Source organism: Vagococcus elongatus, assembly GCF_003987645.1.
Classification (GTDB): Bacteria; Bacillota; Bacilli; order Lactobacillales; family Vagococcaceae; genus Vagococcus_A; species Vagococcus_A elongatus.
The window spans coordinates 115344-173014 of record NZ_NGKA01000002.1 but is presented as its reverse complement, the minus strand read 5'-3'; the positions used below and the strand labels follow the sequence as shown (position 1 = coordinate 173014).

Genomic DNA, 57671 nt, shown 5'->3' with positions numbered 1-57671 from the left:
TCCAGAAAATGATTTATTAGGTATCGATGCGGTCATACCGGATTTTTCTTATTTAAAAGAAAATAAAGAGAAGATTATGGGAGTTTTTCTGACCCACGGACATGCAGATGGGGTAGGTGCACTGCCGTATTTATTGGAAGAAATCAGCATACCCGTCTTTGGGACACAGTTGACGGTCGAACTGGCTAAACTTTATACCACTGATTATCCGGCATCAAAAGAATTTAACGATTTCCATGTGGTGGATGAGTTTACTGAGATTGATTTTTCGAAAAGTACTGTCAGTTTTTTCCGGACGACACATACGATTCCTGATTCTGTTGGGATTGTGTTAAGCAGTACAGAAGGAAATATCGTTTATACTGGCGACTTTAAGTTTGACCACAGTGCCATTCCAATGTATCAAACAGATTTTTCTAGACTTGCAGAAATCGGCAAACAAGGTGTCTTTGCTTTGTTAAGCGATTCTTCCAGTGCGGAAAAACCGGCGCCGATAGCGTCTGAAAAGAAAATCGCTGAAGAAGTTTATGATACACTGCGTTATTGGGAAGGGCGTATTATCGTTGCTGCTGTGGCCAGTAATATCCAAAGAATTCAGCAAATTCTGGATGCTGCCCATCGTTCCCATCGGAAAGTACTGTTGACAGGTCGTGACTTAAACGACATCATCGATGTTGCTATCCGAATGAACAAGTTGAGACTGCCAAGTAAAGATTTGATTATTAAGTATCACGATGTGAAAAAATATGCTCCAGAAGAATTACTGATTTTAGAAACCGGACGGATGGGAGAGCCAATCAAGTCTTTGCAACGGATGGCTTCCGGTCGCGGTCGGGGACTAGCAATCGGCGAAGGGGATCTAGTTTATATTACGACAACTCCGTCCACAGCTATGGAAACGGAGATGGCAAAAACCGAGGATATGGTCTACCGGGCAGGCGGAACTGTCCGCACGATTTCGGATAATATTAAAGTTTCTGGTCACGCCAGTCCTGATGAATTGCAGTTGATGCTGAATCTGATGAAGCCGAAATATTTCATCCCTATTCAAGGAGAGTATCGGACTTTGGCAGCTCATGCCGACTTGGCTCATGAAGTGGGGATACCTTATAAAAATATCTTCCTCACTGGGCGCGGTGATATCTTAGAATTTGACGGACAACGGATGCACATGGCGGGAACAGTAGAAGCACAAAATATTATGGTCGATGGTATTGGCGTGGGAGACATTGGCAATATCGTTCTGCGAGATCGCCGTGTCTTATCAGAAGACGGTGTATTTATCGCAGTCACCACGATCAATCGGAAAACTAGAAAGATTGTTTCAAAACCGCAAATAACTTCCAGAGGATTTGTTTACGTCCGTGAAAGTCGGGAATTGTTGTCAGAAAGTGCTAAAATCGTCGAAAAAATTGTTGAAGAAAATTTAATTGACAATGATTTTGAATGGAGCAAACTGAAACAGAGCATACGGGACGAGTTGAGCCGTTACCTGTTTGAACAAACCAAACGCCGACCTGTAATTTTGCCGGTCATCATGGAGTCAAGTCAGAGAAGACGTCCATAGAACACCTAAGCTTATACACTTTTGTATAAGCTTTTTTTATTTATTTTTAATAAACTGTTGTGGTACACTTAGATGAAAACTGTTATACTTTTTTCATCAGATAAAATAAACTATTAACGTCGCAATATATATATGACTATGAAAGTTAAGGGAGAAAAAAGGAGGAAGGCTATGAGTACCAAGCATGATCAGATTTTAGCTTATGTTGAAAGTTTGCCGGTGGGGGAGCGGATTTCTGTTCGAGGTATCGCTAAAGATTTGAATGTCAGTGAAGGGACAGCCTATCGAGCGATCAAGGCGGCAGAAAATGATGGGTTAGTTTCTACAATCGAGCGTGTCGGTACGATTCGCATTGAACAAAAGAATCAGGGAACGATTGAAAAACTGACGTTTAATGAGTTGGTCAAAATCATTGAAGGCACTGTTTTGGGGGGAAGCGAAGGTCTGGACAAACCTTTGGTAAAATTTATCATTGGAGCCATGACGCCTGAGGCAATGGAACCTTATATCTCATCAGGCTCTCTCATGATTGTGGGGAATAGGAAAGAAGTTCAAGAATTGGCGCTGAGAAGAGAAGCTGCGGTGTTGGTGACAGGGGGGTTCTCGATTTCAGAAGAAACGAAGGAATTGGCTGACGAAGTAAAAATGCCGGTGCTGGGAACCTCTTACGATACATTTACTGTGGCGAGTTTAATCAATCGGGCCATTAGCGATCAAATGATACGTAAAGAAATATTGCTGGTGGGCGATATTTATACAAAATTGAGTTTGACTGACTACTTGTACCACACGGATACCGTTGCAGATTATGAAAAAAAATCGCTTGAAACCGGGCATTCTCGTTTTCCAGTGGTAAATAAAAATATGCGGGTCTTGGGCATCGTAACCTCTAAAGATGTAATCGGGCGCCAGGCAAAACAAGGCATCGAAAAAGTAATGACTAAAGAAACTAATAATGCCAAACTGCATATGAGCGTAGCCAGTGTGGGGCATTTAATGATTTGGGATGGATTGGAAATGATGCCAGTGGTTGAAGATGATTTGACATTGATTGGTATTATATCACGGAGAGATGTTATGCGAGCTATGCAGATGGCACAACGTCAGCCGCAAGTGGCAAATACGATCCCCGATCAAATCTCGGAATCAATCATTGAGGTGCATCCTGAAGACAAAAGTCATTTTATTTTAAGTGTTGTGATTTCACCGCAGATGGTGGATAATATTGGCACATTGTCTTACGGCGTATTGAGCGAGATCATCACCAGCTCGGTCAGACGCATGATGCATACACAGGAAAAAAGAAATATCGTTATTGAACAAGTATCCTTATACTATTTTAAAGTTATTCAAATAGAAAGCCAGATTGAGATTGTGCCCAAAATTTTAGAAATTGGACGTAGATCAGCAAAACTGGATGTAGAAGTTAAACTAGACAACACGATTGTTGCGAAAGCTATCGTCGTTTGTCAACTAATGGGCAAATCATAGGAAAGTAGGCAGGAAAATGATTCAAAGGGAAATTTTGGAGAAAATAAAAGCATATGAAACACTGATCATCCACCGACATGAACGGCCGGATCCAGATGCTTTAGGTTCTCAGTTGGGATTAGCAGCAATCTTGCGTGCGTCTTTTCCGGAAAAAACTATTTATTGTGTCGGAGATGAAGAGGAGTCCTTGAAGTATATGGGACAAATGGACAGTATTGCTGATGAAATCTATCAGGGAGCATTGGTCATTGTCACAGATACAGCCAATGCACCGAGAATTTCCGATAAACGTTATGGCTTAGGGGAATTGTTGATTAAAATAGATCATCATCCAAACGATGAGCCTTATGGGGATATCATGTGGGTTTTCACTGAAGCAAGCAGCTGCAGTGAGATAATTTATGACTTTTATAGGTTTTTTTCCGATGAGTTAGTCATGACCGACGAGGCTGCTAGACTTTTATATGCAGGTATCGTAGGTGACACAGGGAGATTTTTATATCCTTCAACCACCAGTCACACCTTAAAAGTAGCTTCTGAATTAAGAAAGTATGCATTTGATGCTGCATTAATCAATCGCCAAATTTCGGAAATTCCTTGGAAAGTAGCTAGATTAATGGGCTACATGCTGGAAAATATTGAATGTGATGACAACGGTGTTGCACGAGTGATCCTGCCTTATAGCTTACTGGAAAAATATAATGTTGCTGATGGAGATACTGCAGGATTGATTCCTGTCCCTGGAAATATCGACAAGGTTGTAATGTGGGCGTTGTTTGTGGAACAGGAAAAAGGCTTTTACCGTGTCAGGTTGCGGTCTAAGGGTCCCACAATCAATGGACTTGCCAGAGAACATCACGGCGGCGGTCATCCTTTGGCAAGCGGGGCTTCAGCCAGAGATTTGGCAGAGGTGGATGTGATTTACCAAAAGATGCGGAAGTTGGTTGCGAAAAGCAAACAATCTTAGAAATGATATCTTTTAGATGTTCAAAATCAGATTAAACTTTAATCTGTCCCTTCTATAAGATTTGAGAAACGTCAAAAGACAAAATTATAAAAAACCGGTAGAATGGTCTGAACCATTCTACCGGTTTTTAAGATTATACTTCCTCAAGTTTAGTACTGCTTTCTTCCCACGCTCCCATTACCATCATTTGCTTTTCTTCCAGTTCGTCAACTTTTTTTTGAAGATTAGCTAATTCAACATGGTCGGAAAGAACCTCGGGCGCGGTCATACGCTGATGAATATTTTCGATTTCTTTTTCGATTGTTTCCAACTGTTCTTCCGCACTGCGGACTTGCCGCTCAAGCTTCCTGATTTCTTTTTGTATTTCTTTGGAGCGATAAAATTCTTTTTGATTATTAGTTTGTGTATGTGTGCCTGCCGTTCCCTGAGCCCCGCTGATTTCCTCCGCTTTCAAGCGAGCCAATTCTTCCAGCTCTGCTTTTTTTGCTACATAATAGTCATAATCTCCTAAAAATTCTTGGGAACCTTTTTCGGATAATTCTACGACCTTGGTAGCAATACGGTTGATAAAATAGCGGTCGTGGGAAACGAACAAAATAGTCCCTTCAAATTCAATCAAAGCATTTTCTAATACTTCTTTGCTGTCAATATCCAGATGGTTTGTAGGCTCGTCCAATATCAGAAAATTATATTTTTCCATGGATAATTTAGCTAAGGCTAATCGTGCTTTTTCTCCGCCGCTTAAAAAAGGTACAGTCTTGCTGACATCGTCCCCGGAAAAAAGAAAGCTTCCTAAAATAGAACGAATATCTTTTTCTGGTGTGGTGGGATGTTCGTCCCATAATTCATGCAGCACTGTTTTGTTGGAGCGTAAGTTGCTTTGCTCCTGATCGTAGTAACCGGTCATAACATTCGTTCCGGTAGAAATCTGCCCTTCGATAAGCGGTTGTTCCTTTATGATGGATTTTAGCAAAGTTGATTTGCCGATACCATTTGGTCCAACGAGAGCAATCGCCTCTTGTCTGCGAATATTTAATTCAATAGGCTTTGCCAACACTTGACCATCGTAACCAATGGCTGCCTTTTCGACCTGTAAGACGTTATTACCTGATTGTTTTTCGATTGCAAAGTTAAAATGTGCAGATTTTTCATCTCCGGCTGGTTTTTCTAGTCTATCCATTTTCTCCAGCTGTTTACGCCTGCTTTGTGCTCGCTTGGTTGTACTTGCTCTGACGATATTTCGTGCCACAAAATCTTCTAATTTATGGATTTGTTCTTGCTGTTTTTCGTAAGCTTTCCATTCTGACATCAAACGCTGTTCTTTGATATCAAGATATTTTGTGTAGTTTCCTTTGTAGTAAGTCATCTGACTGCGACTTAATTCATAAACTTCTGTAATGATTTTATCTAAAAAATAGCGGTCGTGAGAAACGATGAGCAAGGCCCCACGATAATTTTGTAAATAATTTTCCAGCCATGAAAGAGTGTCGATATCCAAGTGATTCGTTGGTTCATCAAGAATCAGCAGTTGAGGACGTTCCAGTAATAATTTAGCCAATGCTAAACGAGTTTTTTGTCCCCCAGACAGACTGTTGACTTCACGCTGATAATAACTTTCGTCAAATTTAAAACCATTCAAAACGGTTTTGATTTCTGTTTCATACATATAACCATTTTGCAGCTGGAAATCATGCTGCAGCTGGTCATACTCTTTTAATTTTTTTTGAAACTCAGCGGAATCGTGATCTGAAGTATGGCGGCTGATATCAAGTTCTAATTGTCTGATGTTCTCTTCCATCTGGATAAGATGAGCAAAAGAGTCTCGCATCGCTTCCCAGATAGTCTTTTCAGAGGTGAATCCAGTATTTTGCGCCAGATAGCCAAGGGTCAGCCCGCGTATTTTAGTTACCTGACCTTCATCGGGGGACTCGATATTTGCTAAAATTTTTAATAAGGTGGACTTGCCGGCACCATTTCTTCCGACCAGGCCAATCCGACTATTATCTTTGACTTCGATTTGAATGTGTTGAAATAAAATGTCAGCTCCGAAGAAACGAGCAATATTGTTTCCTTGTAATAAAATCATAACGGTTTTCTCCTAAAAACATGATAAAGTAAGTCTATCATATCACGAATGGGATTGAGAAATGAAAAAAGCTTCAAAGTAAGTAGTTTTCAGTCAGAAAAATTGCACAAAGTAAAGATTTATTGTTATTATGTTAATGTGAGTAATAGAACAAGCCAATGTTAGAAAGGAATAAATGGAGTATGAAAAATAAACCGATTCCAAGGGCGACAGCTAAAAGGTTGCCTTTATATTATCGTTATTTGAAAGTTTTGTTTGATTCAGGGAAAACTAAGATATCCTCAACGGAGCTTAGTGAGGCAGTGAAGGTAGACAGTGCAACTATTCGGCGTGATTTTTCCTACTTTGGAGAATTAGGCAAACGTGGGTATGGTTACGACGTCGAAAGTCTGCTGGATTTTTTTGGACGCATGTTGACGGAAGACCGTCTAACCAACGTGGCGTTGATTGGGGTCGGAAATCTGGGAAGTGCGTTGCTCAAGTACGGCTTTCATCAGAATAACAACATTCGTATCAGTGCGGCTTTTGATGTAAAGGAAGATTTGGTCGGTCGGATCGTGGATGGTATTCCTGTTTATCCGATGGACGATATGGCAGAACAAATCAGGCAGCAGCAGATTGAAGTGGCAATTTTAACGATTCCTTCAGAAAATGCGCAAGATGTTGCTAATAAATTATATGAGGCAGGAATTCGGGGCATCATGAATTTTACCCGTGTGCGTTTGAACACTCCAAGTAATGTTCATGTTCAAAGTATCGACTTGACGAATGAACTGCAGACCTTGATTTATTTTTTAAATCATTATACTGATTAGAAAGCAGGTCAAAGGCTTGCTGATACACGACTTGAAACTCTTCTTATGACAAGAAGAGTTTTTTCTTTGTGTGATTTTTTGCTGAAACGTAGGATAATACTTGCAAAAATCTTCAAGAATGAGTATCATAATAAATGTGAGTTAGCACTTGAAGTTTAAGAGTGCTAAAAAAGAAAAATTGATGGAGGGATTTAAGTTGTTAAAACCATTAGGAGATCGTGTCATTATTGACGTAGCTCAAGAAGAAGAAGTAACAGCAGGAGGTTTGGTCTTGACCTCAGCTGCTAAAGAAAAACCACAAGTCGGGAAAGTGCTGGCTATTGGTGACGGTCGTACATTAGACAATGGAGAAAAATTACCGATGTCAGTTAAAGTCGGCGACCAAGTCATATTTGAAAAATATTCAGGTTCAGAGATTACTCACGCAGGTGAAGAATACCTGATCGTTCATGAAAAAGATATTATTGCAGTTGTAGAATAAAACTCGAAAGGAAGCGTAGAAGAAATGGCAAAAGATATAAAATTCAGCAGAGATGCGCGTGAAGCAATGGTAAGAGGGATTGACTCTCTTGCAGATGTGGTAAAAGTAACCTTAGGGCCAAAAGGTCGTAATGTGGTCTTAGAAAAATCATTTGGTTCACCTTTGATTACCAATGATGGTGTGACAATCGCTAAAGAAATCGAATTGGAAGACCATTTTGAGAATATGGGAGCACAATTAGTATCTGAAGTTGCTTCTAAAACAAATGATATTGCTGGAGACGGAACAACGACAGCCACAGTTTTAACAAGTGCTATCGTTCGCGAAGGCTTGAAAAACGTTACAGCTGGCGCTAACCCTGTAGGAATTCGTCGCGGAATTGAATTAGCAACAAAAGCGGCTGTAGAAGCTTTGTATGACATTTCTAAACAAGTAGAAACAAAAGAATCCATCGCTCAAGTAGCGGCAGTCTCTTCTGGTTCTGAAACAATCGGCGAGTACGTTTCGGATGCAATGGAAAAAGTCGGCAACGACGGTGTCATCACCATTGAAGAATCAAAGGGAATCGAAACTGAGCTTGATGTGGTAGAAGGTATGCAGTTTGACCGCGGCTACTTGTCTCAATACATGGTAACTGATAATGATAAGATGGAAGCAGTGTTGGATGATCCTTATATTTTGATCACAGACAAAAAAATATCTAACATTCAAGATATTTTGCCATTGCTAGAGCAAATTTTACAAGAAGGCAAACCGTTGTTGATTATTGCTGATGATGTGGACGGCGAAGCATTGCCAACACTAGTGTTAAATAAAATCCGCGGAACATTTAATGTAGCAGCAGTCAAAGCACCGGGATTTGGTGATCGTCGTAAAGCAATGCTAGAAGATATTGCTATCTTGACAGGCGGTACAGTTATCACTGAAGATTTAGGTTTAGAATTGAAAGATACTAAGATAGAGTCTCTGGGAACTGCGAAAAAAGTCGTGGTAGACAAAGACAACACAACTATCGTTGAAGGCGGCGGCACTACCGATGCAATTGCAGAGCGCGTAGCTTTGATCCGCTCTCAAGTAGCGGACACAACTTCTGATTTTGACCGTGAAAAACTGCAAGAACGTTTAGCAAAACTTTCAGGCGGTGTGGCTGTAATCAAAGTCGGTGCAGCAACTGAAACAGAATTGAAAGAATTGAAACTGCGTATTGAAGATGCTTTAAATGCGACTCGTGCGGCAGTAGAAGAAGGTATTGTTTCTGGCGGAGGAACAGCTTTGGTCAATGTTATTGATAAAGTAGCGGCTGTAGAAGCAGAAGGAGACGAATTGACAGGTGTGAACATCGTCTTGCGTGCTTTGGAAGAACCAGTTCGTCAAATCGCAGACAATGCAGGTGTAGAAGGTTCAGTGATTGTTGATAAGATGAAGAACGTTGAACCGGGAACAGGATTCAACGCTGCCACAGGCGAGTGGGTCAACATGATTGAAGCTGGTATCGTGGACCCTACAAAAGTCACACGTTCTGCCCTTCAAAATGCAGCAAGTGTTGCATCACTTATCTTGACAACAGAAGCTGTGATTGCTGACAAACCAGCACCTGAAGCTCCAGCAGGCGGAGCGCCAGGTATGGACCCTAATATGATGGGTATGATGTAAGAAACAGTCCACAGTAAAATATAAACTGAAACTTACAAAAAACTTGTAAGCTAAGAGACACAGGAAAAAAGACAACTACTGAAAGAAAAGTAGTTGTCTTTTTTTGTGGTAAACAAATTTTGAAATAAGAGTAATTTGTTTCTTAATCGACAGATGGCAACTTTGGCGTGGTTCTTTATGATATAAATATTTATAAAGGAACTGATTTGAGATAGTTGCTCAATAAAGTTTCAAATAATATTAAAACACTTCCGTAAAAATACTTCGGTTCGTAACGATCTTCTTGAAAGCCCTTGAATGTATTCGTGGTAATCGCAAGCGTTGAACTTTTATGTACAGTTGAAAGCGGATTTCCGGTAAAACTGATAAGGGTAAAATCATTTTTTCGAGCCATTGCGGCCAGCTCCTTAACACGGGTAGTCTCGCCTGACTCTGAAACAATAATCAAAAGAACATCGTCTTTTCGTTCAGGATGAAGCAGTTCTAAATGAGTATTCTTAATACTGCGAATACCGTTGAGGAGTAGGGCCTCGTTGATGTATTCAACTAGGATTTGGGAGAAACCCGAAGCTATCAGCATTATGGGTTTTTGCCGATAATTTTCTAAAATGGTATTGAATGCTTTTTGCTGACTCTCGGTGATGGGAGCGACACGAAAGCTGTCTGTTGTGTGTTGATTTTCTTCAATGCCGTCAGCCAGTGAATTTTCTTTTATTTTATAAATCAGCTCGCTATAACCGGATAAATTCATTTTTTTGGCTAACTTGATAATCGTTGAAGGAGAAGTGTAACACTGCTGAGCTGCTTCACGTATGGTCAAATTAGACAGAGAAGACTGATGGTCGTTTAAAAACGCCAAGATTATTTTTTCTGTCGGGGTAAATTCGAATTTATGGTGAAGGGTCTCTAGGTTCACAAAATCACATCCTGTCGTGTTTTATTTATTATATCAAAATTAGAAACAATGGAAAGAGGGAACATCATGACAAAAAAATTTATTAATGATCCATGGGCGAAGGCAAAAACTCGTAACGATTTACAAGCAGATGAGGTTATTTCTGCTTTGCAGAAGTCTATCCGCAGAGGGTTGACAAAGGAAGCTTGTGAATTTGCCTATGAATTATACATCACTGGGCCTCACTTTGAAGAAAAGTTATGGCGCAGACTGCTGGCGATTTCAGTAGAGGATATCGGTTTTGGTAATTTGGAAGCATCGATTTATTTGAATAATTTAAATCAAATGCGCCAAGAATTTTCTTATAATGAGTCTGATCGGGTCATGTATGTGTTCCATGCCATTCGGATTTTAACGGAGTCTGTAAAAGACCGTTCCACAGATTTGCTTAAAAACATCGTGATTAAAAGTTTTGCGATGGGATATGTGCCAGAGATTCCAGATTATGCCTTAGATAAACATACGGTCAGAGGGCAGGAAATGGGCCGGGACTCATTCCACTTTTTACATGAAGCAAGTAAAGTGGTACCGCAACTAGAAGTAGATAACGGCTATAAAGAAGAATATGAGAAAATTTTAGAAAAATATGATCCGGCTGATGTGGCAGAAAGTAATTTTCCGTTCAATCAGTATCAAGTATAATAATTGGAGGAGTTTAAAATGAATAGTGGTTTATTAGAAAAGTTAGACAGTATTCTAAGTCCGATTGGAAATAAATTTGGTAATCAAAGACATTTAAAAGCAATATCCTCGGGGATGATGTTTGGATTGCCGTTTATCGTTGTAGGGTCGCTGTTTTTGATTATTGCCAATCCTCCAATCAATATGGAACTTTATCATCCCCAAACTGCTAATGTGCTGATGAGGTTTCTAGCAAGCTGGAAGGAGTTTGCCATAGCTAACTACGATATCATTACTTTGCCTTACGAAATGACCATGGGGATTTTTTCATTGATTGCGGCGTTTGGGATAGGTTCTTCTTTAGCCGGCATTTATCAAATGAATAAAGAGACAAATGGTTTTATCGCTGTGGTCGTGTTTATGATGACTTCCGTAACATTAGTGGACGGACATATCAACAAGGAATATTTAGGAACAAATGGTTTATTTATGGCAATCATACTGTCGTTACTGGTCGTGGAAGTGAGCCGTTTGTTTGAAAACCCGAAATTTCAAATCAAAATGCCTGACACTGTGCCGCCGGCGATTACCTCCTTTGTTAATTCACTTTTGCCGTTGATTGTTAATATCATTATTTTTTATGGTTTGAGTATTATTATTTTTAGTGCCACAGGAAAAATTGTTCCGGCACTTTTGATGGATGTTCTGACACCGGCAGTATCAATCGCTAACAGTTTGTGGGGCTATATTGCTATTATCACCTTTGCCAATGTTTTGTGGCTATTAGGTATTAACGGTCCGTCTATTATTTTCCCCATCGTTTTCACATTGGGCATCACTAATACAGGATTGAATACAGAATTAGTAGAAGCTGGAAAACAGGCGATACATCCGATGAATCTGCAAATGTTCCGTATTGCCGTCATGGGAGGTGCAGGAGGCACTCTAGGATTATTAGTGTTGATGTTGCGCAGTAAAAAAGAACAAATCAAAGCTTTAGGAAAACTTTCAGCGATTCCTGCAATTTGCGGAATCAACGAGCCGATGATTTTTGGCGTGCCTTTAGTGTTCAACCCAGTGTTGGCAATCCCCTTTTTAATATCACCGATTGTTAATTTGCTTTTAACGTATTACGCACAGGTGCTGGGAATTATTTCCATGGGTTATTTGGTCGACCCTTCGTTTACACCATTTTTTGCACAGGCGTATTTATCTTCATTAGATTGGAGAAATGTGGTCTTTACTTTTGTGCTAGTGGCACTTAACACGGTCATTTATTACCCGTTCTTCAAAGTGTATGAAAAAAATGCCTAGAGTATTTCGTATGATTGATAGTTTAAACAAAAAGATGAAACGTATCATTGTTTCATCTTTTTGTTTTGCAAAGCAATCCGGGAAAAATTTAAAGCGTTTAGATAATTGTCAGATTCTTGGAAGAATAGCTTATTGTTAGTATCAAGGGGTGTTTTTCCATTTGCAGACAGAGGGAAAAAAAGATACACTCTTCTTAACAAGAAATATCAGACAAAAATGAGTAATCGAGGAGCAAATACAATGGAAGCAAGCAGAATCATTGAGGATTTACGAGCATTAGGTATAGAGGCGGAGGATACGATCATCGTTCACTCTTCTTACAACGCTTTGCAAGGAACAGGAACCATCAAAGGAGGACCGGCAGCAGTCATTGAAGCACTGAAAGAAACGGTAAAAAATGGCACATTGCTGCTGCCTGCGTTGAGTTATGAAAATGTTAGTGTTGAGAATCGAATATTCGATCTTGAAAACACACCATCTTGTATAGGTGTCTTACCTGAGTTTATGAGATTGTCAGAGGGCGTTTTCCGCAGTGTTCATCCCACACATAGTGTGACAGCGTGGGGAAAAGATGCCGAAGAGATCACTAAACATCACTTTAAGGATTTTTCCCCAGTCGGCCCTAATTCTCCCTTTAGAGAAGTTTATCGGCGGGAAGGTAAAATAGTAATGTTGGGCGCTCCTTTAGCAAGGAATACTAGTCTTCACGGGGTAGAGGAGATGATTCTCCCTGATTATTTATTTCGCGGCAATTTTGACTATGAAATCAGATTGCCGGATAATAAAGTCATGACGATGAATGTTTTGCGCCATGATTTTTCCGGTTATGAGCAGCGCTATGATCGGGTGTTGGATATTTTAGCAAAAGAGGATTATCAATGCGGCAAGGTTCTGCAAGGTACTTGTTGCGTGATGAATGCTAAGGCGGTTTGGGAAAAAGCTTTGGTAAAATATCAAGAGGATAGTCATTATTTTGTAGATAAACTGTAAAAATTTATAAATGAAAGAGGAAGAAAAATGTATATAGGTTTTGATATTGGTGGCACATCTATTAAATATGGCGTGCTGAATGAACAAGGCGAAATTATTGAGAAAGCAATGATCAGCACCAATCACGAAAAAGAATCTTTGCTTCAGGATTTAGCTAATATTACTAAAAAATATCAACAGCAATACCCTGACATCAAAGGAATCGGGGTGAGTGCTCCGGGAATTATTCAAAAAGATGGTTTTATGACAACGGCAGGAGCGATTCGGCCATTGTATGAGACGAATCTGAAAGAGGAAATAGAACAACGGACCGGATTGCCGACTGCGGTGGAAAATGATGCTAATGCTGCGGCGATTGCTGAGAAGTGGTTAGGAGCCGCTCAAGGAATTGATAATTACCTATGCATGGTGTTGGGAACAGGCGTGGGCGGAGGTATTGTTATCAATGGAGAAGTCTACCGCGGAGCACATGGTATGGCAGGCGAATTCGGCTACATGATGATCAATGAACTGCCGACAGCCGGAAATATAGAACATTCATCTCTTAATTTACGAGGAGCGGTTGTAGGTGGACTTAGTCGTTTATATAACGCTGCAAGGAAAAAAGAACACCCTGAGACTGAAGAGACTTTAGGCGCTAAAGAAATTTTCCAACGTGCGGAAGATGGTGAACCTTTGGCAGGACAAATTTTGGCGAGATATTATGAAGAGTTAGCGTCAGGTTTGTTAAGCTTGCTCAGTGCATTTGATCCCGAAGTTATTTTGATTGGCGGTGGGATCAGCGCTAATGAAGTATTTATGACAGGTTTGCAGGAAAAAACGCTGGAATTAGCAAAACGTCATGGCAGCATTTCCTTTTTGCTTGGCAAAACGATTGGAGAAATCAAACAGGCAAAATTAAAAAATGATGCAGGGATGATTGGTGCCGTTTATTTGGTGAAACAGCTGGTAGATTAGGAAGAAATTCTTTAAACTTTTATATTTGTGGATGATAAAATCAGGTTAAAAAAACAAAAAGCCATTTGTGGTACACTTAAATTGTGTTTCCAATCAAGAAAAATAAAGAAGCGTCCATGAATGGCTTATCAACATCTTACCTTAGCCGAAATCATAATGATTAAATTATATATTCTTCTTGGCGTTGAACCTGCTGAAATTATTAAACGATTGACAGGTACCATCTGAACAATTAACGATGAGGTCAATCAGTTTTAAATCAGACAGCTATTCGAAGAAGTAGGCGTATCCTCAAAATATCGTTGAACTATCAAACGTTCGCCGAAATATTTTTGAGCGACTTACAAGAGCAGCTGCCACTAACTTAATTTGCCAATTTAAAATCTAATAAAGACGGTCAAACTTTTTTAGCACGTATTTACAACGAATTCGAAAAAATCCAAGATACAGCTAGAGTGAATGTTTTAACTTAGGAAGCGGGACGGACTTTTCCGACTACACATAAATTTTGATGCAAACACAGGCTTTATCACGATAATATTTAAAAGGAGCTCTATCAATGAATAAATTCAAAGAAATCTATGCTGATTTGGAAAAGAAAATCCTAAGTGGTGAATACCCATCAAATACGTTGCTTCCTAGCGAAAAACAATTATCAGAAATGTATAACGTTTCTAGAGAGACCATAAGAAAAGCATTAAACCTCTTGATTAATACAGGTTTGATTCAAAAAAAACAAGGTAAAGGTTCCATCGTTTTAGATTTGAATCGTTTTGATTTTCCGATTTCTGGTCTTACCAGTTTCAAAGAATTGAAAGACAGCCAAAAAATTGATAGCGTGACAAAAGTTATTGAAATAAAAAAGGTGGCTGTATCGCCAACTCTAAGTGAAAAAACAGGGTGGCCGGTTGCTTCAGAAGCTTGGAAACTTGTAAGGACTAGAACAATTAATGGCGAACCAGCTATTATCGATATTGACTATTTGGACGCAAACATTGTTCCGGTTTTACCTGAAAAGAAAGTCTCTCAATCCCTATACGACTTTTTGGAAATAGACTTGGGACTTGAAATTTCATACGCGCAAAAAGAAATCACTGTTGAAAACGTCACAAAAGAAGTTCGAGACCTTCTCGAATTGACGTTAGATGATAATCATGTTGTAACAGTTAAAAGTCTAGTCTATCTCGCTGACACAAGCTGTTTTGAATACACAGAATCCATACACCGGTTAGATAAATTCCGCTTTGTTGATTTTGCCCGGAGAAGAAAAGTTTAAGGGCTTTAGAGAAGATTTCTCTAAAGCTCTTTTTAAGTTCATTGTGCTGTATGCCTGTTTCGTTGAATTTCCAATAGTTTGTCGATGTCTAAATCACAAAAACTATTGACGGAAATATCCACTCCAATTAATGGTTCATCTACTTCAATCCCTACGGCAAACATACCACAAGCTTTGATGCCATCAACCCCCGCCTGCGCATCTTCGAACCCGATAGCTTCCGTTGCTTCAATCCCAATTAATTGAGCGGCTCGGATAAAAATCTCAGGATGGGGCTTGCCTTTTGCTAGAGAGGCTGGATCAACGATAGCTTCGAAATAATCATTGACATCCAATTTTTCCAAAATAAGCGGTGCATTTTTTGAAGCAGAGGCAATGGCACAAGGAATATTTCTTTCTTGTGCGGCCATCAAGAATTCTTTTACTCCAGACAATAAATCATCAGGGCCAAGTCCTTGTAAAAGATTTAAATAATAAGCATTCTTTTCAGCAGCTAGTTGTTTTTTTTCATAAAGGGAGTATTCGTTTTCTTTATTGCCCAAAGCCAGAATCCTATCTAAAGAATCCATTCGGCTGATGCCTTTTAACTGTTCATTGAATTTCTCGTCAACTGTAATACCTAATTTTTCTCCCAAGTTTCTCCATGCCTCATAATGGTACTTTGCTGTATCTGTGATAACACCGTCTAAATCAAAAATAAATCCCTTCAAATTTTGCTCCTCCTAATAGACTATGCTTTTTTCTTTTCCTTGTTCAAGTTCAACTTGTTGGTTATTTACTTCAATTGTTGTTTTCGTGTCTGCGACAATGACAATTTTTTCATGAGTTACCCTAATTTTGTATGTGACTGATCTGATTATTATAGAGAATTCGATGGATTTCCAATGGTTTGGTAAATCAGGTGCAAAGCTCAATAGATCTTTTCGAATATCTAAACCAGCAAAAGTAGTCAGCGGAATAAATAAAGTTGCAGCCATTACACCGGCGTGAATGCCTTCAGCGGTTGTTCCGCCTTGGATATCGCGATAATCAGAATATAGTGCTTCTTTATACAAATTCCACGCCATCTCTTTTTCGTTGATCATTGCTGCAAGCTGTGCATGTACGATTCGTGACAAAGTAGATCCGTGGGAGGTTCTCTTTAAATAGTAATCAAGATTTTTCTCAATATAATCCTCAGGTAAACTGTAGTTCATATCCTTCAAAATTTTGTCTACTTGTTTTTTCGAAAGGTTATAGAAAATCATCAGACTGTCAGCTTGTTTTGCCACTTGATAATCATCTGCATTCTTTCCTTCAGCGTTTAAAATCCTATCCATCCGGTAGATATTGTCATATTTATTTTTGTAGTGCTTCCAGTCGATTTCTTTTAATTTAAAATAGTCTTGATACTGGGCGATGATTCCGGAACTATTGATTTCCAATCCTAATAAGTGTTGGATTTTTGCCATTCTATCAAAAGTAGCTTGGTCCATTTGAACTTTTGTCTGGACTTCTGAGAAAATCTGTTGATTCATCTCTTGCCGTAGTTTTGCGATTTCTTCAAATAGCCAAACAACCATCATATTTGTATAAGCATTATTTTTGAGTCCGCCTTTTTCAGACCAAGGATAACTTTCGTGAAATTCATCTGGTCCCATAACACCTTCGATGAAGTATCGTTGCTCGGACTCGTCCCATTTTGCTAAACTTTCCCAAAAATGAGCGATTTCCAGCAGTAGTTCTAGTCCATACTGGTTCATGAAAGTCATATCTTTTGTGCTGTTCCAATATAGCCAAACGTTGTAGGCAATTGCTAAAGAGACATGTCTTTGTAAACGACTATGATCTTCTTTCCATTCCCCGCTGATCGGATTCAAATGAAGCTCTTGTGATTGTTCACTTCCATTCAAACCAGATTGCCAAGGGAACATAGCTCCTTTATGTCCGTCTTTTTTCGCATCTATTTTTGCGGCCTCAAGTCTGCGATACCTGTACATCAATAACTCTCTTGCGGTTTCTGGAAAATGGATAATATAAAAGGGAAGAATGAACAGTTCATCCCAAAAAATATGTCCTCGATAGGCTTCGCCATGTAATCCTCTAGCTGTGACAGAGGCATCACTACCTTTGTTGCCATTGGGAGATGCAGAAACTAATAGATGGTACGTATGCAAATTGAGTAATTTCTGAGACATGAAATCCCCTTCGACTTTGATTGCTGCCTGATGCCATAATTTATCCCATTCCTTAGCTGAATGCCTCAAACTAGCTTCAAAGTTTTTGAACGTTACATCTTTCAAAGATTTAGTAGGAATTTCCTCATCCTGATTAAACTTTTCAACATTTATTACACGCTCAATTTGATAATTCGCTCCTTGCTCGACGTGGAATAAAACGATTTGTTTCACATCTTTTTTGTTTTTTTCAATAATAAGATTTGATAAGTCTATCGAATTGCTATCAATCGAGGAACTTTGTCGAATTGTAATTTTTGATTGGTTAGTTTTAGCAGTTAAGATGACTCGTTTTTCATCTACTAAATAGTCTATTTCATCCAAGTGCCGGTTGGTAAGGCTTCTGTATCTTTCGACATTATAATTGTAAACATCCCCATCTGAACCAATGACCAATTTTACCTCGCCAGAAAAATTAACAGGTGTGAAAGAATAGTTTAAATTGTATTGGTTTTTTTCATACATACTGACAAATTTTTTAAATTCAAATTTAATGCGCTTGCCATGGTTTGTTTCTAATTCATACCAAGCTTGAAACAACCCATGTTTCAAATTAAGATTTCGTTTGAAATAATGGATAGTACAATGGGTAAAATCTACTTTTTCATTATCAATCAGTAGATACATTTTTTGCATATTCGGAGCATTCACGAAGTCCTCATTAGAGATATCTCTTCCATTAATATTCGAAACAGCTGTATTGTATAAACTTGCGAGATAAGTAGCCGGATAGGTTTCCGCCGATATTTCCATTTCTGGTGTTGTGCCTCTAAGACCGATAAAACCATTTCCTACTGTTAGGAGAGATTCGGAAGAATATTCATTCTTGCCTGGTTCAAAACCATGATAATTAATGTTCCATTTCATCGCTTCAACATTTTGTTCGTACTCATCCAGAGTGCTGTAAGTGAAGGGAATGTTCAGTCGTTCGGTTAACCAATCAGATAACTCGTACAAACCACTTTTATCTGAAACGACTATCTCGTCATCGCTAAAAATTAATCCGCCAGTTAACCCATATTCCGAAAGTTTTTTTTCCAAAGCAAGCAAATCATCCAAACAATTAACCTTGTTAACAAAGGATTCATTATCATTCACGAAAACTTTGCATTCATTTTCTTCAACATATATTTTAAAAACCATTCTTTTTCCTCCGATCTTGTATATACATGATGAATTATAAACCATTTAGATATTAACTGCAAGGACTAAATATAGCCTTTGAACAACCTTTAAAATAGATTTATTAGTAAGATTTGTAAAAAAACATCTATTTAATTTACTTTTTAGAAATAAAATCGCTCGCAATCTCTAAGTTTTTAGTGTACCATTGCTTTATCTTGAACATATATATACAAGTTGAGGGAGGTTTTTTTGGGAAAGTTTCAGAATGATGCTGAGGCATTATTGAAAAATATCGGAGGAAAGGAGAATGTGGCAGCTGTTACGCATTGTGCCACAAGAATGCGTTTTGTTTTAAATGATCCAAGTAAAGCCAATGAGAAAGAAATTGAGAACATTGCCAGTGTCAAAGGTATGTTCACCAATGCAGGTCAATTTCAGATAATCATCGGCAATGAAGTTTCTGTTTTTTTCAATGATTTTGTTGCTGTATCAGGCATTGAAGGTGTTTCGAAAGAACAAAGTAAATCAATTGCGAAGAAAAATCAAAATCCAGTCCAGCAGGTTGTGGGAGTGTTGGCTGTAATATTTTCTCCAATTCTGCCAGCCATAATTATAGGAGGGCTTATCCTTGGCTTCAGAAATATATTAGAAGCTGTTGATTTCGGCAACGGTACAATCGCTTCAAATTCAGTGTTTTGGAACGGTGTCAATGAATTTCTTTGGCTGCCCGGCGAAGCAATCTTTCACTTTCTTCCAGTAGGTATTACTTGGAGCATCACTAGAAGAATGAAGACTACGCAAATTTTAGGTATCGTTTTAGGGATTACTTTAGTTTCTCCGCAATTATTAAATGCTTATTCTGTCAGTTCAACTGCCGCAGCTGATATTCCTTTCTGGGACTTTGGTTTTGCACAAATCGATAAGATTGGTTATCAGGCGCAAGTAATCCCAGCGATGCTGGCTGGTTTCATGTTAGTCTATCTCGAAAAAATCTTTAGAAAACGTATTCCGGAAGCTGTTTCAATGATTTTTGTTCCATTGTTCTCGTTGATACCAACAATTATGGCTGCTCACGTTCTACTAGGACCTATTGGCTGGACTATTGGGGGCTGGATTTCAAACATCGTCAACTTTGGTTTGTCCTCTTCTTTTAATTGGCTTTTCAGCTTTATCTTTGGGGCATTCTATGCACCATTGGTTATTACGGGCCTACATCACACGACGTTAGCTATTGATTACCAACTCATTGCCGATTTTGGTACGACCAGTTGGTGGCCGATGGTATTCATTTCAAATATTGCACAAGGTTCTGCCGTTCTTGCTGTTTACTTCTTACACCGAGGAAATAAAAAAGAAGAGCAAATTTCTATTCCAGCCACGATTTCTGCGTATTTAGGTGTTACTGAACCAGCGATGTTTGGGATTAACTTGAAATATGTTTATCCTTTTGTCGCAGCTATGATTGGATCGGCTTTTGGTTCTATGTTTATAACTATCACCAATACACAGGCTCTTAGTGTTGGCGTTGGAGGTCTTCCGGGCTTCTTATCGTTTCCGTTCCAAAAATGGCCGACAGTATTTATCTCAATGGCTATTTCAATTTCAGTAACTTTTATCCTGACGTTTATTTTTAGAAAAGTATCCTTCTTAAACAAAGTCGAACCTTTAGAAGCACAAGCTGATGATGCGAAAAGTGTTGGGGAGACTATGAAAAATGCGAATATTTCTGTTGACCCGTCAGTAGAAAAAGCATTAGATTTCTATTCTCCTGTAAAAGGAAAGTTGATTCCAATAGAAAACGTTGATGATCCTGTTTTCTCTCCAAAAATGATGGGCGATGGTTTCGCTGTAGTACCAGCCGATCAAACAATTTATTCTCCAATTGATGGAACAATTGTCAGTATTTTCCAAACGAAACATGCCATTGGATTGCTTGCAGACAATGGGATTGAAGTCCTTGTTCATATGGGAATCGACACCGTTGCACTTGATGCCAAACCATTTAGTGTGTTGATTAGTGAGGGAGAAAAGGTTTCAGCGGGCACTCCAATTGCAACGATGGATACCAAACAAGTTATTGAACTAGGTAAAAAGACAGACGTGATTGTTGCAATCACTAATTCAAATATAGTTCAAGAATTTGATTTTATCTCAGCAAACACTGTAGATTCTAAGCAGTCGGTGGGAACTATCGTTTTAAAATAACCACAGGAAAATCTCTTTTATCCCTTAGTAGCGGATGAAAGAGATTTTTAAAATACAAGAATGATTATTTTATTATGAGACAAGAAGTCAATTGGTAAGATTCAAGGATATCATGGGCTAGGTGGTTGGCAGAAACGATGGTATACTAACAAAAGTGATATTTATTCTAAACATATTCCTAAAATGTGTCCAAGCTACTGATTTAAAATCAATAACAAATAAAAATATCGATTCGGAAGTTTAACAAAATCAATACAATATAATAAATCGTACAGTTCGACTAAGGGTGCTTTTTAATGGCACGCCTAATTTATATAAATTTGATATAGAATGGAGAAATTATGATGAACGCTAATCCGCATAATATTAAATTGGTTGCAGTGGATATGGATGGTACATTTGCTCGAAGTGATTATACTTATGATATTGAGAGATTCAAGGCTGCCTTTTCTCGAATGAAAGATGTGGGCTGTCAATTTGTCGTTGCCAGTGGAAATCAGTACTACCAGTTACGTTCTCATTATCCTGAATACTATCATGAACTGAGTTTTGTAGCTGAAAATGGAGCGTTCGTGAAGGATAAAGAAGAGCTTGTCTTTTCGGCGGATATTTCTAAAACGGCAGTTCTGTCAGTTCTTGAGTTATGCAAAAAGTATCCTGAAGTAAAAAATGTCATGTGCGGACTGGCTAGTGCTTATCTAGAACGGGGAACCGTGAGCGAGAAATTTTACGAGTTGACAAGTACTTATTATCACAGATTAAAATGGGTTGATGATTTTTCACGAGTTGAAGATCAGATTTTGAAGTTTGCTCCTACAGTTCCGGTGGAAAAAACAGAGTATTATTGTGAATTATTTCATGATGAATTAAACGGATTGCTGATTCCTACTAGCAGTGGTCACGGGTCAGTTGATCTGATCATCCCAGGTTGTCATAAAGCTTCAGGTTTGGACAGGTTAGTTCAGCGTTGGGGAATCACTCCGGAACAATGTGTGGCTTTTGGTGATGGAGGAAACGATCTTGAGATGCTGGATTATTGCGGTATGGGTTTTGCTATGGCTAATGCCCCGGATAATGTTAAAGAAGTTGCAGATTATGTTTGTCCATCAAATGATGATGATGGCGTTCTGGTTACGTTAGATCAGTTGTTTCCAATGAGATAAGCGGCATTCTTTTCAAAGACTGCAGAGAATTGATATTAAAGAGCAGGATGCCTTTATTTTATAATAATAATATCAATATTTTTAAATGCTTTCATAAGAGTCTGATCAATTTTTGTAAAATCTAAATCATTAAATTATCAAACATCGTTGGAAGTATTTATGAACCATATGGATGAAGATGATTTGTCCAGCTTAGTTTGACAAATGAAAACCAGAAATGGAGAGATTTATAAATTAAAAAACCCATGAAATCAGTATTTAGAAAAGTGATTTCATGGGTTTTCTCTATTTTTAGATTTTGTGGTTAACCTTTGTATCTTTTATCAATGAAACTGGTCAGTTGAATACGAAGTTGTGCGAACACACACATATATTTGATTGTTAAGAACTTATCATTATCTATTGATTTTTCTTCTGGCAATGTCTGACAATTGAAAGGTATCAACACGTTGATACGCTACATGCACTTGGAATAGATCTGTGTTCTCCAGATACACTAAGCTTCTTGTTACCACGACATGCGTGTCCTCTGTTATATCCAAAGCCAAACGCACTTCATCAGAGGGGGGTTCAATTGTAATATCTTTTTGAGCATAACCGATTTTTAGACCACATTCTATTTCTAAGTAATCATATATGGAAGCTAATAAAATTTCATCAGGCAGTTCTCTACCTACTTTATCAATTAAAAAGAAATCCTGATCCAAAATAATGGGCTCTTTATTTAAATAACGTATCCTTTCAATTGAAATACCAGGTCTTGATAAAGTTTCTCTGTAGCCGAATTCATTTTCGGAAAGGTAGGTCAGTTTATTTGTTAATATTTTGGTCTTTAATTTCCGACCATAGCGATGAGATAATTGAGCGAAATTAGTTATACCTCTCGTATTTATCTCAATTTTTTGAGGGTCTAAAACCTTAGTTCCTCTGCCGTGAATTTTTTGAATAATCCCCTCGTCTTGTAAGAGTCTTTGAGCTTTTCGTAATGTTTCTCTTGACACTTGATATTCACTTGCTAGATCTTGTTCTTTGGGTAGAAATTCTCCCATTTTATAAACACCATCTAAAATTTTAGTTTTAATATCATTATAAATATACTCGAATTTTTTCATTGTTTTCCTCTTTTTTCTAACTTCTCCTTTGCTTCTCAGTAAGTAAAAGGTTATTTATTATCTTAGTATCAAGTATAGAGAGGAAACAGTTTTTCGTCAATACTTCAGGATTTGATGTTTTCAAGTATTGAGATATCAAGCACAAGTCAGCTTCTAAAAATTAGGATAGCGTTATTTAAAATTCTGATTAGTTTTTGAATGAGATTTAATACCGAATTACAAGGATTCGGTGTTAAATCGCTAAGGTTGCTATATTTTCTATGTTTCGAAACTCTTCAACAAGCATGTTGAAGAGTATATCCTCCTCACTTTTTCTTGCGTAGTAATCGATCTTTTTTTAATTGATTGATACTATGGTCGGGAATAAGATTAATGATACTGGCTTTAGAAAAAAACATGTGTTTTAATTCACATTTCAGCTGAATGATTTCCTAAGTTTATTCTGACTGGTAGTATTCTAGCTTCTCTTCAACATTGGAGTTTTTTATCCAATATATATAGTTTATATTTAATTCTTAATTTGTTTGGCGAAGTGGTTCCTTTGATGGAGAATCAATCTTTTTAAAAGACAAGTTCTTTATTGAAAATAAGTAGGTCAATCCCATTGTGATAGAAATAGACAATGCCATAGAAATGAAATAAATCATCCAATAGTTTGGCATAATAGATAGCGGGGCTGGTAATCCGGAAATCCCAATAGAAGTAGCTTTAACATCAGCACTGGCGGTGATAGCACCGGCCACTCCTGCACCAACCATGGCTGCAAGAAAAGGGTATTTATATCTAAGGTTAATTCCAAAAATCGCTGGTTCGGTAATCCCAAGCCAAGCAGAGATGGAGGCGGTTAAAGCAACACCTTTTTCCTTTTTATTTTTTATTATGAAAAACATCATCAAAGCAGCGGCACCTTGGGCTAGTGAAGCCATTACTTGAATAGGCCAAAGCGTAGCGTAACCAAGTGAACCGATCATTTGTAAATTAACACCGAGAAATAGATGATGCATTCCTGTGACCACTAAAGGAGAAACAAGCGACCCGAATACTCCTCCTGCTAAAATGGGTGAAATTTCAAATAGTTTTAAAATACTATCTGTGATTATATTTGATAATATCATCGTTATAGGTCCGATAATTGTAAATGTTATGAATCCGGTAAATAATAGAGTAATAGGTGAAACTAGAATCATTTGTAACATGTCAGGAATTTTTTTAGTTAAGAAAATCTCTGTTTTTGCTAAAATGAATGATGAAAATAACACAGGAATGACTTGTCCTTGGTAGCCAATTTGAGCTACTTTCCAACCAAAAAGATTCCAATAGGAAACTTCTTCAGGAGTACGTGCATATTGTGCACCAGGCATTAATTGCGGGTTTATTAGAATTAAGCCCAAAACAATCCCCAACAGAGGATTTCCGCCAAATTTTTTTACAGCTGACCATCCGACTAAAGCCGGTAAAAAAGCAAATGAAGTATTGGCGATTAAATTTATCATATTTGCAATACCTGCCCATCCTGGGTGGACCTCTAGGAAAGGCTGTTCATAAAATATGCCAGGATTACTTAAAATATTATTTACTCCCATTAAAAGTCCTGAAGCAACAATTGCTGGTAAAATCGGGATGAATATATCTCCTAAATATTTAATTAGTTTTTGAAAAATATTTAGTTTTTCAGAAGCTTGTTCTTTAACTTCTTGTTTAGATAATATTCTTTGGTTAGTTTGAGTTAAAAATTCGTCGTAAACTTTTGTAATTAATCCAGGACCTATAATTACTTGGAACTGCCCATTGGCAGAAAAACTGCCTTTAACAATGTCTATACTTTCTAACTCAGGGATGTTGATGACGTTTTCATCTTCCAATACAAGTCTTAATCTTGTAACACAATGAGTTACCGCACTGATATTGTCATTCCCTCCTACTGCATGAATAATTTTTGTCACATCTTTTTTTAAATTGCTCATAGAAATCCCCTTTCTGTTGTACATACAACTAAAGAGATGATACCATCTGGGAATGTGTGTGTCAATCCCTAAAATATTCATATTAGTATTGAAATATAAAGGGATATAGGTTATAGTTGTTTGTTGAAAAGATGTCTATAAGACGGAGGTAATATTATGAAACCCAATATTATATTTATGATATCCCATGATAGTGGACGTATGTTTAGCAATTATGGCTACAAAGTGGAAACGCCGAATTTTGATTATTTGGCGCAACAGAGTGTACAATTCAATAATTATTTTTGTTCTGCTCCACAATGCAGCCCTAGTCGAGGGAGTATTTTAACGGGGAAATATCCTCATAACAATGGCTTAATGGGACTTGCTCATTTAGGTTTTGCGATAAATTCCAAAACTGAAACATTGCCAAAAATTTTAACTAAAAATGGCTATGAAACGACACTAGTCGGATTAAGCCATGAAACGATAAATACACCTCCTAAAATTGAAGATAGAATATTTTCTTCTACAACAGAGCTTGGTTATGAAAACTATATTGCTGTTGATGGGGATCGTGCTTCTAAGGTCGCGACTTCTGTTATAAATTATTTATCAGCAAGAGATAGTCAACGTCCTTTTTATTTAAATGCAGGTTTTTTTGAAACACACCGTGATTTTGACGAGTATCAACCCTATGCTGATAAACGAAGTGAAGTAAAACCGTTTGATTTTTTGAAGGATACACCTAAAGTCAGAAAAGATGTAGGGCTTTTTAATGGTTCTCTCAAGGTTCTTGACGCGGCTGTTGGAAGAATTGTTAATTTTATAGAAAATAGTCAATATAAAAATGATACAATAATTATTTTTACCACGGATCATGGTGTTGCTTTCCCGGGAGCCAAAGGAACTCTTAAAAATAGTGGTTTAGGTACAGCATTGCTAATAGGCATGCCTAACTCATCTCAAAAAAATGTGCAAAAAGATGCTTTGCTTTGTAATGTGGATTTAATGCCTACGTTGTTAGAACTCACGGGGATTACTGCCCCAAAAGATATTGATGGGAAAAGTTTTGCCAGCTTATTGAAGAGTGATATTGATGAAGGTCGTGAAGAGTTTTTCACTGAATTAACATGGCATGATAGATACCAGCCTATGCGTGGAATAAGGACTAGGAAATATAGTTACGTTCGTAACTTTGCTGATGGTCCTAAAATTTACGTTACAGTTGATGCACATTTAAGTTTGTCTGGGGAAGAAATGCGAGATGAGTGTTATATTCCAAATGAGCCGGAAGAGCTTTATGATCTTCAAAAGGACCCTTTAGAAAAAAACAATATAATCAATGACGAAAACTATTTTGATATTGCTGAAAAACTACGTAAGAAAGTTAATACTTGGATGATTGAGACTGAAGATCCATTATTAAAAGGAGATATAAAAGGAGTAGGATCTTCGCGTTGGGAAAAAGAAATTTCCGAGGGTCGAGCTTATCCGGGTAGAAAAATATTCAATGAAAGTTTAAATAGTTAAAGTTGAAAAAACTGTTGCTTATAGAGGGAAAACTCTCCAAAAGCTTTTTACTGTTAAAAGATTCTTATCTTAATAGTTGAGGAAAGAACTTAGAATATTTTTTATATTATGGTACACTGCAGAAGATTAACAAAAAGCTGTACATCAGGAAGGAGATTTCTAGATGTACAGCTTTTTGTTAATAAATTTTAGTTGGTCAAGCGTGGGAGTGTTGCAGAAAAATGATATAAGTTGCACATGTCATCAAGTTTTCATTCTCGAAATTTAAAAGAAGGTTATTTCTGATAAATTAACAAAAAATAGAGGAGATATTTTGAGAGAACTTGGTGAAATGAAAGATGTGTAAATAACAATGTCATATGGGTCTTCTCGTGTTCCCGGTCAATCTACATTAATTTATAAAAATAGGGGGAAAACAATCATTGTAAGTCGAATGAGGTCAAGTCGAAAAAATATATAGAACGGGAAGCTGATGACAAATTAAGAGGTAGTGTCATTAGATCAAAGTCTAATAAGATTATAAACAATGAAGTTCTCTCCAATGATGGTTAGTTGTTTTTTAAGATTTTTTTCCGGTGAATTTATCTGTTGCGTTTTTTTCAATGGCTATCAACTTCAAAGACGAATACTGTGGATTTCAACATTAAACTAAATTAATATTTAAAAAAACAGACTTGATTTTTCAAAATTTCTTTTTAGTTGTTCTATTTTATAAAAAATAGGGTATAATGGCAAGAAATAGTCAAAATAAGCAATACTTGGAATTTCTAAAATTTCAACTCTCAAAGAATAGCTGTCAAGAGTTGGTTATCTGATAGGTTAGCGTGTAACTTTGTAAAGCAGAAGTGTCAGAAAAAGGCAGTCAGATTTTCTGGAGAGTCTGGATGCGGGATCATTTACCGTAACTTAAATAAACAACGAGATTTTTTTATTTTAAAGGAGAAATTTTGCTTATTTTTGAACGTACAAATGGAGGTATTATATGGTGTTAAATGTGGAAAAATTCATGGAAGATTTGATTAAAAAAAATCCTTATGAGGTAGAGTTTCATCAGTCGGTGCGAGAAGTACTGCATTCAATCGCCCCATTTATTGAAAAAAATCCAAGATATGCGGAAAATAGTTTGCTGGAAAGATTAGTCGAGCCTGAACGGACAATTATGTTTCGTGTGCCTTGGGTGGATGATCAAGGTGTAGTCCAAGTGAATCGCGGATGGCGCGTGGAGTTTAACAGTGCCATTGGCCCATACAAAGGCGGAATTCGTTTTGCACCAGATGTGACATTGGGAACAGTTAAATTTTTAGGGTTTGAGATGATTTTTAAAAACGGTTTGACAACACTTCCTCTCGGTGCTGGAAAAGGCGGTGCTGATTTTGATTGTGTGGGTAAATCTGATGGAGAGGTTATGCGTTTTTGCCAATCTTATATGAGTGAATTGTTCCGCCATATCGGTCCTAATACAGATATTCCGGCGGGAGATATCGGTGTCGGCCATCGTGAAATAGGATATATGTTTGGGCAGTATAAACGTTTGACGAACGAATTTACAGGTGTGCTAACTGGGAAAAAATTCACCATGGGAGGCAGTCTGATTCGTCCGGAAGCTACTGGCTATGGTGTGACATATTTTGCTGATGCGATGCTGGAAACAGTGGGCGATTCCGTGGAAGGAAAAACTGTAGCAATTTCAGGTTATGGTAACGTTGGCGCATTTACTGCAGAAAAAGTCGCTGAAATGGGCGGGAAAATTGTAACAGCTTCCGACCAATATGGATATATTTACGACCCGGAAGGTATTGTTGGAGAGAGACTGGCATTCCTAAAAGATTTATGGGTAGTTCATCGTCGTCCTATCAAAGACTATGCTGATAAATTTGGCTGTCAATACATTGAGAATAAACGTCCATGGGAAGTTCCTGTAGATATCGCCATTCCGACATCTAGACAAAATGAATTAGACGAAGTAGATGCTGCTGCGTTATTAAAAAATGGCGTAATCTGTGTGGTTGAAGGGGCAAATATGCCTTGTACAGAAAAAGCAATTGATATGTTTCACAAGGCAGGTGTTTTGTTCGCACCGGGGAAAGCTGCAAATGCCGGTGGTGTAGCCGTATCTGGTTTAGAAATGGCACAAAACAGTATGCATTACAGCTGGTCGGCAGAAGAAGTCGATCAAAAACTGAGAGAAATCATGGGACTGATTCATGATACTTGTATCGAATTTGGCCAAACAGATAAAGGAGTCAACTATGTCAATGGTGCAAACATTGGTGGTTTCGTTAAAGTAGCAGATGCCATGATAGATCTTGGTATTATCTAGGGGATTTTCTCTAAAATCAAAAAATTTAGACCGCATGAAATCTAGTGTTGCGAACACCTGATTTTATGCGTTTTTTTTACTGTTTTTTGTATTTTGTGTCACGATTGAAATAACTAATATTTTTATTGCAGTCCGCTTTACCACCATGGTATGCTCGAGTTGACTAAAGTGTGATAGTGCTATTAATAAAGGCCATAGGCGAAGACAGAGTAATTCACAGAATTTTTAAACTCAAAAGGGAGAGGAAAAGATGACGATTAAACAATTAGTGATTAGAGAAGCATTGCCTGAAGATGCACCGATGATTTTGAGCTTTTTGGAAATTGTCACAGCTGAAACAAGTAATTTACTACTAACACCCGATGATGTTTTAAATATCAGTCTCTGTGATGAAAAAAAGAGATTGAAAAAATCACTGAAAAGTCCCAATGATTTATTTTTAGTTGCTATTAAAGATAAAGAGGTGGTAGGAACTGCAAATCTACAATCTTTTTCCAGAACAAGAATTCAGCATAGAGGTACTTTGGGGATGGCAGTTCTAAAAAAACACTGGGGAAAAGGGATAGGTCATCAATTATTGAACGAGATAATCAGGTATGCCCGGTCTAATCATTTAGAAATGTTAGAACTAGAAGTGCGGGCTGACAATCTACTAGCCATTCAGCTCTATAAAAAATCAGGATTTAAAGAATATGGTTTGTGTAAAAACTATATGCAGGTAGATGGTCAATACTATGATGGCATTTTGATGAGTTTAAATTTAAAGAATTAATTGGTCTTCGGTTTATTTTTACAATTTTATAATTGGCATATCTTTTGTTGCAACCAACTTTGACATCATGATATGTTCTAGTTGAATCAAGAGTTTTCAGTGGATACTGGTAAATTATATCGTCAAATTGTAGCAATTTTTAGATTGAAAAAAGGGAATTACGGAGGAAAATGAAAGTGAGGGATAAAAATGAAATCAGAAGATGAAGAATTAGAAAAACAAGTCGATAAGTCTAATGAAAAAAGAAAGTTTTGGACACTTCTAGTATTATTATTTGGGATAGCTCTTGTAATGATAGGCGCGCATATGTGGCACTTCAATCAAGGGGTTTTTAGAGGAGATAAAGTTGCTGGCGTCCCAGATGGGCAAGTCCTTCCTGTGATTAAAACAGAAGAGCCTTTTGAGACCTTGTTTGATCTTTCCGGTGGAATCAAGTTTAATGGCAATTGTGAGAAATTATCTGTTTATCTCGATTATTACGAGAAAGACCAGCGAAAAAAGCATCAAGAATTGCTGGTGACCTCATTTTCAGATAAGTCAGAATGCAACGGCTGGCTAGTTTGGGGAGTGGTGAGTAATAAAAAAAAGGTTGAAGAGACGTTGAAAATAAACTTTTTTGACACCAAAGGAATAACCCGTTATGGTGAAGACTTTGATTTTTCAGGTTTAAAACTGGACTGGTCAGTCAATGCTAGGAATTTTTTTGAGGAAGATTTTCAAGTCGAGTATCCCTATATCCTAAGTTTATGGAATTCTGAAGGGACTGTGTCAGAACTTCCTAACACAAAGGATTATTTTGGCAGTGACTATTTAAAGAAAACTAAACAGACGGCGTATTTATATGTAATTTTTGAATAGCAATAGTCCTGCAATGACATTTTTGTATAAAATTTAATTTTCTATAAATATTTTCAGGATATTATGGGTTCAAAAATATTCCACTCATCCACGAATGAAAATAAAATTGGCAATCAGCAATAGTCCCATGATTAGTAATGCACCGAAAAAAGAGAGAGTTGTTTTTTTCCTTCTTTCCATCAATTCTTGATTATAAGTGCCCATGTTGAGTGGATATTTTCTTCTACCTATTAAATACAGCAGAAGTCCGCTGCCGTTTTGTCCGCCCGCCGAAAAAATGGCCCAAAATTTTGGGTGTTTCAATCCCCTGTTTTCCGCGTCTAATTCGATCATTTTATACATTTGATACCACAGTGAAATAACTGTACCCAAAATTAAGATAATCAGAATGATTTCATACCATGTCATCGTTGTCCCTCCTTAGATTTTTTTAATCAGTTGATAAAATATAGCCCCTGAGTTTAAGAAAATAATTGTGAACATCACAAAAAGCAATGTTTTACTTTCAGAAATAGGACTGTTGAAGATGATAAACAATAGGATCACCAAAAAATTTAAAGCAAGGGCAGTCAGTAGTTTTTTGTTGCTTTTGATAATATTGGTGCTTTCGTCCAGATGTTTTATCATTTGGTCATCTCCTTTGAGTAAAATATCCAAGCTGACACCATACACATCGCTGAGGTGAATAACACTGATGATATCAGGGAAATTTTTTTCGTTTTCCCAATTCGATATGGATTGTCTTGACACACCGATTTTTTCTGCCACCTGTTCCTGAGTCATGCCAGAGGCTAAACGAGCCTCTTTTAGTTTTCTTCCAATGTCCATGATGTCCTCCTCTTGCTTCTTATTCTCAGTGTAGCATGTTAAAAGGTCATGTCTATCCAAAAAGTTTTGAATTCGCAGAAACTAGACTGTCAAACTTTTTTGACAGAGAAAAATGTACCCATAGAAAGGGAAAATAATAGATAAATAGTAAAAACACAAATTTTTGTTTATTTTTTTTTGTCTTGTTTTATAATGGAATGAGATGAAAGAAGGGGTTATGTGGAAAAATTCAAACAAATTTTACCGGGATTTATTAGTTGTCTCTTAATTGCTGTGGTGGCACAATTTGTCGGGGAATTTATTCCTCAACTGGGAAGTGCATTTATTGCGATAATTTTGGGTATTGTTTTAGGCAATACACTGCTTGACCATCCAAGATTGGGAGTCGGAGTAAAATTTTCGGAAAGCAAGCTGCTGGAGATATCCATCGCGTTAACAGGAGTGACCTTGAATCTGCAAGACGTGATGTCTATCGGATGGCAGGGCATTTTATTTATTATGATACAAATGACACTGACGATTTTATTTGTTTACCAACTGGGAAAGATGCTTCAATTTGATAAGTCCTTTTCTTTATTGATGTGTGCCGGGAATGCTGTTTGCGGTTCCTCGGCTATCGGGACTGTGGCGCCGATTATTGAAGCAAATGAAAAAGATAAAGGAATCTCTATCACGACGGTAAATTTGACGGGCACAGTTTTGATGATGGTATTGCCGATTTTGACCAGCTGGTTTTATCACCACCAGACATTGGCTACAGGAGCCATGATTGGAGGAACGTTGCAATCAATCGGGCAGGTTGTGGCTGCGGGGAAATTAGTGAATGATGATGTAACTCAGATGGCAACCATCTTTAAAATTTTGCGGGTGGTTTTTTTAGTGGCAGTGGCATTTGCTTTTTCAAGAATGAATTTGGCTGAAGGACAGTCCCTATTCGAAAAGAATAAACAGCAAAAAAGTATGACAAAGCAAGCAGGTGTTCCGTGGTTTATCATCGTTTTCTTCATTTGCAGCATTTTTGTTACTTTTATCGTGTTGCCGACAGTGATTCCTCATACGGCTAAAGCTGTCAGTAATCAGCTGGAAGTGATTGCCTTGGCGGGTATCGGAATGCGGGTGAAATTTTCTGATTTGATTAAGGAAGGACCAAAATCCATGCTGTATGGTTTGTTGACTGGAACAGGTCAAGTGTTTCTGGCAGTTATTTTGATACGTTTACTGCTTCTTTGATGGGGTGCTTGTTGCAATCAGTGTCTAAACATGATAAAGTGGCTTGAGTGATGAAACACGTTGAAAATTAAATAAAAAAAATCGTTATGTATAGGTGGGTGGGCGCAACGCTACCCGTCTATACTTTTTTTGTGTTCAAGGAAGAAAGGAGACAGAAAATGTTGAAACAATGGAAACATGTCAATGTTAAAAAAGAAATATTAGGAGGGGTGACCTCGTTTTTTGCGATTTCTTATGTAATTGTGGTCAATTCTCTAATCTTGGCTGAGGCAGGTATCCCGCCAGAATTTAGTGTCTTCGGGACTATTTTCATCTCTGTGATTGGCTGTCTGGCTATTGGTTTATTAGGAAATGTTCCTCTTGTGATTACCACAGGAATGGGAGTGAATTCTTTTTTTACTTATACTTTAGTGGTTAGCCTTAAGCTGACCTGGCAGCAGGCTCTAGCTGTCAGTTTTACTGCCAGTTTGGTTTGTCTGCTGATTGCATTGACGCCGATAGCCGACAAAATGAATGATGCTATTCCGGATAGTTTGAAACACGGCATCACGTCAGGCATCGGGATTTTTCTTGTGCTTGTCGGTTTGGAAAAAGGTGAAATCATTGTTCGTGGAGAGCAGACGTTTATGACGCTGAATAAATTCAATTCTCCTGAGTTGCTTTTGACGCTGGGGGCACTGATCTTGACGTTATTTTTATTTTTGAAAAAGATTCAGGGCAGCTTCTTTATCGGGATTATTGCCGCAACAGTGATAGCTAATATGCTTCATCTCGTGGATGGGGAACAGAACAAGTTTAGTTTGTCGGCTATCAGTCATTATGGGTCTATTGTAGGCAAACTGGATTTTTCTGCGTTCTTTTCAATTGAGTTTTTCTTAGGTGTTTTTTCTTTAGCCATGATTTTGATTTTTGAATCTATCGGTTTGTTTAACGGTTTGTTGCCCGGCTTGTCGAAAGAACGGTTTAGAAAAATGTTTGTGGTTAATAGCGTGGTGATGATGTTGTCAAGTGTCTTAGGTACCAGTCCTACGATTCCAGCGGCTGAGAGTTCCACTGGTATTCAGGAAGGAGCAAAAACGGGTCTTATGGCGGTCACTGCCGGTTTACTTTTTTTTGCCTCAACATTTATGATTCCCCTACTGGGATTCATCCCTTATTCCGCACTGGCTCCTGCCATTATCATCACCGGTTGTTTGATGATGGGAAATATTCGATTGATTGATTTGACAGAATTTACTGATTGGTTCCCGTCTTTTTTAATGATTGTGATGATGGCATTTTCCATGAGTATTTCTGACGGGTTGGCTTTCGGGTTTGCCGCTTATCCGCTAGTGAAGTTGTTCGGCGGGAAAAGGAAGGAAGTCTCTAGTACCGTTTGGGTAATTTCTTTCTTGTTCTTTCTTTATTTGTTGGCAAAGATTTGGATATAGTACTGAAAGGCAGAGAAATATGTCTCACGAGCATGAAATTATACTTACGTGATGACTAGAGAAAATGATTATATATATTTTTTTTACGATTAGAGGAGTGCTTGATATTTTCAAGGACTTCTCTATTTTTATCGAACCTTGTTTTAAAAGGGGAGATTTTTATGCTGGTAGGAAAAACTGCTGATGGCTTAGTCATCAACCTGCTAAACTATTCAAAAGATGAGGTCGAGAGACTGCGAAAAAAACTCTTTTTTTGTCCCAGTTGCGGTTCAAGTCTGATTTTAAAAAATGGGGCAGTCATACGGGCACATTTCGCACACAAAAATTCAACGGAGTGTTCCAGTTTTAGCGAAGGGGAAACCGAGGAGCATTTGTTGGGGAAAAGCTTGATTGCAAGCTGGTGTGAAAGTGACGGCATTGCTTATGAACTAGAGGCATATTTACCAGAATTACAGCAGCGGCCGGATGTCTTGCTGGAAGGGAAGTATGCCATCGAATTTCAGTGCAGTTTTTTATCTGCGAAGCGGATGGAAGAGCGGACCAATAACTATTTACAGCATGGCTACCAAGTCATTTGGCTTTTAGGCAGACGCTTTTTTATGAAAGAAAAAATAACTAATGTTCATCGCTTGTTTTTAAATAGGAATACGAAATTAGGTGTATATCTTTGGGAACTGGATGTAGACCAGTCAGGTATTAGATTGCTGTACCATATTGAACAATTATCTTTCCTGCCAGAAGTGTTTTATAGTCAAAAATATTGGCAAAAAGAACAGGACTCCCTGTTAGCTGTTTTAGCCTATCCTGAAAGAGCAAAATTATTTTTGCAGCGTCGGTATGATTTACTGCCCCTTTACCAAAAACAGAGGCAAGTAATCCAAAAAAACTTGGCGGCTAAAACTCCTTCGTTTCTAAAAGAGCAGGAGCAGTTGTATTTACTGGGAACCAATTTTTCCGTGCTTCATCCAATCTTTTTTCTGCCTCCTGTCAACTGTAGTTTGGGAGATTTATCCGGACTGTACTGGCGAGTGAAATGTTGGTGTCACTTAGCAGATAGCCGGACGATTGGGTACAAACATCTTTTGAATCAGCTCTTAACAGAAAAAAATCGTATACCTATTACAAGTCGTCCGATTGAGCAAGAGGAATGGCAGGAGATGCTTTATTCTTGGCTGAATATATTGGTGAAGTTCAACTATATTTCAGTTGAAAAAGGGCACATCCACTGTCTTAAAATGTTGGCTATCGTTATCGACGAACCTTCAAGAGAAGTTTTTCTTGAAAAAATGATGAGAAATAAGACTTACATCAGTCGTCTGCCGAAACAAATATGATATCATGAATATGTATTAAAATGGAGAGGGGTTTTATACGATATGAGTACACCAAAACAATTACCAAAGCGTGAAGAGTTGCCGGAAGCCTTCACATGGGATTTAACTAAAATTTTTGAAAATGACGAGGCTTTCGAAAAAAAGGTCGCCCATTTTGAAAATGAAATTCCTAAAGTGAAAGAATTTCAAGGAACTCTTGCGGAAGGACCAGAGAAATTTTTACAAGCTATCGAAGGTATGCTGGCGTTGATGCGTGAGTTGGAAACAATGTACGTATACGCTCACTTGAAAAATGATCAGGACACTGCGAATACAAAATATCAGGGCATGTACGGAAAGATGAGCAGTTTGGCAGCGAAAGCGTCTGAGGCTGTGTCATGGTTTGAACCTGAGTTGCTGCAGCTATCTGACGAAGCTATCTGGGCTTATTTTGAACAAGAACCTAAGTTGGCAGTCTATCGCCAAATGATACGTTCTGTTTTGGAAGAACGTCCTCATGTGTTGTCAGAAAAAGAGGAAGCACTGTTAGCAGGCGCAGGTGAAATTTTTGGTGCCCCTGGTGATATCTTTTCGATTTTAAATAATGCTGATTTGAAGTTTCCGGTTATTGAAGGAGAAGATGGGGAACCAGTTCAGCTATCCCATGGTGTCTATGGGAAACTGATGGAAAGCGTGGACCCAAAAGTTCGTGAAGAGGCATTTAAAGGTCTTTATAGTGTGTATGAACAATTTCAGCACACCATGGCAAGCACATTATCCAGTGATGTGAAAGTTCACAATTTTAGAGCTAATGTCCGTAATTATCCATCTGCCCGAGCAGCTGCAATGGCAGGCAATCACATTCCGGAAGCAGTTTATGATACATTGATCGATGTGGTGCGCAAGCACTTGCCTTTGCTGCATCGCTACGTGGCACTGCGCAAAAAAATTCTCGGCGTAGAAAAATTACATATGTATGATATGTATACGCCGATTTTAGGAGAAGCGCCTATCCGCTATTCTTATGAGGAAGCAGTGGAAAAAGCAAAAGCTGCCTTGAAGCCGTTAGGAAAAGAGTATGGTGCCATCGTAGAAGAAGCGTTTGAAAATCGCTGGATCGATGTGATTGAAAATCAGGGGAAACGAAGTGGAGCTTATTCTTCGGGAGCATATGACACTGCCCCTTATATTTTGATGAACTGGCATGACAGTTTAGATCAGCTTTATACATTGGTGCATGAAATGGGTCATAGTGTTCACAGTTATTTCACACGCAGCAATCAGCCCTATGTCTACGGTGATTATTCTATCTTTTTAGCAGAGATCGCTTCTACCACTAATGAAAATATTTTGACAGAACATCTATTGGCAACTGAAACTACGCCGGAAGTTCGTGCTTTTATTTTAAACCGTTATTTAGACGGCTTTAAGGGAACGATTTTCCGTCAAACACAATTTGCTGAATTTGAACATTTTATTCATGTGGAAGATGCTAAAGGGACACCGCTGACAAGTGAGTTTTTAAACCAGCACTACGCTGAGCTGAACACTGAATACTATGGTCCAGAGGTAGAAAAAGACCCGGAAATCGCACTGGAATGGTCTCGGATCCCTCATTTTTATATGAACTACTATGTATTCCAATATGCGACCGGCTTTGCGGCTGCCTCAGCACTGGCAGATAAAATCTTAGAGCAAGAAGAAGGCGCCTTGCCTGCTTACTTAAACTATTTGAAAGCAGGCCGCAGTGACTATCCGATCGCTATTATGCAAAAAGCGGGCGTAGACATGACCAAGTCGGATTATTTGGAAGACGCTATGAAAGTGTTTGAAACACGTTTGAATGAATTCGAACAATTGATTGACACGCTAAATCCATCAGAAAAATAGAAATGTATTCTGAAACTAATATTTTAAGGTGAACTAAAAAGAGTCAACCTCTCTAGACGGTTGACTCTTTTATATTGCCCGAAAACAGGTGTCGTGGGACTTGGTTTCTACGATGATTGCAAGTTGCCCATTATAAAAACGTCATGGTGTTTTTTAGCTTAAATCAGTCTAGTTTTCGCGCAGGTGCATCTTCTAAGAATCAAATAAATCACTATAAAAAATATCAGATGTCATTTGATGCAGATACTGATTTAAGTTGTCAAGATTATTAAACAGTTTCTGCACTGTCTCGCTGGAAGGGTTGACCACTAAAACGCCAAAGTCTTCATCCTTTCCATAATTGAACGTGACGATAGCCGGACGTTCTGCTGCTCCCATCTCGAGAGCAAGGCGTTGTTCCGTTAAAAATATATTTTTAACTTGCTTGGAAGGGCGGTCAGAATAAAACATGTCGATATTTGCCCCGACTTTGTTGAGGGACTCCAAGACGAGATTTTTTGAATAGGGTTGATTTTCTAATAAAATACGTTCCTGCAGATGCAAAAGAAAGTCCCTTCCTTTTTTCTTTCCTTGCAGCTGAACGGCTTTATAGTCCAGCACCGTGGAGTAATTGATGCTGAAAAGATCATTTCTTGTTGTTAAATCAGTAGGAAGTTGCGTAAATTGAATAAATTGCCTAAAACTTTTTAAATTTAGTAAAGGAATAAAACGCAAAGCGATGGGCCGTTCATATTGATGGGTCAGTTCTATGATTTTCTTTTCTACTTCTAAACAGTTGAGGCAAAGGGGATGCATAAAAAAATAAATTTCAATCATGTGCTCACTCCTGTGCTCTATGCATTTCATTTTGCTGTGTTTTTATAGCACGTAAAATTTTGTTTTCTGTTTTACGGGTGGGGATCTGATGCTGTGTCAAAAAATCAATAAAAAATTGTTTTCCCTCTAAAAAATCACTGGTTTCAAGTTCGAGTTCGAAGTCATGTTTTCCGTGATACCAACTCTCGTCTAAGACCAGCAAAACATCTTTTGTTAATTGTTTTTCAGCTCTTCTAGTTTTTAAGGAAGCAATCAAGTACAGAGGGTCTTCAACGGACTTCAAAAATGGAAGTTTCGTTAAAATAGTACTGGATGTTGGAAATTTTTTATCAGCTTTAAAAGTATCAGCTTGTTGGAGAGATAGCGGTTCAGTGGTTTCTAAAAGCCCTTCTTCCAAGGGCGTTTTTAAGGTTATTTCGTTTGCATTTGATTTGAGGCGGATTCTTAGGGCAGCACCCATCTTTTGAACTTCTCGTCTAGTAGTATCAAAGTAATAGTTTTCTTGAGTAAAAAAAAGCTCTTCGGAAATGTCGTAATACGCCTTCAACTTTAAAAATTCAGCTTCGGTCAGGAGGTTCTTAAATTCAACCTCGATTGTTTCTTCCATAGACTCCCCCCTCCTCCATCTACCTTTATTTTCGCTTATTTTGTCTAATTAGTCAACGAATTGCATTATGGCTGTATTATGATGACCCGACTAACTTTTTCGGTATAAATATGCTAAAATGTAGGTTGTATGATTGCTAGACTGGAATGAGGGATTGTAATGACACAAAACTGGGATGATTTTTTAATACCTTATGAGCAAGCTGTTTCAGAGCTGAAAATCAAGCTGAAGGGAATTCGAAAACAATTTCGCGATCAAGGGGAAGCATCACCGATCGAGTTTGTGACAGGAAGGGTCAAACCAAAACAAAGTATTATCACAAAGTCTAAAATAAGGGGCATCACTCAGGAAAACATTGAGCGGGAAATGCAAGATATCGCCGGTTTGAGAATTATGTGCCAATTTGTTGATGATATTTATACAGTGGTAAAGTTGATTAACCAAAGAAATGACATGCGAGTGATTCAAGAACGTGACTATATAGCCAACAAGAAAGAGAGCGGCTACCGTTCGTATCATTTGATTATCGAGTATCCCGTTCAATCTGTTTCGGGGGAGAAGAAAATTTTAGCAGAAATTCAAATCCGCACCTTAGCGATGAACTTTTGGGCGACGATCGAGCATTCACTTAATTACAAATATCAGGGGGATTTTCCTGATGAAATCAAACAGAGATTAAAAAACGCTTCAGAGGCGGCTCATTCGCTGGATGAGGAAATGTCGCAGATCCGTGAGGAAATTCAAGAAGCCCAGCATCTTTTTTCCCATGGCAAGGGGCAAGCAATCGATGAATATTATCAACAATTTGTTAAAGAGGAGCCTTAATAGACAGAGAGGGAAAACACATGGGTATTTCTATCATTTCTAATGCCACAAAACATTCACTGAAAAAAAAGCGGGAGCTAGAGGATCTGATCAGAAAAAAAGGCCTGACACTTAGTGAGAAAAATCCTGACATCGTCATCAGTATTGGCGGCGACGGGACATTGCTGGCTGCTTTTCACCGCTATGTCCATCAGTTGAATACCATTCGTTTTATCGGTATTCACACGGGACATTTAGGCTTTTACACTGACTGGCGAGATTATGAATTAGAAGAGCTGGTGGACAGTTTGGCAGCTGATGTTGACAATTCAAGTGTCAGTTATCCTTTGCTGGACGTGCAGGTAAATTATACAGATCAGCGGGAGTCTAAGCATTTTTTGGCGTTGAATGAATGTACCATTCGCCGGGTGACCGGAACCATGGTAGGCAATGTTTTTATCAAAGGGGAACTATTTGAAAATTTTCGAGGGGACGGGCTGTCCGTTTCTACACCGACGGGTTCTACCGCTTATAACAAAAGTATCGGCGGAGCGGTGATTCATCCTCAAATTAATGCGCTGCAGCTGGCAGAGATCGCATCGATCAACAACCGGGTATATCGGACTTTGGGGTCGCCGTTGATTATTGCGAGTAATGAATGGATTTCCATTCAGCTGGAAAGTCATAATGACCACGTGTTGTCAGTGGATCAATTAATACTGTCAGAGGAAAATATCAAGCAAATTGATTATAAAATCGCAGATGAACGGATTCACTTTGCTTCCCATCGGCACACTAACTTTTGGAGTCGTGTGAAGGATGGGTTTATTGAAGGAACTGAGTTGAAGGATGAATTGATGTAATGGAATTTACTTGGAAATATTCAGCAGGAGAGCCGACGTTGTTGCGGACTTTTTTGCGTGATAAAGGAATCTCTAGAGGTTTGTTAGCTAAAATAAAATTTCAAGGAGGACTTCTCCGAGTCAATGGCAAGGTTGAAAATGTTCTCTATACATTGACCGCTGACGATATCGTCAGTGTCATGATTCCTGATGAAGTTGGGCACGACAGTTTAGTTGGGGAAGCTGTCCCTTTATCTATCGTATTCGAAGATGAGCATCTTTTGGTAGTGAACAAGCCCAGCGGCGTTCCGTCCATCCCTGCACAGTATCATCCGAGGGGCACGATGGCTAACCGGGTGAAAGGTTACTATCAGGGAAAAAATTATGCCGATCAAGTCGTTCACATTGTCACCCGTTTGGACAAGGACACCACAGGTTTGATGTTGTTTGCCAAACATGGCTATGCTCATGCGTTGATGGACAAGCAGCTGAGAAAGCGAACTTTGATAAAAAAATATCAGGCGCTTGTCAGCGGTCGGCAAGAGGCGCTGCAAAAACACGGCGTCATCGAATGTCCGATTTTGCGAGATGAGACATCCCTTATCAAGCGGAAAACCGGAGCAGAAGGTGTGGAGGCTATGACGGAGTATTGGTTATCAGAAGAGTTTAAAGAGTATGCGTTAGTGACGATTCAGCTGCATACAGGCAGAACTCATCAAATCCGTGTTCACTTTGCGGCTTTAGGATGTCCCTTAGTAGGAGATGATCTCTATGGCGGGAATATGGCTTTAGGGTTGTCTCGTCAGGCACTGCATTGTTCAGAATTGAAATTTACCCATCCTTTTACTGGTGAAAGTCTTCATTTAAAACAAGAGCTGCCCCCGGATTTAAATCAATTTGTGATGTTAGGAGAGCTATAGATGGATGAAGAGATGTTAGTGAGTTTTCCCGCGTTATTTGAATGCTTGCAGCAAGATCAGCTAAATGAATTCAGGGATATTTTTTTTGATTTGCACGTTTATGAGCAAGGACAGTTTTACTTGTCTTTAGACGCTGAGGACCGGCAGAAATTGTATACATATTTGTCCCCGCAAGAAATGGCGAACATGTTTGATGTTATTGAGGAAGATCAGGAAGACGTGGATCAGCTCTTAAAGGAGATGGATCCAAATTATGCTTCGGACATGCTGACATTTATGTTTACTGATAATGCGGTCGATACATTGAACCAGCTTGATAAAAAAGATGTGTCGATGTATTTGAGTATCATGGAACCGGAAAGTGCGAAAGAAATTAAAAACCTTTTGCATTATGAAGATGATACGGCTGGTTCGATCATGACGACAGAATATGTGGCAGTAGAGGCAGAACAAACGGTAGCATCTGCTTTGCAGTATTTAAAAAAAGTCGGTCGGGAAGCAGAAATTATTTATTATATTTTTGTGACAGATGAAGATGGCTTTTTAGTTGGGGTTATTTCTTTGAGAGATTTGATTGTCAGCGACGAGGAAGAATTAATCAAAGATGTGATGAGCGAGCGGGTCGTGTCGGTAAAAGTCGGAGACGATCAGGAAGATGTTGCCAGAATGATTCGTGATTATGATTTCCTCGCCATGCCGGTGACAGACTACAGGAATCGTTTGCTTGGAATCATTACAGTGGATGATATTATCGATGTCATCGATGAGGAAGCAGCCAGTGATTATTCTGGACTTGCGGGGGTAGACGTGGAAGAAGTGGCAGACAATCCGTTTCAATCTGCGGCGAAACGTCTGCCGTGGCTGGTCACACTGCTGGTTTTGAGTATGTCCACCGCTACGTTGATTGGACATTATGAAGCTCTTGTCAGTAAAGCAAGTATCCTTGCAGTTTTTATTTCTTTGATTACCGGGACAGCCGGCAATGCTGGGACTCAGTCATTGGCTGTTGCGGTTAGAAGATTGGCACTGCAAGCGAACGACCGGAGTTTTTTCAGATTGATTTTAGCAGAGATATTGACAGGTCTGATCACAGGACTCATTACCGGATTTACTATTTGTGTGCTCGTAGGGGTCTGGAAACAAAACTTCATGTTGGGATTTGTGATTGGTTTTGCGATGATGTGTGCCATCACAGTGGCTAATTTAGCCGGCAGCTTGATTCCCATGGTCATGGACAAGCTGGGCTTTGACCCTGCGGTTGCCAGTGGTCCCTTTATCACCACGTTAAGTGATTTGACCAGTGTCTTGATTTATTTTAATATTGCGGGCATATTTATGCAGTATTTTATTAAATGAAAATACCGAAGTTTGCTATTGTAGATAAGCTGTTCTCTGACTTATGCAGGCACAGGACAGCTTTTTTGTGTCGTTAAATAAGGCATAAGGACCGGCAGAAATTTCCGCCAGTCCTTATGATCTAAGTTATAAATTTTAAATTCAAAATGTTTTTCTGAATGATTTTCCAAATAGTTGCCAATTGCGGAACATCTGATGAGAAGTGAATAGTATCAGAGATTGTGAGCCGGCGTTTGACCAACGTTGGCAGATATCTTTTTGACGGGGCAGATATTTCGCCGGTATCCCCGCTGATTTTTAGACGATTCTAGTTCCATGGACTTCTGAAACACCAAGTGTACCCGCTACTTCTTCCGAGTTTTCCTTTGTAATGCCGCCTCCTGGTAAAATAATGAGGCGATGGTTGGCGTAAGCTATCAGTTCTTTTAAATGAGCAAAATTTTCATGAATCAGAGTGCCTGCAGGTCCGCCGTGGGTCAGGATTCTATTCACACCATTTTCAGATAGCCAATCAATAGCTTTAAATTGTTCTTCTTTAGGTAAAGAGTCAAAGGCCATGTGGAAAGTGATTTGCAGACCATCCGCTTTATCAATGAGACGTTCAAGGGCATCGGTGTCGATAGTTTCGGCATTTTCAGTCAAACAGCCAAACACCACACCATCAGCTCCGATTTTTTTGGCTTCCAACAAATCGATTTCCATCATTTTTAATTCCGTATCATTATAGTAGAAATCTCCTTCCCGGGGACGAATCATGGTCATGACAGAAACATTTTTTTCATGACAATAATCAATGGTTTCAGCCATGACACCGGTACTGACAGATGTTCCTCCAACATGGAGATTGTCACAAAGTTCGACTCGTTTAGCTCCGTTTTGAATTGCTTGAGGGATATGGGTGAAATTTTCCGCACAAAATTCTTTAATCACAGTAAGACCTCCAATAGTTTTCTTCAGTGTAACATAATTTTTCAGAAACCGTAACGCAGCGAAAAAAATAATAAATTGTGCTATGATAAAAAAGAAAATGAGAGGTTTTCTTTCCTATACGAGAAAAGTAATTGAAACTAGCGAGTAAACCTTTGAAAAGAATTAAATACAGGATGACATAAGGAGAAATGAAATGTTACAAAAGAAAATCGATCGGGCAGCCGAATTTATTCAAAGGCACGGACATCTGCTTCGTTGTCCCAAGTGTCATGATGAGTCTATTGAAATAAAAGGCTACAGCATTACTTGTAGTCAGGGGCATGTTTATGACTTATCCAAAAAAGGAAATTTATATTTACTGGACAAAAAAATCGATACTGAATATAATCGGCAAATGTTGATTCATCGCCAGAAAATGATTGAGACAGGGATGTATCGCCCCATGTTGGAAAAAATTGCAAATATTTTAAAAGAGGACGACAGTGACTATTTGCTGGATGCCGGATGTGGTGAAGGCAGCTTCTTAAATCAATTGGATAAGTTAGAAGTTCCCGGTGTAAAAATTGGGTGTGATATTTCTAAGGAGGGGATTGAATTAGCTACAGGCCATGAAATGTCTGCGCTTTGGCTTGTGTCAGATTTGACTAATCTTCCGGTTGCCAGCCATTGCCTCACCCATGTGCTGAATATTTTTTCGCCAAGCCATTATGGTGAATTCGAGCGGGTTCTGCAAAGAGGGGGCAAGGTTATCAAAGTCATTCCAGAAGCGGGTTATTTAAAAGAACTTAGAGAATTATTTTTAGGAGAGAAAAACAAATCTAGCTATTCTAATCAAAAAGTCTATGCTCACTTCGAGGAAGCGATGACTACTGTCCATAAAGAGCGAATCACTTATAATTTTAATATTCCTAAAGAGCGCTATGAGGACTTTTTAAGTATGTCGCCATTAAGCTGGCAGGCAACGGATGAGGCTAAAAAAAGGGCGATACTGCATCCTATCGAAGAAGTAACGGTTGACGTGCTGCTTTTATCAGGAGTTTTCAGAAATTAGTTCAATAATTACCGAAAATGCCCTTGCAAAAAACTAAACGTTCTGATATAGTATGTTTAGTTGTTTTCATTGGTTTTTATCAGATTCCTGTTCTGATAAAAGTTAGTGAAAAAGCATCACTAACGTAACGGACTCGCCGTGAATAAACACCGAGCCGATACGTTTTTTTTATTTTTACTGACAAATGGAGGCTAGTGCCATGACAAATCACATTGTATTGTTTGAACCACAAATTCCTGCAAACACAGGGAATATTGCCAGAACGTGTGCGGCGACCAATGCTCCGCTTCATTTGATCGAGCCGCTGGGTTTTTCAACAGATGATAAACATTTAAAAAGAGCAGGCTTAGATTACTGGCATGATGTGAATATTTTCTATCATGAGTCGCTGCCTGATTTTCTGAAAACAGCCCAAAAGGGACAACTGCACTTGATTACAAAGTTTGCCAGAAAAACCTATGCTGAGGTTCAGTATAATGATGAACAGGACCATTATTTTATCTTTGGCAAAGAAACGACAGGCTTGCCGGAGTCATTTATGAGAGAGTATGAAAAGGACTGTCTGCGTATTCCTATGAACGACGAGCATGTCCGTTCGTTGAATCTTTCCAACACCGTTGCTTTGGTGCTGTATGAGGCTTTGCGTCAGCAAGATTTTCCTCAGTTGGAACTGACACATGTGTATGAAAATGACAAATTGTCCTCAGAGGAAGTATAACCATGGTTTGAGTTGACGATTGACACGATAAAATAGATTATTAGGTGAAGTTTTTATCAATTTTCTTAGTTTGTAGTATAATGAACGAGACGAGTGGAGGTAAGGCAATGTTTGGTCTGAGTGAAGAAATTATTCGTTACCTAATCGTGGGCGTGTTAACGACCCTCGTCAATTTTTCTGTTCATTTTATTTGCCGAAGAGTGTTTAAAATCAACATGAATCTTTCCATGGTTGCTGCTTGGTTTTTTTCAGTGTTGTTTGCTTTTGTGACGAACAAATTTATCGTCTTTCAAAATTACAACACAGAATTTCAGAGCTTGCTTAAAGAAACCTTGCTTTTTTTTGGAGCTAGAGTAGCTTCGCTAGGAGTAGAGTTCGTGATGATGAATCTTTTGGTAGAAAAAATGAAACTAAAAGAGAGTTATGCTAAAATTGGGACACAATTCTTTATTGTCGTCATCAATTATGTTTTTAGCAAAGTCATTATTTTTAAATAGTAGTGCAATTTTGAGCGATAGGGAAAGAGAGATGAGGGACGTGGCAAAGCAATTTGCTGATGATAGTTTGGTGCTACACACTGATTTATATGAATTAAATATGATGAAAACTTACTGGGATTTGGGCAGAGACAAGCGTCATGCAGTGTTCGAATGCTATTTTAGGGATATGCCGTTTAAAAATGGTTATGCAGTTTTTGCCGGATTGGAACGGGTGATAAACTATTTAAAATCTTTAAAATTCAGCGAGTCTGACATTGAATATCTGCGTGAAGTGGAAGGTTACCCAGAGGATTTTCTAGATTATTTAAAAGAGTTCCGCTTTAGTTGTACGGTTCGTTCTGTAGTGGAGGGAGAACTAGTTTTTAATAACGAACCTCTTATTCAGGTGGAAGGACCTCTAGCGGAATGCCAGCTAATTGAAACAGCATTGCTGAATATCGTGAACTATCAAACGTTGATTGCCACTAAAGCTTCTCGCATCCGATCGGTCATAGGAGAAGACTTGTTCATGGAGTTTGGTTCTCGTCGAGCTCAGGAGATGGATGCGGCGATTTGGGGGACACGTGCGGCCTATATTGGCGGCTGTGATGCTACCAGCAATGTACGGGCTGGAAAAATATTCGGCATTCCTACTAGCGGAACCCATGCTCATTCCTTAGTTCAGTCTTATTTAGATGATTACGAAGCATTTAAGGCTTACGCTCAGACGCATAAAGATTGTGTTTTTCTTGTGGACACTTATGATACATTGAAATCTGGCGTTCCTAATGCTATTAAAGTAGCAAATGAATTTGGCGATAAAATCAATTTTCTTGGGGTCCGGATCGATAGCGGAGATATGGCGTATATTTCTAAAAAAGTTCGTAAACAATTAGATGAAGCCGGCTATCCCAATGCTAAAATCTATGCTTCCAACGATTTAGATGAAACAATGATTATGAACTTGAAAATGCAGAAAGCAAAAATCGATGTTTGGGGTGTGGGCACGAAGTTGATTACTGCTTTTGATCAGCCGGCCCTAGGTGCTGTTTTCAAAATAGTCGCAATCGAAAACGATCAGGGAGAAATGGTCGACACCATTAAACTTTCCAGTAATGTTGAAAAAGTATCCACGCCCGGAAAGAAACAAGTTTGGCGTATCACAAGAAAATCCAATCAAAAATCTGAAGGGGATTATGTGGCCTTGTGGGATGAACGTCCTGACTTGCAAGAAGAAGTCTTTATGTTCCATCCAGTCCACACCTTTATCAATAAAACAGTAAAAGATTTCATTGCTCGTCCATTGTTGCAGGAAATTTTTGTAGATGGGAAATTAGTGTATGAACTGCCTACCCTAACAGAAATCAAGGCATCCGCCACCAGAAATCATGATTCACTGTGGGAAGAGTACAAGCGGGATCTTAATCCGCAGATTTACCCTGTTGACTTATCGCAAGCCGCTTATGACAATAAATTAGCGATTGTCGAAAAAGTGAGAGAAGAAATGAGAGCATTAGTGGTAGATCAAGGAGAAAAAAGATAAAATGACTGACTCCGTGAACTAGGAACTTTTCCTTAGCTTGCGGAGTGTTTGTATTAGGGATTTGATTCTATCATTGACATAAATTATGAGTTTTACTTAGCGCAAAGGGAAATGAAAGTTTACTTTGAGATTGGAAAAACGAGATAGAAAAACCTAGGTGGGGGAAAACTGGTTTTGCTGATTTAATCGATAATGGTCTGGTTCAATAAGCTGCTTATTATAGTGGGAGGTATCATTATGAAGTCTTTACAAGAAGAAATCATTAAAAAACTTGGGGTCAAAGCATCTATAAATCCTGAAGAAGAAATTCGCAGAAGAATCGATTTTCTGAAAAAATATTTGTTGACCCATCCATTTTTAGAAACATATGTCTTAGGCATCAGCGGTGGGCAGGATTCTACCCTTGCAGGACGATTGGCTCAAATGGCAGTGACAGAATTGCGAGAGGAAACAGGTAGAAAAGACTATCGTTTTATTGCTATTCGCCTTCCTTATGGTGAACAGGCAGATGAAACGGACAGTCAGAAAGCCCTAGACTTTATCCAACCCGATGAGCGATTGGCGATTAATATAAAAACATCTGTTGACAGCTTAGTGGCTGAGTTTACTAATGAAGGTTTTAGCATCGGAGATTTTAATAAAGGAAACATCAAGGCGCGGCAGCGGATGATTGTTCAATACGCTGTGGCAGGTGAAAGAAAAGGGGCGGTAATCGGAACAGACCACGCTGCTGAATCTATCACAGGATTTTATACGAAGTTTGGCGACGGGGCGGCAGATTTATTACCCCTTTCAGGATTGAATAAAAGACAAGGTCGACAATTGCTGGAGCACTTATCGGCTCCGTCGGATTTATACGAAAAAATTCCAACAGCAGATTTAGAAGATAACAAACCACTTGTGGCAGATGAGGAAGCACTAGGTGTGACCTATGAAGCTATCGATGATTATCTTGAGGGAAAAGAGATTTCAAAGGAAGCGAAAGTAAAAATCGAACAGCTATACCAGCAAAGCGAACATAAGCGTCATTTGCCGATTACTCTTTGGGACAGCTTTTGGAAAAAGTAATGTTAAAAACACAAAAACCTGCCAGCACAACGGTTGACACCTTGTACTGGCAGGTTTTATTTATTCAAAAGCCACGTTTGAGCCTCTTCAGCCATTTGTTTATTTGAAGTCACTAAAATGATTGTCAGCTGCTCTTCAGTGGCGATTTTTTCAAGTGCAGGAAAAAGGTCCAGCCAAAATTGTTTTAAAATAATTTCTTTGGAATCTTCAAAGGCGATGATTGGTTTTTGCTGAGCGACTGAGTGGATAAAATTAATCAATAACAGTTGCTCAGGACTTAATTTTTCTGGCGTATCTTCTAAAAAATCTTTATCCAAGCGGAAATATGCCCACCACTTTTTTAAGATTTTTAGATATTCTTTCCGTCGTTTGAAAGAAACACTTGAGAATAATTGCTGTTTGATGGATAAATAGGGCAACAATGTGCCGTTGTCTCGAATAATATGTCCATTACTTTGGATATCGATAGCTGCTGATTGTTCTTTTGGGCACAGAAAAATATAAAATCCGTCATCAAGTTCATTCGTGAGTCCCACTTTTTTTCCATCCTTATTTCCCCGTGAGATCAAGACCTTCAATAATATTCACCCTTTCTATTTTGAAGATACTTAGTGATGATTGCATAAAATTTGTGAAAATCGAACTCTATTTAATACTTTTTAGCCGAAAACATTGTGTAAGGCAGAGTGACTAAAAGAATAACACCCAAAAGAGCGAGAGTTAGAAAGAAAAATTTTCTTAGTAGAATGCTGCTGAAATAACGTACGGTTAATTGCCGATTATCTTTATGTATGCTATAACCTCTTTCAGGGTTTAAGGGAAACATCAGTTTTTCCTCTTCTTTGGACTCTGGAAGTTGAAACGATTTTTCCTGTTTTTCCAAATTTATACTGAGTGTGTCATCAAAGACAGCTTGATTTTGGTTTCGTACGTTGACAATAATCGAGTTGAAAAAAATAAAAGAAAGAGCAACGGTTAAAACAAAACTAATAAATAAAGTAGCAGACCATGTAAGAAATGCTTGCGCAATGATTTTTCTTTTAGAAAATCCCAGATTAAAGGAGGCAGTAATTTCATTTTTTTGAAACAGGGTAATGACGATGACCAATATAGTTAACAGACATAAAATAATTGCCCAGACTTTCATATTCAGAAGAGCATACTGATTTTGAATGTCGTGATAGCTGGAATTTATCAGTTTTATGACAGGATGATGTCGGTCGGAGATTCCTATACTTTCCCAAGTTTTTAGCTTATTTTGCCAATTCCAACGGTTGACGGAGGATAACAAGCTGACATAACTCAAGGAAATGACACTAAACATAAAAAACGCAGTCAGTAAGACAGCCATTTTTTTATGGTATCGAATTTTTTTAAAGACGAAGGTCAGCCTACTCATGTTATCCCACCTCTTGCACTTAAGTGTACCCTTTAATTGTGAATAAAATGTGATAAAACCATTGAAATTAAGCGAAATAAAAAGACTGGTTGAGTTGAGAGGATGGCAATATTAAAAAATTCAATAAAAATTTTCTTTTGAGGTTTTTATGTGTGTCGAAAATGAAAATACTGAAAATATTTCAGTCTAGAATTAAAGCGGGAATATAAAAATGACTGCTTGGTATTAGCTTTCTAACTAAATTAGTCTTAAAGTAAGAATAATTCAAATCCAAGCATCTATTCATCGGTGCTGCATATAAGGTGGAAATGTAGATGTATGTCATGTTTATTTTTATTTTCGATGTAGGGATAAGACTGTCCAAGGTGAATATAAAGAAAATATTGAAGAAATAATCAGAGGATTTTGTGCGAGAAAACATAAAATGCGCTGAAATCATTTTTGTCAAAAAGGACTAAGAGACTTGTGAATAAGATAAATTTTAAGATAGAGGCTAAAGCATGTTTTCTTGCAAGTCTAAACAAATGGAATTTCCTAATCTCAAGATTTTAAAGAGATTGCTAACTTTTTGGACATGGAAAGTTGCAAGAACTAAAGCTGATTAGTTTACGTTTTAATGTAATAAGAATTGGTTAAGATCCTTCAAGGTGTAATTTATTGGTAGTGCAGAAAGAGATTATATTTTTGTTTATTCTAAAAACGTGTAAAAATGATTACTCTTTTTTTACACGTTTTTTAGAGACTGGTTTCCTACTCTGTTTCTTTATGTGCTGTAACTGAATTTCTTTTTATTAATGAAGTATTAATGAGTTGACAGGAACTGTGAGTTTGTTTTTTTTCTATCATTTTGGAGATTCTTTCGAGTGTCGCTTGAACAATTTGCTTAATTGGTACATGAATGGTACTTAACTCTGGCGAAATGACGGTTGCTTCTGGGATATCATCAAAACCAATGATAGAAATATCTTCTGGAATTCGATAGTCGATTTCAGTTAGTGTTTTGACTAGACTAATAGCAATATAATCATTTTCACAGAAAATGGCACTTGGTAAATTATGGAGATTTTTTAAATATGTCTCATGTAATAGCTGGTCGGTGATCTTCATACCTGGAAATTCAATAAAAAAATCCTGATTGACATATAATTGATGATCTTCTAGACAGTCACTGAATCCCTTTTGCCGCTCAGAAAAGTTGTACATTCTGGTTTGCGACATAGCATAACCTATGCTGGTGTGACCTTCTGAGACCAAATGTTTTGCAGCAAGATAACCTCCTTGATAATTATTAATGGCAACGAAATCGACATCCAATTTTTGAAAACAGGTGTCAATTACGACTAAGTTCTTTTGAATCTCTTTAATTTGGAGAATGTCATCTTCTGATAAATTAGTTCCTAGTAAAATAATAGCACTAGAAGCCTGTTCTGTTTCCAGATGTTTTAACTCTTTTGAAATCATTTCCTTGTCTATGGTCGATAGCAAGAGTGAATAAGAGTAATGATTGATTTCATCAGCTAATTTAGAAATTAGCTGACTAAAAAAAGGCATGGTCTGATAATTATCGGTTACAATATCTCCACTTGTACAAGCTAAAAAACGTATTAGTTTAGTTTGCTTTTTTTTATTTTTATTAACTTTGCGTAAAGGGACGTAATTATATTCTTTGGCGATATCCAAAATAATTTTTCTAGTTTCTTCGCTAACTCCAGGTTTATCATTGAGAGCTAAAGAAACAGCAGACTTTGAGACGTTCGCCAATCGAGCTATATCTTCTATTTTCATGAATGACTCCTTATGTAGATGTTATCATGTCTCATTATAACACTAGCTGTGGTTTATAGTAAACTATTTTAGTTTAGTTCTTTTTTATAAAACAAGCTAAAAAATAGTTGTAAATTAGTATTGTTGCTGGTATACTTTAGTAAAGTAAGCGCATTTAGTTTATATAAACTAAGGAGGAGTAATATGGGAAATATAAAAATTGGCTTTGCGCCCACACGAAGAGATATCTTCAGCGCGCCAGATGCTGTGAAGTATGCTAATTTAACAAGAGAGAAACTACGGGAGTTAAAAATTGATTTCGTAGATATCACGGAATTCAATGAAGATGGTCTATTGTATGATGATGATCACATGGAGCTAATCGCTGAAAAATTTAAGAAGGAAAAAATTTCTGGTTTATTTTTGCCACATACTAATTTTGGGACGGAATACGTATGTGCTCGTCTGGCTAAGAAATTAGATGTTCCAGTATTGCTTTGGGGACCAAGAGATGAACGACCGGAACCAGATGGTTATCGGTTACGCGATACACAATGCGGTTTATTCGCAACAGGAAAAGTTCTGAGACGTTTCAAAGTTCCTTTTACTTATTTAACGAACTGCCGTTTAGACGATCCGGAATTTGAAAGAGGACTTAGAGATTTTCTGGCTGTTTGTAATGTGGTTGAAACATTTAAAAACACTCGTATTTTACAGATCGGCCCCCGTCCGTTTGATTTCTGGTCAACAATTTGCAATGAAGGAGAGTTGCTTGAGAAATTTAATATCCAATTGTCTCCGATTCCGATGCCGGAGTTGATCAAAGAAATTAAACGGATAAAAAAAGAAGGAGTCCCAGAAATCCAAGGAGTGGTTAATCATTGTCAGAAGTGCGCAATTATTAAAATTAAGGAAATAGATTTGGAAATGGTTGCAGCATTGAAAGTGGCAATGAAAAATTTATGCGACAAGTATGGATGTAATGCGATAGCTATTCAGTGTTGGAATGCCTTGCAAGATGAAATTGGGATAATGCCGTGTGCAGCAAATGCTATGTTGATTGACGAAGGGATCCCAACAGTCTGCGAGACAGATATTCATGGGGCTATCTCCTGCTTACTTATTGAGGCAGCTACTTTCGGTCAAAATAAAAGTTTCTTTGCAGATTGGACAGTTCGCCACCCTGATAATGAAAACGGTGAACTTTTACAGCACTGTGGACTGTTTCCATTTTCTGTGGCAAAAGACAAACCTGCAATAGGTTATCCTTTAGCATTTGATCATCCTGGATCAGTAGAAGGTGAGGCAAAACATGGAGATTTAACATTGTGCCGCTTTGATGGCGACAATGGAGAATACTCTTTATTACTAGGAAACGCTAAAGGAATTGATGGCCCATACACCAAAGGCACTTATTTGTGGGTGGAGGTTGATAACTTAAAGCGGCTGGAAGAAAAAATTGTCACTGGACCATATATTCATCATGTCAGTGGCGTTCATCAAGATGTGGTTCCAATTCTTTATGAGGCTTGTAAATATATCGGTGTTAAAGCTGATTTGTATGATCCAATTGAAGAAGATGTTAAGGCATATTTGCGTGGTGAATAGAAAGGAATGAATGAGATGACTCATACATTAAAAAGAAAAGCCAATCAGATAAGAAAAGATATTATGAAGATGATTTATCGAGCAAAAACCGGCCATACTGGTTCGGATCTGTCGTGTGCAGATATATTGGTCACACTTTACTATCATGTTTTAAAGATTGACCCTCAAAATCCTGATGATCCGGAACGTGATAGATATGTGCAGAGTAAAGGGCATGCTGCAGAAGTGCTTTGGGCAGTTTTGGCTGATAAAGGTTTTTTTGAAAAAGAAGAACTATTAACTTTTTCTCAGTATCAGTCGCGCCTTATAGGACATCCAAACAATCAGGTGCCAGGAGTTGAAATGAATACAGGATCTTTAGGACATGGTCTAGCAGTTTCTACGGGGATGGCGTTAGCAGCAAAGATGGATAAAAAACCATATAAAGTCTATACGCTAATGGGAGATGGTGAGCTTGCTGAAGGATCTGTGTGGGAAGGTGCGATGGCGGCTGCACACTATCAATTGGACAATTTAACAGCAATTATTGATCGAAATGGTCTGCAAATCACTGGAAAATCTGAGGACGTGATGGGAATCGATCCTTTAGCTGATAAATGGCGTTCTTTTGGTTGGCAGGTGCTAGAAGTTGACGGGAATGATGTTGATCAATTGATCAGCGCGTTCGGATTTCCAAATGAAGTAGGAAGACCAAAGATGATTATTGCCCATACGGTAAAGGGCAAAGGTGTTTCTTTGGCTGAAAATACTCCAGAGTGGCACCATTATGTTCCTTCTGAAGAAGAATATACAGCTGCATTGAATGATTTAGATAATTTTATGGGAGGGACTAGTCATGACAAATAAAAATACAATCCCGAATCGACAAGCAATGTGTAACACGCTGATTGAAACAGCAACTCGTGATGAAAATATTGTAGTTTTGACTAGTGATTCAAGAGGTTCTGCTTCTCTAAAAGCATACGCGGAAGCCTTGCCTGAGCAAATGGTAGAGGTAGGGATAGCAGAACAGAATATTGTAGGTATTGCAGCTGGATTAGCCCACTCAGGCAAGCGTCCATTTGCTGTATCGCCAGCTTGTTTTTTAAGCATGCGAAGTATTGAGCAAGTTAAAGTAGATGTGGCCTATTCTAATATGAACGTCAAACTTGTTGGAATCAGTGGCGGTGTCAGCTACGGTGCTCTTGGAATGAGTCATCACTCCTTACAGGATTTTGCGGTAACCAGAGCAATCCCCAATTTACAAGTATTAGTTCCAGCGGATCGCTTTGAAACGATGGCGATGTTTAGAGAATTAGTGAAAAGTTCCCAGCCGGCATACATTCGTTTGGGACGGAATCCGGTGGCAGATTGTTATGAACATGCTGATTATGGTTTTGAAATTGGCAAGGCTGTCAGGATGACGCAGGGGGATGATATCACACTTATTGCGACGGGTGAGACAGTTAGAGTTGCACTAGATGCAGCAGAACTTCTTGGAAAGCAAAATATCTCAGCCGAAGTGATTAATATTCATAGTATCAAACCTTTGGATACGAATGCTATTATTTCTTCCGCTAGAAAAACAGGGGTAGTTATCACTGTAGAAGAGCATAGTATTCATGGAGGCTTAGGTGCTGCTGTTGTTGAGACGCTTGCCATGGAGCGAGACGTAGTCACTAAGATTATTGGATTTCCTGATGAAGAGCTAGTGACGGGGACTTCGCCAGAGCTCTTTGCTCACTATGGTCTGGAGAAAAACAATTTAGTTAAAATAGCTAGGGAAATGTTGGGAGAGTCATATGGTGATAGCGAAGGTTAAAAAGAAATTAGTGATTGATCAAAGTACTTCTGGAACAAAACTTTTGCTAGTTGAAATTTCAGGAGACATACGAATCATTGATCGTCTGGATTTGCCTCATAAGCAAATTTTTCCTCAGCAAGGTTGGGTTGAACATGATCCCAAGGAAATCATGTCCAACGTTTATCTGTTGTTAGAACAGATGTTGACGAAACACACTCTACTAGCGGCTGATATAGAGAGCCTGTCTATTACGAATCAGAGAGAAACTATTGTTTGTTGGGATAAATTGACAGGCGAGCCGATTTACAACGCCATCGTTTGGCAATGTAACCGTAGCGTTTCGTTATGTAATCAATTAATTGATGCAGGGCTTGAAAACCTCATTCAGAAAAAAACGGGCTTGAAAATCGATTCTTATTTCTCGGGTTCAAAAGTTAAATGGTTAATGAATAGTATTCCAGAGATGAAAAAAAAGGTACAACAGAATAGACTAGCAGTAGGGACGATGGATAGCTGGCTTATTTGGAATTTATCAAATCGCCAAGTATTCGCAACAGAACCTAGCAATGCGAGTCGGACATTATTTTATAACATTTATGAAATGCAGTGGGATCAAGAATTATGTGAAATTTTTGATGTGCCAATAACGTGTTTGCCGGAAGTGAGAAATTCCTCAGATAACTTTGGAAACTATCAAGGGATTTCTGTCACAGGAATCATGGCAGATTCTCAGTCAGCGCTTTATGGTCAAAAATGTATACACCCAGGGGACACAAAAGCTACTCTTGGCACTGGTTGCTCAGTTATGATGCAACTTGGAGAGGATATAAAAATCCAAAACGATAAGGTGTTGACAACTATTGCTTGGAGTGAAGCTGGTCAGACAAACTACGCATTGGAAGGAATTATTCGTTCCTTTGGTGATACCCTGGTTTGGCTTCGGGACAGTCTAGGACTGATTGTTGATATTGAGGAAGCTGCACTGGAAGCGTTTCTTCAGGCTGACAGCAAAGGCGTTTATTTTATTCCTGCTCAGCTGGGTCTAGGAGCCCCTTTTTGGCAACCTGAAGCTCGTGCCCGTTTCGTAGGTATGAATCGTAGCACGACAAAAATAGATTTAATTCGCGCCAGCTTTGACAGCATGGCTTTTCAGATTAAAGCAGTCATCGATGAAATGGAGCTGGCTAGCGGAATTAAAATAGCTAAGATTCGAGTGGATGGAGGGGCAACTAAGAATCAAGAGTTGATGCAATTGCTAGCGGATTTGACACAAAAGTCAGTTGTCATCGGGCAGGCTGAAGAACTCTCGGCGTTGGGAGTGATAAGATTGGTGCTGACACGTGAAGGATATCGTTTATCAGAAACATTAACCAATGAGCGCGAAATCAAACCAACGTCTTCAAGGTATGGAGGCTATTATTTAAAGTGGAAACAGTTGATTGAAAGCGAGTTAATCTGAGCTTTGAAAGTGGAGTATAGATTTTTAGAAGGAGAAAATAGGAATAATAGTCTTTCAGAATAAGGTAAGGAGAGGGATTAATTAGAGAATTATCTGATTAGGTGAATTCTGAAGTCATTGCTAGTGGGAAAAGCTTTAAAGAAAAAAATACTAGGTTAGGGATTGATAAAAATGTTGGCTCATTTTTAAATCAGATGTATATCAGTAGATTAAGAAAAGTATGGGATATGATAAATAATTTTGAAGGAGTGGAATAGTAACTTTGTTGGTTAAAAAGAACAAGTAATCATTCAAATGTTTTAATGAGTGTAGCGATTTATTCTTTCAATTGTTCTGGAGAATAATATCTTTTTTGAATTCTTAATCAGAACATGGAATAAAAGAATAATTGCAAGCAACTAAAAAAATGATTGGATTTATATACTTACTAAAAGTGTGTCGATGCATGATATAAAATTTTCGAAAATGGTTATAAATGATAGAAAGGTGTCTAGAAAATGAAAATGAAAATTAGTACTAACGGTAGGACGTTACTCCGTGATGGGGATCCCTTCTTTTATTTGGCAGATACTTGTTGGAGTGCTTTTACCAATATTAAAGAAGATGAGTGGTTAACATACCTAAGAAAAAGGAAAACACAAGGTTTCAATGTACTACAGATTAATATTTTACCACAGTGGGATAGAAGTAAAGGGGAGTTTAGCGTGAGTCCCTTTTCTCGAAAAGAAGGCGTTTTCGATTTTTCGGAGATAAATGATGATTATTTTGATCGAGCTAAACATTTATGCCGATTGGCCGAAGATGAGGGATTTACTCTAGCGTTGGTCGTGCTTTGGTCGAATTACGTGGTTGGAACATGGGCAAGTGAGTTGGACGGGCAGAGAAATGTTTATCCTAAAGAATATTTGCATGATTATTTTGAAAAAGTGGTTGACACTTTTGATGAGTTCTCCCCGATTTATTTTATCGGTGGGGATACAGACTTTCCGACACAAGAAACAATTGAGACCTATCTTGATGCTTTTGAATATTTTGAAAAAAAATCACAAGGTACCCTAAAAACGATTCATATAAAAGGTCGTTTCCAGGATATACCTGAGGAAATTATTTCACATTTAGACATTTTTTTATATCAGTCAGGTCATAATAGTTCTTTTCTCGATATGCCTTATCAGTTAGCAAATCATTTCTATCATTTAGAAAAGAAAATGCCAGTTATTAATTCGGAGCCTTGCTATGAACAGATGGGTTTTTCTAGAAAAGTTTATGGTCGTTTTGGGCAAAAGGATGTTAGAAAAGCTGCATGGCAGTCTGTTTTATCAGGTGCATGTGCAGGTATAACCTATGGAGCACATGGAATTTGGAGTTGGCATGGAAACTTATCCGGCTTTTCAGAAAGTACAGGAGAGGCTT

49 protein-coding genes (2 of these 49 cut by a window edge) are annotated in these 57671 nt (G+C 38.3%); 35 read left to right on the top strand and 14 right to left on the bottom strand.

The window, feature by feature from the left end; all coding sequences use genetic code 11:
* The 3 genes from CBF29_RS02175 to CBF29_RS02165 form a co-directional block, all read left to right on the top strand.
* Positions 1 to 1567: the 3' portion of a ribonuclease J gene (locus CBF29_RS02175; protein ID WP_126806810.1), read on the top strand. Its footprint begins 110 nt before the window's first position; the window shows 1567 of its 1677 coding nt (coding positions 111-1677); the start codon falls outside the window, past its left edge; its stop codon occupies positions 1565 to 1567.
* A 171-nt stretch (positions 1568 to 1738) separates the two neighbouring features.
* A complete protein-coding gene (locus CBF29_RS02170) occupies positions 1739 to 3058 on the top strand; it encodes a DRTGG domain-containing protein (protein ID WP_126806808.1) in 1320 nt (439 codons plus the stop codon).
* A gap of 16 nt (positions 3059 to 3074) precedes the next feature.
* Positions 3075 to 4025, top strand: a complete 951-nt coding sequence (locus CBF29_RS02165; RefSeq protein WP_126806806.1) for a DHH family phosphoesterase — start codon at positions 3075 to 3077, stop codon at positions 4023 to 4025.
* A gap of 133 nt (positions 4026 to 4158) precedes the next feature.
* On the opposite strand, the gene abc-f is transcribed toward CBF29_RS02165, so the two are convergent.
* The gene (abc-f, locus tag CBF29_RS02160; protein WP_126806804.1) at positions 4159 to 6111 is read right to left on the bottom strand and encodes a ribosomal protection-like ABC-F family protein; all 1953 of its coding nucleotides are present in this window, start codon (positions 6109 to 6111) and stop codon (positions 4159 to 4161) included.
* Between the two features lie 182 nt (positions 6112 to 6293).
* Between abc-f and CBF29_RS02155 the strand changes: the two genes are divergently transcribed.
* The 3 genes from CBF29_RS02155 (at position 6294) to groL (ending at position 9060) form a co-directional block, all read left to right on the top strand.
* Positions 6294 to 6926: a redox-sensing transcriptional repressor Rex gene (locus tag CBF29_RS02155; protein WP_126806802.1), complete on the top strand. Its 633-nt coding sequence runs from the start codon at positions 6294 to 6296 to the stop codon at positions 6924 to 6926.
* 196 nt (positions 6927 to 7122) lie between these two features.
* Positions 7123 to 7407: a co-chaperone GroES gene (gene groES / locus CBF29_RS02150; protein ID WP_126806800.1), complete on the top strand. Its 285-nt coding sequence runs from the start codon at positions 7123 to 7125 to the stop codon at positions 7405 to 7407.
* A 24-nt stretch (positions 7408 to 7431) separates the two neighbouring features.
* A complete protein-coding gene (groL, locus tag CBF29_RS02145; RefSeq protein WP_126806798.1) occupies positions 7432 to 9060 on the top strand; it encodes a chaperonin GroEL in 1629 nt (542 codons plus the stop codon).
* 190 nt (positions 9061 to 9250) lie between these two features.
* On the opposite strand, the gene CBF29_RS02140 is transcribed toward groL, so the two are convergent.
* Positions 9251 to 9976 carry a MurR/RpiR family transcriptional regulator gene (locus CBF29_RS02140; protein WP_126806796.1) on the bottom strand — a complete coding sequence of 242 codons (726 nt, stop codon included), beginning with the start codon at positions 9974 to 9976 and terminating at the stop codon, positions 9251 to 9253.
* Positions 9977 to 10039: 63 nt separating this feature from the next.
* Here CBF29_RS02140 and CBF29_RS02135 point away from each other — a divergent pair, with 63 nt between their 5' ends.
* The 5 genes from CBF29_RS02135 to treR all read left to right on the top strand — a co-directional run bounded on the left by CBF29_RS02135 (position 10040) and on the right by treR (position 15173).
* On the top strand, positions 10040 to 10657 hold the full coding sequence (locus CBF29_RS02135) for a hypothetical protein (protein WP_126807090.1): 618 nt from the start codon (positions 10040 to 10042) through the stop codon (positions 10655 to 10657).
* Positions 10658 to 10675: 18 nt separating this feature from the next.
* On the top strand, positions 10676 to 11950 hold the full coding sequence (locus tag CBF29_RS02130; protein WP_126806794.1) for a PTS sugar transporter subunit IIC: 1275 nt from the start codon (positions 10676 to 10678) through the stop codon (positions 11948 to 11950).
* A 240-nt stretch (positions 11951 to 12190) separates the two neighbouring features.
* Entirely contained in the window at positions 12191 to 12940 is a 750-nt protein-coding gene (locus CBF29_RS02125; RefSeq protein ID WP_126806792.1) for an AAC(3) family N-acetyltransferase, read from the top strand.
* A 27-nt stretch (positions 12941 to 12967) separates the two neighbouring features.
* Positions 12968 to 13897 carry an ROK family protein gene (locus CBF29_RS02120; protein ID WP_126806790.1) on the top strand — a complete coding sequence of 310 codons (930 nt, stop codon included), beginning with the start codon at positions 12968 to 12970 and terminating at the stop codon, positions 13895 to 13897.
* Between the two features lie 559 nt (positions 13898 to 14456).
* Positions 14457 to 15173, top strand: coding sequence for a trehalose operon repressor (treR, locus tag CBF29_RS02115; RefSeq protein WP_126806787.1), 717 nt, complete (start codon positions 14457 to 14459; stop codon positions 15171 to 15173).
* A gap of 38 nt (positions 15174 to 15211) precedes the next feature.
* Here treR and pgmB read toward each other — a convergent pair whose 3' ends face one another.
* Together pgmB and CBF29_RS02105 are read right to left on the bottom strand one after the other, a co-directional pair.
* Positions 15212 to 15883, bottom strand: coding sequence for a beta-phosphoglucomutase (pgmB, locus tag CBF29_RS02110; protein WP_126806785.1), 672 nt, complete (start codon positions 15881 to 15883; stop codon positions 15212 to 15214).
* A 12-nt stretch (positions 15884 to 15895) separates the two neighbouring features.
* On the bottom strand, positions 15896 to 18532 hold the full coding sequence (locus CBF29_RS02105) for a glycoside hydrolase family 65 protein (protein WP_126806783.1): 2637 nt from the start codon (positions 18530 to 18532) through the stop codon (positions 15896 to 15898).
* Positions 18533 to 18763: 231 nt separating this feature from the next.
* On the opposite strand from CBF29_RS02105, the gene treP reads away from it, so the two are divergent.
* Both treP and CBF29_RS02095 read left to right on the top strand, forming a co-directional pair.
* Positions 18764 to 20719 (top strand): PTS system trehalose-specific EIIBC component, encoded by a 1956-nt coding sequence (treP, locus tag CBF29_RS02100; RefSeq protein ID WP_126806781.1) that lies wholly within the window; start codon positions 18764 to 18766, stop codon positions 20717 to 20719.
* Positions 20720 to 21063: 344 nt separating this feature from the next.
* Positions 21064 to 21882, top strand: a complete 819-nt coding sequence (locus CBF29_RS02095) for a Cof-type HAD-IIB family hydrolase (RefSeq protein WP_126806779.1) — start codon at positions 21064 to 21066, stop codon at positions 21880 to 21882.
* Positions 21883 to 22277: 395 nt separating this feature from the next.
* Here the strand turns inward: CBF29_RS02095 and CBF29_RS02090 are convergent, their stop codons facing one another.
* Positions 22278 to 22994: a UTRA domain-containing protein gene (locus CBF29_RS02090; RefSeq protein ID WP_126806776.1), complete on the bottom strand. Its 717-nt coding sequence runs from the start codon at positions 22992 to 22994 to the stop codon at positions 22278 to 22280.
* Positions 22995 to 23509: 515 nt separating this feature from the next.
* Positions 23510 to 24958: a PTS trehalose transporter subunit IIBC gene (gene treB / locus CBF29_RS02085; protein ID WP_126806774.1), complete on the bottom strand. Its 1449-nt coding sequence runs from the start codon at positions 24956 to 24958 to the stop codon at positions 23510 to 23512.
* A 156-nt stretch (positions 24959 to 25114) separates the two neighbouring features.
* Between treB and CBF29_RS02080 the strand changes: the two genes are divergently transcribed.
* The 4 genes from CBF29_RS02080 (at position 25115) to CBF29_RS02065 (ending at position 30420) form a co-directional block, all read left to right on the top strand.
* Positions 25115 to 26470 carry a sulfatase family protein gene (locus CBF29_RS02080; RefSeq protein WP_126806772.1) on the top strand — a complete coding sequence of 452 codons (1356 nt, stop codon included), beginning with the start codon at positions 25115 to 25117 and terminating at the stop codon, positions 26468 to 26470.
* Between the two features lie 982 nt (positions 26471 to 27452).
* Positions 27453 to 28790, top strand: coding sequence for an NADP-specific glutamate dehydrogenase (gene gdhA / locus CBF29_RS02075; protein ID WP_211334236.1), 1338 nt, complete (start codon positions 27453 to 27455; stop codon positions 28788 to 28790).
* A gap of 250 nt (positions 28791 to 29040) precedes the next feature.
* Positions 29041 to 29562, top strand: a complete 522-nt coding sequence (locus CBF29_RS02070) for a GNAT family N-acetyltransferase (RefSeq protein WP_126806769.1) — start codon at positions 29041 to 29043, stop codon at positions 29560 to 29562.
* Positions 29563 to 29751: 189 nt separating this feature from the next.
* Positions 29752 to 30420, top strand: coding sequence for a hypothetical protein (locus tag CBF29_RS02065; RefSeq protein ID WP_126806767.1), 669 nt, complete (start codon positions 29752 to 29754; stop codon positions 30418 to 30420).
* 84 nt (positions 30421 to 30504) lie between these two features.
* Here the strand turns inward: CBF29_RS02065 and CBF29_RS02060 are convergent, their stop codons facing one another.
* The gene (locus CBF29_RS02060) at positions 30505 to 30828 is read right to left on the bottom strand and encodes a hypothetical protein (RefSeq protein WP_211334235.1); all 324 of its coding nucleotides are present in this window, start codon (positions 30826 to 30828) and stop codon (positions 30505 to 30507) included.
* A gap of 12 nt (positions 30829 to 30840) precedes the next feature.
* Entirely contained in the window at positions 30841 to 31248 is a 408-nt protein-coding gene (locus CBF29_RS02055) for a helix-turn-helix domain-containing protein (RefSeq protein ID WP_126806765.1), read from the bottom strand.
* A 219-nt stretch (positions 31249 to 31467) separates the two neighbouring features.
* Between CBF29_RS02055 and CBF29_RS02050 the strand changes: the two genes are divergently transcribed.
* The 4 genes from CBF29_RS02050 to pepF all read left to right on the top strand — a co-directional run bounded on the left by CBF29_RS02050 (position 31468) and on the right by pepF (position 37111).
* Positions 31468 to 32478 (top strand): YeiH family protein, encoded by a 1011-nt coding sequence (locus CBF29_RS02050; protein ID WP_126806763.1) that lies wholly within the window; start codon positions 31468 to 31470, stop codon positions 32476 to 32478.
* A gap of 158 nt (positions 32479 to 32636) precedes the next feature.
* Complete coding sequence (locus CBF29_RS02045; protein ID WP_126806761.1) at positions 32637 to 33908, top strand: NCS2 family permease; 1272 nt, start codon at positions 32637 to 32639, stop codon at positions 33906 to 33908.
* A gap of 161 nt (positions 33909 to 34069) precedes the next feature.
* Positions 34070 to 35242: a competence protein CoiA gene (locus tag CBF29_RS02040; protein ID WP_126806759.1), complete on the top strand. Its 1173-nt coding sequence runs from the start codon at positions 34070 to 34072 to the stop codon at positions 35240 to 35242.
* A 42-nt stretch (positions 35243 to 35284) separates the two neighbouring features.
* Complete coding sequence (pepF, locus tag CBF29_RS02035) at positions 35285 to 37111, top strand: oligoendopeptidase F (RefSeq protein WP_126806757.1); 1827 nt, start codon at positions 35285 to 35287, stop codon at positions 37109 to 37111.
* 192 nt (positions 37112 to 37303) lie between these two features.
* Here pepF and CBF29_RS02030 read toward each other — a convergent pair whose 3' ends face one another.
* A complete protein-coding gene (locus tag CBF29_RS02030; RefSeq protein WP_170169961.1) occupies positions 37304 to 37927 on the bottom strand; it encodes a DsbA family protein in 624 nt (207 codons plus the stop codon).
* 4 nt (positions 37928 to 37931) lie between these two features.
* Positions 37932 to 38534 (bottom strand): CYTH domain-containing protein, encoded by a 603-nt coding sequence (locus tag CBF29_RS02025; RefSeq protein ID WP_126806753.1) that lies wholly within the window; start codon positions 38532 to 38534, stop codon positions 37932 to 37934.
* A 159-nt stretch (positions 38535 to 38693) separates the two neighbouring features.
* Here CBF29_RS02025 and yjbM point away from each other — a divergent pair, with 159 nt between their 5' ends.
* The 4 genes from yjbM to mgtE are packed head-to-tail and all read left to right on the top strand — an operon-like array spanning position 38694 to position 42456.
* Positions 38694 to 39359: a GTP diphosphokinase gene (gene yjbM / locus CBF29_RS02020; protein ID WP_126806751.1), complete on the top strand. Its 666-nt coding sequence runs from the start codon at positions 38694 to 38696 to the stop codon at positions 39357 to 39359.
* Between the two features lie 20 nt (positions 39360 to 39379).
* Positions 39380 to 40201, top strand: coding sequence for an NAD kinase (locus CBF29_RS02015; RefSeq protein ID WP_126806749.1), 822 nt, complete (start codon positions 39380 to 39382; stop codon positions 40199 to 40201).
* On the top strand, positions 40201 to 41100 hold the full coding sequence (locus CBF29_RS02010) for an RluA family pseudouridine synthase (RefSeq protein ID WP_126806747.1): 900 nt from the start codon (positions 40201 to 40203) through the stop codon (positions 41098 to 41100). Before CBF29_RS02015 ends, CBF29_RS02010 begins: the two co-directional genes overlap by 1 nt.
* Entirely contained in the window at positions 41101 to 42456 is a 1356-nt protein-coding gene (gene mgtE, locus CBF29_RS02005) for a magnesium transporter (RefSeq protein WP_126806745.1), read from the top strand.
* Positions 42457 to 42753: 297 nt separating this feature from the next.
* Here mgtE and CBF29_RS02000 read toward each other — a convergent pair whose 3' ends face one another.
* Complete coding sequence (locus CBF29_RS02000) at positions 42754 to 43386, bottom strand: copper homeostasis protein CutC (protein WP_126806742.1); 633 nt, start codon at positions 43384 to 43386, stop codon at positions 42754 to 42756.
* Positions 43387 to 43579: 193 nt separating this feature from the next.
* Here CBF29_RS02000 and CBF29_RS01995 point away from each other — a divergent pair, with 193 nt between their 5' ends.
* The 5 genes from CBF29_RS01995 (at position 43580) to nadE (ending at position 48245) form a co-directional block, all read left to right on the top strand.
* A complete protein-coding gene (locus CBF29_RS01995; protein WP_126806740.1) occupies positions 43580 to 44437 on the top strand; it encodes a methyltransferase domain-containing protein in 858 nt (285 codons plus the stop codon).
* 199 nt (positions 44438 to 44636) lie between these two features.
* Positions 44637 to 45155, top strand: coding sequence for a tRNA (uridine(34)/cytosine(34)/5-carboxymethylaminomethyluridine(34)-2'-O)-methyltransferase TrmL (gene trmL / locus CBF29_RS01990; RefSeq protein ID WP_126806738.1), 519 nt, complete (start codon positions 44637 to 44639; stop codon positions 45153 to 45155).
* 107 nt (positions 45156 to 45262) lie between these two features.
* Complete coding sequence (locus CBF29_RS01985) at positions 45263 to 45652, top strand: GtrA family protein (protein ID WP_170169960.1); 390 nt, start codon at positions 45263 to 45265, stop codon at positions 45650 to 45652.
* Between the two features lie 100 nt (positions 45653 to 45752).
* Positions 45753 to 47177 carry a nicotinate phosphoribosyltransferase gene (locus CBF29_RS01980; RefSeq protein WP_425469881.1) on the top strand — a complete coding sequence of 475 codons (1425 nt, stop codon included), beginning with the start codon at positions 45753 to 45755 and terminating at the stop codon, positions 47175 to 47177.
* A 237-nt stretch (positions 47178 to 47414) separates the two neighbouring features.
* A complete protein-coding gene (gene nadE / locus CBF29_RS01975) occupies positions 47415 to 48245 on the top strand; it encodes an ammonia-dependent NAD(+) synthetase (RefSeq protein WP_126806732.1) in 831 nt (276 codons plus the stop codon).
* Between the two features lie 56 nt (positions 48246 to 48301).
* Here the strand turns inward: nadE and CBF29_RS01970 are convergent, their stop codons facing one another.
* The 3 genes from CBF29_RS01970 to CBF29_RS01960 form a co-directional block, all read right to left on the bottom strand.
* Positions 48302 to 48781, bottom strand: a complete 480-nt coding sequence (locus CBF29_RS01970) for a hypothetical protein (RefSeq protein ID WP_126806730.1) — start codon at positions 48779 to 48781, stop codon at positions 48302 to 48304.
* Positions 48782 to 48894: 113 nt separating this feature from the next.
* Positions 48895 to 49644, bottom strand: a complete 750-nt coding sequence (locus CBF29_RS01965; protein WP_126806728.1) for a hypothetical protein — start codon at positions 49642 to 49644, stop codon at positions 48895 to 48897.
* A 750-nt stretch (positions 49645 to 50394) separates the two neighbouring features.
* Entirely contained in the window at positions 50395 to 51429 is a 1035-nt protein-coding gene (locus CBF29_RS01960) for a LacI family DNA-binding transcriptional regulator (protein ID WP_126806726.1), read from the bottom strand.
* Between the two features lie 183 nt (positions 51430 to 51612).
* On the opposite strand from CBF29_RS01960, the gene CBF29_RS01955 reads away from it, so the two are divergent.
* The 5 genes from CBF29_RS01955 to CBF29_RS01935 all read left to right on the top strand — a co-directional run.
* Positions 51613 to 53016 (top strand): L-fucose/L-arabinose isomerase family protein, encoded by a 1404-nt coding sequence (locus CBF29_RS01955; protein ID WP_126806724.1) that lies wholly within the window; start codon positions 51613 to 51615, stop codon positions 53014 to 53016.
* 15 nt (positions 53017 to 53031) lie between these two features.
* Positions 53032 to 53862: a transketolase gene (locus CBF29_RS01950; RefSeq protein WP_425469876.1), complete on the top strand. Its 831-nt coding sequence runs from the start codon at positions 53032 to 53034 to the stop codon at positions 53860 to 53862.
* A complete protein-coding gene (locus tag CBF29_RS01945) occupies positions 53852 to 54817 on the top strand; it encodes a transketolase family protein (protein WP_126806720.1) in 966 nt (321 codons plus the stop codon). The genes CBF29_RS01950 and CBF29_RS01945 overlap by 11 nt, the downstream gene beginning before the upstream one ends.
* Positions 54798 to 56258, top strand: coding sequence for an FGGY-family carbohydrate kinase (locus tag CBF29_RS01940; protein WP_126806718.1), 1461 nt, complete (start codon positions 54798 to 54800; stop codon positions 56256 to 56258). Before CBF29_RS01945 ends, CBF29_RS01940 begins: the two co-directional genes overlap by 20 nt.
* Before the next feature lie 497 nt (positions 56259 to 56755).
* Positions 56756 to 57671 carry the 5' portion of a glycoside hydrolase family 140 protein gene (locus tag CBF29_RS01935; protein ID WP_126806716.1) on the top strand. 380 nt of this gene lie beyond the right edge of the window, so 916 of the gene's 1296 nt are visible here — the first part of the coding sequence; it begins with the start codon at positions 56756 to 56758; its stop codon lies beyond the right edge, outside the window.

Excerpts from the sequence above, each read along its gene's own strand:
- CBF29_RS02025 (WP_126806753.1), bottom strand. The coding sequence starts at position 38,534 with ATGGAAGAAACAATCGAGGTTGAATTTAAGAACCTCCTGACCGAAGCT.
- mgtE (WP_126806745.1), top strand. The coding sequence starts at position 41,101 with ATGGATGAAGAGATGTTAGTGAGTTTTCCCGCGTTATTTGAATGCTTG.
- CBF29_RS02155 (WP_126806802.1), top strand. The coding sequence starts at position 6,294 with ATGAAAAATAAACCGATTCCAAGGGCGACAGCTAAAAGGTTGCCTTTA.
- CBF29_RS02170 (WP_126806808.1), top strand. The coding sequence starts at position 1,739 with ATGAGTACCAAGCATGATCAGATTTTAGCTTATGTTGAAAGTTTGCCG.
- CBF29_RS02090 (WP_126806776.1), bottom strand. The coding sequence starts at position 22,994 with ATGAAAAAATTCGAGTATATTTATAATGATATTAAAACTAAAATTTTA.
- CBF29_RS01940 (WP_126806718.1), top strand. The coding sequence starts at position 54,798 with ATGGTGATAGCGAAGGTTAAAAAGAAATTAGTGATTGATCAAAGTACT.
- trmL (WP_126806738.1), top strand. The coding sequence starts at position 44,637 with ATGACAAATCACATTGTATTGTTTGAACCACAAATTCCTGCAAACACA.
- abc-f (WP_126806804.1), bottom strand. The coding sequence starts at position 6,111 with ATGATTTTATTACAAGGAAACAATATTGCTCGTTTCTTCGGAGCTGAC.
- CBF29_RS01995 (WP_126806740.1), top strand. The coding sequence starts at position 43,580 with ATGTTACAAAAGAAAATCGATCGGGCAGCCGAATTTATTCAAAGGCAC.
- gdhA (WP_211334236.1), top strand. The coding sequence starts at position 27,453 with ATGGTGTTAAATGTGGAAAAATTCATGGAAGATTTGATTAAAAAAAAT.
- pepF (WP_126806757.1), top strand. The coding sequence starts at position 35,285 with ATGAGTACACCAAAACAATTACCAAAGCGTGAAGAGTTGCCGGAAGCC.
- CBF29_RS01950 (WP_425469876.1), top strand. The coding sequence starts at position 53,032 with ATGACTCATACATTAAAAAGAAAAGCCAATCAGATAAGAAAAGATATT.
- CBF29_RS01965 (WP_126806728.1), bottom strand. The coding sequence starts at position 49,644 with ATGAGTAGGCTGACCTTCGTCTTTAAAAAAATTCGATACCATAAAAAA.
- CBF29_RS02015 (WP_126806749.1), top strand. The coding sequence starts at position 39,380 with ATGGGTATTTCTATCATTTCTAATGCCACAAAACATTCACTGAAAAAA.
- CBF29_RS02165 (WP_126806806.1), top strand. The coding sequence starts at position 3,075 with ATGATTCAAAGGGAAATTTTGGAGAAAATAAAAGCATATGAAACACTG.
- CBF29_RS02030 (WP_170169961.1), bottom strand. The coding sequence starts at position 37,927 with ATGATTGAAATTTATTTTTTTATGCATCCCCTTTGCCTCAACTGTTTA.
- CBF29_RS01960 (WP_126806726.1), bottom strand. The coding sequence starts at position 51,429 with ATGAAAATAGAAGATATAGCTCGATTGGCGAACGTCTCAAAGTCTGCT.
- CBF29_RS01985 (WP_170169960.1), top strand. The coding sequence starts at position 45,263 with ATGTTTGGTCTGAGTGAAGAAATTATTCGTTACCTAATCGTGGGCGTG.
- CBF29_RS02065 (WP_126806767.1), top strand. The coding sequence starts at position 29,752 with ATGAAATCAGAAGATGAAGAATTAGAAAAACAAGTCGATAAGTCTAAT.
- groL (WP_126806798.1), top strand. The coding sequence starts at position 7,432 with ATGGCAAAAGATATAAAATTCAGCAGAGATGCGCGTGAAGCAATGGTA.
- CBF29_RS02055 (WP_126806765.1), bottom strand. The coding sequence starts at position 31,248 with ATGGACATTGGAAGAAAACTAAAAGAGGCTCGTTTAGCCTCTGGCATG.
- CBF29_RS02040 (WP_126806759.1), top strand. The coding sequence starts at position 34,070 with ATGCTGGTAGGAAAAACTGCTGATGGCTTAGTCATCAACCTGCTAAAC.
- CBF29_RS02010 (WP_126806747.1), top strand. The coding sequence starts at position 40,201 with ATGGAATTTACTTGGAAATATTCAGCAGGAGAGCCGACGTTGTTGCGG.
- treR (WP_126806787.1), top strand. The coding sequence starts at position 14,457 with ATGAATAAATTCAAAGAAATCTATGCTGATTTGGAAAAGAAAATCCTA.
- CBF29_RS02045 (WP_126806761.1), top strand. The coding sequence starts at position 32,637 with ATGTTGAAACAATGGAAACATGTCAATGTTAAAAAAGAAATATTAGGA.
- CBF29_RS02080 (WP_126806772.1), top strand. The coding sequence starts at position 25,115 with ATGAAACCCAATATTATATTTATGATATCCCATGATAGTGGACGTATG.
- CBF29_RS01945 (WP_126806720.1), top strand. The coding sequence starts at position 53,852 with ATGACAAATAAAAATACAATCCCGAATCGACAAGCAATGTGTAACACG.
- CBF29_RS02095 (WP_126806779.1), top strand. The coding sequence starts at position 21,064 with ATGAACGCTAATCCGCATAATATTAAATTGGTTGCAGTGGATATGGAT.
- CBF29_RS02060 (WP_211334235.1), bottom strand. The coding sequence starts at position 30,828 with ATGACATGGTATGAAATCATTCTGATTATCTTAATTTTGGGTACAGTT.
- CBF29_RS02070 (WP_126806769.1), top strand. The coding sequence starts at position 29,041 with ATGACGATTAAACAATTAGTGATTAGAGAAGCATTGCCTGAAGATGCA.
- treB (WP_126806774.1), bottom strand. The coding sequence starts at position 24,958 with ATGAGCAATTTAAAAAAAGATGTGACAAAAATTATTCATGCAGTAGGA.
- yjbM (WP_126806751.1), top strand. The coding sequence starts at position 38,694 with ATGACACAAAACTGGGATGATTTTTTAATACCTTATGAGCAAGCTGTT.
- CBF29_RS02120 (WP_126806790.1), top strand. The coding sequence starts at position 12,968 with ATGTATATAGGTTTTGATATTGGTGGCACATCTATTAAATATGGCGTG.
- CBF29_RS02130 (WP_126806794.1), top strand. The coding sequence starts at position 10,676 with ATGAATAGTGGTTTATTAGAAAAGTTAGACAGTATTCTAAGTCCGATT.
- CBF29_RS02125 (WP_126806792.1), top strand. The coding sequence starts at position 12,191 with ATGGAAGCAAGCAGAATCATTGAGGATTTACGAGCATTAGGTATAGAG.
- CBF29_RS01955 (WP_126806724.1), top strand. The coding sequence starts at position 51,613 with ATGGGAAATATAAAAATTGGCTTTGCGCCCACACGAAGAGATATCTTC.
- nadE (WP_126806732.1), top strand. The coding sequence starts at position 47,415 with ATGAAGTCTTTACAAGAAGAAATCATTAAAAAACTTGGGGTCAAAGCA.
- CBF29_RS02105 (WP_126806783.1), bottom strand. The coding sequence starts at position 18,532 with ATGGTTTTTAAAATATATGTTGAAGAAAATGAATGCAAAGTTTTCGTG.
- CBF29_RS01980 (WP_425469881.1), top strand. The coding sequence starts at position 45,753 with ATGATGAAAACTTACTGGGATTTGGGCAGAGACAAGCGTCATGCAGTG.